This is a genomic window from Hyphomicrobium denitrificans ATCC 51888 (assembly GCF_000143145.1).
Classification (GTDB): domain Bacteria; phylum Pseudomonadota; class Alphaproteobacteria; order Rhizobiales; family Hyphomicrobiaceae; genus Hyphomicrobium_B; species Hyphomicrobium_B denitrificans.
Genome location: NC_014313.1, coordinates 1366702 through 1424372, shown reverse-complemented (window position 1 = coordinate 1424372; position 57671 = coordinate 1366702). Strand labels below are relative to the sequence as shown.

Annotated in this window: 30 protein-coding genes (1 of these 30 running past the window's edge); 20 read left to right on the top strand and 10 right to left on the bottom strand. The window is 60.1% G+C overall.

Annotation, left to right across the window (positions count from 1 at the left end; translation table 11 throughout):
• Positions 1 to 284 precede the first annotated feature (284 nt).
• Complete coding sequence (locus HDEN_RS06755; protein ID WP_013215397.1) at positions 285 to 1379, top strand: glycosyltransferase family 4 protein; 1095 nt, start codon at positions 285 to 287, stop codon at positions 1377 to 1379.
• A gap of 69 nt (positions 1380 to 1448) precedes the next feature.
• A complete protein-coding gene (locus HDEN_RS06750; protein ID WP_013215396.1) occupies positions 1449 to 3644 on the top strand; it encodes an amylo-alpha-1,6-glucosidase in 2196 nt (731 codons plus the stop codon).
• Between the two features lie 35 nt (positions 3645 to 3679).
• On the opposite strand, the gene HDEN_RS06745 is transcribed toward HDEN_RS06750, so the two are convergent.
• Positions 3680 to 4483 carry a response regulator gene (locus HDEN_RS06745; RefSeq protein WP_013215395.1) on the bottom strand — a complete coding sequence of 268 codons (804 nt, stop codon included), beginning with the start codon at positions 4481 to 4483 and terminating at the stop codon, positions 3680 to 3682.
• A 316-nt stretch (positions 4484 to 4799) separates the two neighbouring features.
• On the opposite strand from HDEN_RS06745, the gene HDEN_RS18450 reads away from it, so the two are divergent.
• From HDEN_RS18450 to HDEN_RS06720, 5 genes are all read left to right on the top strand, one after another.
• Positions 4800 to 4940, top strand: a complete 141-nt coding sequence (locus HDEN_RS18450) for a NepR family anti-sigma factor (RefSeq protein ID WP_245256749.1) — start codon at positions 4800 to 4802, stop codon at positions 4938 to 4940.
• Positions 4937 to 5494 carry a sigma-70 family RNA polymerase sigma factor gene (locus HDEN_RS06735; RefSeq protein ID WP_013215393.1) on the top strand — a complete coding sequence of 186 codons (558 nt, stop codon included), beginning with the start codon at positions 4937 to 4939 and terminating at the stop codon, positions 5492 to 5494. Before HDEN_RS18450 ends, HDEN_RS06735 begins: the two co-directional genes overlap by 4 nt.
• A 185-nt stretch (positions 5495 to 5679) precedes the next feature.
• The gene (locus tag HDEN_RS06730) at positions 5680 to 11373 is read left to right on the top strand and encodes a HAMP domain-containing protein (protein ID WP_013215392.1); all 5694 of its coding nucleotides are present in this window, start codon (positions 5680 to 5682) and stop codon (positions 11371 to 11373) included.
• A gap of 13 nt (positions 11374 to 11386) precedes the next feature.
• Complete coding sequence (locus HDEN_RS06725) at positions 11387 to 13312, top strand: response regulator (protein WP_013215391.1); 1926 nt, start codon at positions 11387 to 11389, stop codon at positions 13310 to 13312.
• Positions 13313 to 13436: 124 nt separating this feature from the next.
• Entirely contained in the window at positions 13437 to 15320 is a 1884-nt protein-coding gene (locus HDEN_RS06720; RefSeq protein ID WP_013215390.1) for a glycoside hydrolase family 15 protein, read from the top strand.
• Here the strand turns inward: HDEN_RS06720 and HDEN_RS06715 are convergent, their stop codons facing one another.
• Positions 15321 to 16391: an HWE histidine kinase domain-containing protein gene (locus HDEN_RS06715; RefSeq protein ID WP_245256748.1), complete on the bottom strand. Its 1071-nt coding sequence runs from the start codon at positions 16389 to 16391 to the stop codon at positions 15321 to 15323. It lies immediately after the preceding gene.
• 326 nt (positions 16392 to 16717) lie between these two features.
• On the opposite strand from HDEN_RS06715, the gene HDEN_RS06710 reads away from it, so the two are divergent.
• From HDEN_RS06710 to HDEN_RS06690, 5 genes are all read left to right on the top strand, one after another.
• Positions 16718 to 18178 (top strand): alpha,alpha-trehalose-phosphate synthase (UDP-forming), encoded by a 1461-nt coding sequence (locus HDEN_RS06710; protein ID WP_013215388.1) that lies wholly within the window; start codon positions 16718 to 16720, stop codon positions 18176 to 18178.
• The gene (locus HDEN_RS06705; protein ID WP_013215387.1) at positions 18178 to 18984 is read left to right on the top strand and encodes an ROK family protein; all 807 of its coding nucleotides are present in this window, start codon (positions 18178 to 18180) and stop codon (positions 18982 to 18984) included. The genes HDEN_RS06710 and HDEN_RS06705 overlap by 1 nt, the downstream gene beginning before the upstream one ends.
• The gene (locus tag HDEN_RS06700; protein ID WP_013215386.1) at positions 18981 to 20081 is read left to right on the top strand and encodes a carbohydrate kinase family protein; all 1101 of its coding nucleotides are present in this window, start codon (positions 18981 to 18983) and stop codon (positions 20079 to 20081) included. The genes HDEN_RS06705 and HDEN_RS06700 overlap by 4 nt, the downstream gene beginning before the upstream one ends.
• A gap of 11 nt (positions 20082 to 20092) precedes the next feature.
• On the top strand, positions 20093 to 20908 hold the full coding sequence (gene otsB, locus HDEN_RS06695) for a trehalose-phosphatase (protein WP_013215385.1): 816 nt from the start codon (positions 20093 to 20095) through the stop codon (positions 20906 to 20908).
• Between the two features lie 322 nt (positions 20909 to 21230).
• Positions 21231 to 22679, top strand: a complete 1449-nt coding sequence (locus HDEN_RS06690) for an undecaprenyl-phosphate glucose phosphotransferase (RefSeq protein WP_013215384.1) — start codon at positions 21231 to 21233, stop codon at positions 22677 to 22679.
• Positions 22680 to 22777: 98 nt separating this feature from the next.
• Here HDEN_RS06690 and asnB read toward each other — a convergent pair whose 3' ends face one another.
• The 3 genes from asnB to HDEN_RS06675 all read right to left on the bottom strand — a co-directional run bounded on the left by asnB (position 22778) and on the right by HDEN_RS06675 (position 28624).
• The gene (gene asnB, locus HDEN_RS06685; RefSeq protein ID WP_013215383.1) at positions 22778 to 24718 is read right to left on the bottom strand and encodes an asparagine synthase (glutamine-hydrolyzing); all 1941 of its coding nucleotides are present in this window, start codon (positions 24716 to 24718) and stop codon (positions 22778 to 22780) included.
• A 288-nt stretch (positions 24719 to 25006) separates the two neighbouring features.
• Positions 25007 to 26236, bottom strand: a complete 1230-nt coding sequence (locus HDEN_RS06680; RefSeq protein WP_049775225.1) for a polysaccharide biosynthesis/export family protein — start codon at positions 26234 to 26236, stop codon at positions 25007 to 25009.
• Between the two features lie 363 nt (positions 26237 to 26599).
• On the bottom strand, positions 26600 to 28624 hold the full coding sequence (locus tag HDEN_RS06675; RefSeq protein ID WP_169305485.1) for a polysaccharide biosynthesis tyrosine autokinase: 2025 nt from the start codon (positions 28622 to 28624) through the stop codon (positions 26600 to 26602).
• A 467-nt stretch (positions 28625 to 29091) separates the two neighbouring features.
• Between HDEN_RS06675 and HDEN_RS06670 the strand changes: the two genes are divergently transcribed.
• From HDEN_RS06670 to HDEN_RS06660, 3 genes are all read left to right on the top strand, one after another.
• Entirely contained in the window at positions 29092 to 30336 is a 1245-nt protein-coding gene (locus HDEN_RS06670) for a glycosyltransferase family 4 protein (RefSeq protein WP_013215379.1), read from the top strand.
• Between the two features lie 31 nt (positions 30337 to 30367).
• Entirely contained in the window at positions 30368 to 31513 is a 1146-nt protein-coding gene (locus HDEN_RS06665) for an acyltransferase family protein (RefSeq protein WP_013215378.1), read from the top strand.
• 138 nt (positions 31514 to 31651) lie between these two features.
• Positions 31652 to 33034 carry an O-antigen ligase family protein gene (locus tag HDEN_RS06660; protein ID WP_150103216.1) on the top strand — a complete coding sequence of 461 codons (1383 nt, stop codon included), beginning with the start codon at positions 31652 to 31654 and terminating at the stop codon, positions 33032 to 33034.
• A gap of 55 nt (positions 33035 to 33089) precedes the next feature.
• On the opposite strand, the gene HDEN_RS06655 is transcribed toward HDEN_RS06660, so the two are convergent.
• The gene (locus HDEN_RS06655; protein ID WP_150103215.1) at positions 33090 to 34919 is read right to left on the bottom strand and encodes a right-handed parallel beta-helix repeat-containing protein; all 1830 of its coding nucleotides are present in this window, start codon (positions 34917 to 34919) and stop codon (positions 33090 to 33092) included.
• A gap of 244 nt (positions 34920 to 35163) precedes the next feature.
• Between HDEN_RS06655 and HDEN_RS06650 the strand changes: the two genes are divergently transcribed.
• Positions 35164 to 36069 carry a DUF6492 family protein gene (locus HDEN_RS06650; RefSeq protein WP_013215375.1) on the top strand — a complete coding sequence of 302 codons (906 nt, stop codon included), beginning with the start codon at positions 35164 to 35166 and terminating at the stop codon, positions 36067 to 36069.
• A gap of 29 nt (positions 36070 to 36098) precedes the next feature.
• Here HDEN_RS06650 and HDEN_RS06645 read toward each other — a convergent pair whose 3' ends face one another.
• On the bottom strand, positions 36099 to 36881 hold the full coding sequence (locus HDEN_RS06645) for a WecB/TagA/CpsF family glycosyltransferase (protein ID WP_081446229.1): 783 nt from the start codon (positions 36879 to 36881) through the stop codon (positions 36099 to 36101).
• Positions 36850 to 37860 carry a glycosyltransferase family 2 protein gene (locus HDEN_RS06640; RefSeq protein ID WP_013215373.1) on the bottom strand — a complete coding sequence of 337 codons (1011 nt, stop codon included), beginning with the start codon at positions 37858 to 37860 and terminating at the stop codon, positions 36850 to 36852. Before HDEN_RS06640 ends, HDEN_RS06645 begins: the two co-directional genes overlap by 32 nt.
• A gap of 511 nt (positions 37861 to 38371) precedes the next feature.
• Between HDEN_RS06640 and HDEN_RS06635 the strand changes: the two genes are divergently transcribed.
• On the top strand, positions 38372 to 39883 hold the full coding sequence (locus HDEN_RS06635) for a lipopolysaccharide biosynthesis protein (protein WP_041921908.1): 1512 nt from the start codon (positions 38372 to 38374) through the stop codon (positions 39881 to 39883).
• Between the two features lie 27 nt (positions 39884 to 39910).
• On the opposite strand, the gene HDEN_RS06630 is transcribed toward HDEN_RS06635, so the two are convergent.
• Entirely contained in the window at positions 39911 to 40660 is a 750-nt protein-coding gene (locus HDEN_RS06630; protein WP_013215371.1) for a 4'-phosphopantetheinyl transferase family protein, read from the bottom strand.
• Positions 40657 to 41541 (bottom strand): hypothetical protein, encoded by an 885-nt coding sequence (locus tag HDEN_RS06625; protein WP_150103214.1) that lies wholly within the window; start codon positions 41539 to 41541, stop codon positions 40657 to 40659. The genes HDEN_RS06630 and HDEN_RS06625 overlap by 4 nt, the downstream gene beginning before the upstream one ends.
• A gap of 220 nt (positions 41542 to 41761) precedes the next feature.
• On the opposite strand from HDEN_RS06625, the gene HDEN_RS06620 reads away from it, so the two are divergent.
• The 3 genes in view from HDEN_RS06620 to HDEN_RS06610 are tightly spaced (at most 31 nt apart) and all read left to right on the top strand, a layout consistent with a single transcriptional unit that may run on beyond the window.
• Complete coding sequence (locus HDEN_RS06620) at positions 41762 to 48100, top strand: non-ribosomal peptide synthetase (protein ID WP_013215369.1); 6339 nt, start codon at positions 41762 to 41764, stop codon at positions 48098 to 48100.
• A gap of 2 nt (positions 48101 to 48102) precedes the next feature.
• Complete coding sequence (locus HDEN_RS06615) at positions 48103 to 52986, top strand: type I polyketide synthase (RefSeq protein WP_013215368.1); 4884 nt, start codon at positions 48103 to 48105, stop codon at positions 52984 to 52986.
• Positions 52987 to 53017: 31 nt separating this feature from the next.
• A protein-coding gene (locus tag HDEN_RS06610) for a non-ribosomal peptide synthetase (protein WP_169305484.1) crosses the window boundary here: on the top strand, positions 53018 to 57671 show its 5' portion. The gene runs 1670 nt beyond the window's last position; the window shows 4654 of its 6324 coding nt (coding positions 1-4654); the start codon lies at positions 53018 to 53020; the stop codon falls past the right edge of the window.

The window sequence follows — 57671 nt, the reverse complement described above, 5'->3', positions numbered from 1 at the left end:
CAAGCAGCAATTCCCGGCGCGGTTTTGCCAGCGTCTTCAGGCATTTTTACAAGGCAGGATGCCGGATTATCGTACGTACAGACACGAAGTTGCCCGATTTTGTGTCGTCGCCCGTGCACAGAAAAACGTTCGTGCCCGCGCATTCCGCGTTGTTCATGGATGCCGCGCTCGAACTGATCGCGCCGACATTCGCGAAACACGCTCAGAGGCTTCCCGCTGAAGATGCGGAACGAATTGGCGTTCGCGAAGTTAGCTTTGGCAGGTCGGCAAAGGGTTTTTCATTTATGAAAATTGCACAGATTGGGCCGTTGATCGAAAGCGTTCCACCTCGATTTTACGGCGGCACCGAGCGCATTGTGTCTTACCTCACGGAGGAACTCGTCGCGCAAGGCCATGACGTGACCCTTTTCGCCAGCGGCGATTCCATCACTTCAGCAAACCTTATTCCATGCTGTGAGAAGGCGCTCCGCCTCAATCCGGCGGTGCGCGACCCGATCCCCTATTACATGATCATGCTGGACCGCGTGCGCCGCATGGCCTCATCTTTTGACGTTTTGCATTTCCACATCGACCAGTTTCATTTTCCGCTCTTTCGCAGCATCGCCCGCTCAACAGTGACGACACTGCACGGACGCCAGGATTTGCCCGACCTGCAGCAACTGTATCGCGCTTTCCCCGATATGGGCTTGGTCTCGATCTCTGATTCACAGCGCGACCCAATCCCGTTCGCGAACTTTCTTGGCACCGTCTATCACGGTTTGCCGGAGAATTTGCATCGGCCGACGTTTTCGCCGCGCGGCGGTTATCTGGCTTTTCTTGGACGCATCTCTCCCGAAAAACGCCTCGACCGAGCGATCGAGATTGCGCGCGCAGTCGGGTTTCCGTTGAAAATAGCAGCAAAGGTCGACGCCGCCGACATCGATTACTTTGAGGCAAAGATCAAACCTCTGCTCAACGGCAACGGCGTCGAATTCATCGGCGAGATTTCGGATGCGGAAAAAGCCGAATTTCTAGGCGAAGCGTCAGCTCTTCTGTTTCCCATCAATTGGCCGGAACCGTTCGGACTTGTGATGATCGAGGCGATGGCATGCGGGACACCTGTGCTCGCATTCAGGCACGGCGCAGCGCCGGAAGTGATTGATGACGGCGTTACAGGATTCGTCGTCGATGACATCGAAAGTGCTATCGCGACGATCCCGCGCCTGCTGAGCCTTGATCGCAGGCGCATCCGCGAAGCGTTTGAAAACCGCTTCACCGTCGAACGCATGGCCAAAAACTACGGAGCGCTCTATGCTCGCGCCTATACGTCTCACGGGCACATTCCAAAGGTGCATTCCGAGGAGATCGTCGCATCTGCAATGGGCAATGCCGTAAACTAACGCAACGCGTTATCGAGAATGCGAAATCAGGGCGGGGCAAAGGGTGGCCGCCCGTAGGGGAGGAATGAAATGGGATCCGCGCACAGTCGTGAGGCGGACGCACGTAAGCACGAGGATCACGAACCCGAAGAAGAAGATTTCCTCATCTCGTCTTCTAACGGGTCCGGTCGCGCGCACGAAATCCTGAAACACGACGATGCATTCGCCGTCATCGACACGCACGGCGACATCGGCGCGTTCGGCGATCGCGGCAACGGCTTTTTCCATAACGACACGCGTTACCTCTCCCGGCTCGAATTGCTCGTCGCTCACAGTGCGCCTCTTCTCCTCGGCTCGGCATTGGACGCGACCGACCTTCAACTCTGCGCGGACCTCACCAATCCCGACGTCTACGCCGAAGGCGCGCTCGTGTTGCGCAAGGATGCGATCCACATCTACCGGACAAGCTACGTGCGCGAGAACGCAATACGCCAGCGCCTGCACTTCACCAATCACAGCAGCGAAGACGTGAAGCTTGCCGTCTCGCTGGTTTTCGACTGCGATTTTTCCGACATTTTCGAGGTTCGCGGCATGCGCCGCGAGAAGCGCGGCACCGTCAACCGCCAAATCCAATCGTCGCAATCGGTGATCTACGCGTACAAAGGTTTGGACAATGTTGTTCGGCGCACGACCGTGCATCTCGACCCCAAACCTGTCTCGCTTGGCGAGACCGCGGCACTCTACTATCTGCATTTGGCGCCGAAGCAGTCAGCGAAACTCTACTTTGCTGCGGTCGCTGAATCGCGTCATGCGGCCAAGCCCTGCTCTTACGTCAAAGGTCTGCGCGATGCTCACCGAACGCTCCGCCGGGCCGAGCACGAAACGACGTCGGTATCCGTTTCCAATTCCGAACTCGACGCCGTCATAAAGCGGGCCACGTCGGACCTGCGGCTGCTGACGACCTCGACGGAGGACGGTCCCTATCCCTATGCCGGCACGCCCTGGTATTCGACGACGTTTGGGCGCGATGCTCTGATCACGGCGCTGCAGGTTCTGTGGCTCGATCCTGGTATGGCGCGCGGCGTTCTCCGCCGCCTTGCGAGATTTCAGGCACAAAGTCATGACGCCGACGCCGACGCTCAACCCGGAAAAATCCTGCACGAAATGCGCGAAGGCGAAATGGCCGCGCTCCGCGAAATTCCCTTCGGCCGTTACTACGGCAGCGTCGACTCGACACCGCTTTTCGTACTCGTCGCTGGCGCTTACCTGCAAGCAACCGACGATCGCGATTTTCTCGTCGAAATCTGGCCGGCAGTTCAACGCGCTCTCGAATGGATCGACGGTCCTGGTGACCCTGACGGCGACGGCTTCATCGAATATGCGCGTGAAACCGATAGCGGCCTTTCCAATCAAGGTTGGAAAGACAGCCAGGACGCGGTCTTCCATCGAGACGGGAGCTTGGCCAAGGGTCCGATCGCGCTCGTCGAAGTTCAGGCCTACGTGTATGCGGCGAAGGTATGGGCCGCGCGCATGGCCAATGAACTCGGCGACGTGGCGCGCGCCGAAAGCCTGCTCCAACAAGCAGAAGCTTTGCGCGTCAAGTTCGAGCGCGACTTCTGGTGCGAGGACATCGGCTGCTACGCGCTGGCGCTCGACGGCGAGAAAAGACAAGTCGCGGTGAGATCGAGTAACGCCGCACATCTTCTCTTCACCGGTATCGCCAATCCGGAGCGCGCGGTACGCATCGCCGAGCAGGTTCTCTCGCCGAATTTTTTCTCAGGCTGGGGAATTCGCACGATCCCGGCATCCGAGATCCGTTACAATCCGATGTCCTATCACAATGGCTCGATTTGGCCGCACGACAACGCGATCATCGCCGCAGGCTTCGCGCAATACGGATTGTGCGATCTGATTCAGCCCGTCTTTGACGGGCTGCTGGACGCAGCGCTACGAATGGATCAGCAGCGGCTTCCGGAGCTTTTCTGCGGATTCCGCCGCCGCACGGGACGATCGCCGATCCTCTATCCCGTCGCCTGCGCACCGCAAGCCTGGGCAAGCGGCTCCATGCTCCACATCTTGAGTTCTCTTCTCGGTCTGCGAATAGATGCCGCGTCGCGCACGATCACGCTCAAGTCACCGCGCCTACCCGCGAGCGTCGGAGCCATCACGATCCGGCGCCTGCGAGCCGGCGGCGGGTCCGCTGACTTCGTCCTCAAGAAAAAATACCGGAGCGTTATCGCCGACGTCACCGACTCTCGCGGCGGCGCCAAAGTTATCATGGCGTAGCGGCCAGAAAAGCGATCAAGGATTATGGGACGAGATTACGCCGCTGCGGGACGCAGATGCGCCTTCGTATCGAAAAAAAGCGCCTGACTGATGATGGCCATCACGGTTTCCCGCTGAAATGGCTTCGAGATCAGGAACGTCGGTTCGGGCCGCGCGCCGGTTAGGACTTTTTCCGGATAAGCGGTAATGAAGATGATGGGAACATCTCCTTCGGCCACGATTTCCTTCACCGCGTCGAGACCGCTGCTGCCGTCCGCGAGTTTGACGTCAGCGAGAATAAGGCCCGGCTTCTGACGTTTGACGGCCGCGAGCGCTTCCGATTTCGTTGTCGCAACATCCTGCACCGAATGACCGAGGCTCGTGACGATCGTCTCGAGATCCATCGCGATCAAAAGCTCGTCCTCGATGATCAGGACATTCGTCGCGACCTGGTGCGCGATTTCCTGGCCGGCAACGTCGAGCAGGCTCTCGATATCCTTTTCTCCGACTTCCAGGATTGTAGCAGCCTCCGCAGCCGTGAAACCTTCCACCGCGACGAGAAGAAACGCCTGCCGTGGCAGCGAGCTTATCGAGTTGATCCGCCGTTGCGCGACGGCGACGGTCGCTTGCACATCCTCCGCATTTGGTGTGACAAGCCGAACTGAATTCCAAACTCTCAAAAACAGGTGATAGAGCGCGACGCGGGGCGGCACCTCCGTCGGAAAATCCGACGGCGTCGAAACGAGACTTTCCAGCAGCGTCGCGACGTAGGCGTCGCCTGTTTCCTGCGCACCCGTCAGCGACCGCGCGAACCGCCGCAGATACGGTAAATGAGGACGAATTGTCTGGGCAATCGACATGGCACTGCACCTCCCGAGCCGACGTTGCAGGGAGCCGCATCAACGTCGGGACCCTGCAGCCAAGCTGCACCGGTACCTAAACTCCCGTGCTATTCGTTAGTTCCATCGCGGAACGAATTCTGAATGCTGGAGTTCGCCAATCAGCAGCGCCTCGGAATATGGGAATAAACTTTGTCTGTAGCGAGGCCAATAAACTTCAACGATGCCGGGTCTTTTGACGATGCAACAACACTCGAACGCACCAGACGCGCGGATGCGGAAAACAGATCCTGTTTATGAGCCGGAACCTCCCGCTGAGCCCGAGAGCCGGGACGCCGTGACCCGCCTGCCTGGCGTTGCCACGCAGCTGATCGGCGAGCGAATGCGCTCCATGTACGCCTCGATGGTCCGCGAGCCGGTTCCGGACGAACTCCTCAATCTGATCCGCCAGCTCGAAGCCAAGGAGGAATCGGAGTGACGGAATCTCCAAGCTTTGGAGACGCTCTGATTGCGGCAATGCCCAATCTGCGGGCATTCGCGCACTCGCTCTGCGGCGACGGGCAACTTTCGAACGACCTTGTCCAGGAAACGCTGCTCAAAGCCTGGGCGCACAAGGAGTCGTTCGTCCCGGGTTCCAATCTCAAGGCTTGGCTGTTTACAATCTTACGCAACACGTACTTTACACACTATCGGAAATCCCAGCGTGAAGAACTGGATCAGGATCACGCCGCGCTCAACGCCAGCGTGCCACCGACGCAGCTCACACAGCTCGAATTTGAAGACATGCGGCGCGCCTTGATGCGGTTGTCGCCCGACCATCGCGAAGCACTGCTGCTGATAACCGCCGAAGGATTTTCATACGAAGACGCTGCACGCGTCTGCGGCTGCGCCGTCGGCACGATGAAAAGCCGGGTCAACCGCGCTCGAAGCCGCCTGGTCGACGAGACATCTGGGCGATCGAACGACGGCGATGTCGCGGAGCAGCATGGGAGCGAGAGCATCACAACACCGGCCAAGAGCTCTGGAGGCTGAGTATTCCGCAAGATCTACTCATCACAAAATCGATCTGGCCTAGCTATCGCCGCCTTCTGAGCGATTTATGCGACGAACGTCAAGCATATATACCATGACTGAGCGTTTCTGAAATCGCGCGGAACCAAAGCCGTTCGTTGCGCGTTGAGACACGTTTAGGCTGAGGTTCTGCGGGGAACTTAAGGATGTCGGAGCAGGTCGGCGCGGTCGGAGCCGAGCACGTCGTAAGCGGAACGAATGCGGTGCTCGTCGAAATGCTCCACGCCTTGCAGGCCGTGCGCGGCGGGGACTTTAGCGTGCGGTTGCGCGCGGACTGGGACGGCCTGCCCGGAAAAATCGCCGACGTTTTCAATGATATCGTAGCGACCAACCAACGCATGGCCGGGCAGCTCGATCGCGTCGGACAGGTGGTCGGCAAAGAAGGATTGACCGACCAGCGCGTCAAGCTCGGCCTGGCTCATGGCGCCTGGGGCGAAATGGAGGACTCGGTCAATTCGTTGATTGACGACCTCTTACGTCCGACTGCCGAAGTCACCCGAACCATCGCCGCCGTCGCACAAGGCGATCTGCTGCGGCCGATGCGGCTCGACGTCGACGGCCGTCCCTTAAAAGGCGAATTCCTCCGCTCCGCAACGATCGTCAACACGATGATCAAGCAGCTCTCGATATTCACGTCCGAAGTCACGCGCGTGGCTCGCGAAGTCGGCACGGACGGCAAGCTCGGCGGCCAGGCACAAATCCGCGAGGTGACCGGCGTCTGGAAAGATTTGACGGACAGCGTGAACTCGATGGCGTCGAACCTGACGGCACAGGTCCGCAACATCGCCGAAGTTACGATCGCCGTTGCAAATGGCGACCTTTCCAAAAAAATCACCGTCGACGTGCGCGGCGAAATTTTACAGCTCAAAGAAGCCATCAACACGATGGTCGAACAGCTGCGCTCGTTTGCAGCGGAAGTCACGCGCGTCGCGCGTGAAGTCGGCACCGAGGGCCGTCTCGGCGGCCAGGCTGTCGTGCCCGGCGTCGGTGGAACGTGGAAAGACCTGACGGATAACGTCAACCTGCTCGCCGCCAACCTCACGACGCAGGTCCGCAACATCGCCGAAGTCACGACGGCCGTCGCGCGCGGCGACCTTTCACGCAAGATCACCGTCGACGTCAAAGGCGAAATCCTCGAGCTGAAAAACACCATCAATACGATGGTCGATCAGCTGAATGGTTTTGCGTCCGAAGTGACCCGCGTCGCCCGCGAGGTCGGCACCGAAGGCCGTCTCGGCGGCCAGGCAACCGTTCCGGGCGTCGCCGGTACGTGGAAGGACCTCACCGACAACGTCAACTCGATGGCCGGCAACCTGACCGGGCAGGTTCGCAACATCGCCGACGTCGCAACCGCCATCGCGCGCGGCGACCTGTCGAAAAAGATTACCGTCAACGTATCCGGAGAAATTCTGCAGCTCAAAGAAACCATCAACACGATGGTCGATCAGCTGAACGGTTTTGCATCCGAAGTGACGCGCGTCGCGCGCGAAGTCGGCACCGAGGGCAAACTCGGCGGTCAGGCCGACGTGCGCGGTGTCGCCGGCACATGGAAAGACCTGACCGACAGCGTCAACTCGATGGCGTCGAACTTGACGACACAGGTCCGCAACATTGCCGAGGTCTCGACCGCAATCGCGTCCGGCGACCTGTCGAAAAAAATTGACGTCGACGTGCGCGGCGAGGTGCTGGAACTCAAAGAAACCATCAATACGATGGTCGATCAGCTGAACGCCTTCGCCGGAGAGGTGACGCGCGTCGCGCGCGAAGTCGGAACCGACGGCAAACTCGGCGGCCAGGCGCAGGTGCCGGGCGTCGCCGGTACATGGAAAGACCTCACCGACAACGTCAACTCGATGGCGTCGAACCTGACCGCACAGGTCCGCAACATCGCCGAGGTGACGACGGCCGTTGCCCGCGGCGACCTCTCGCGCAAAATCACGGTCGACGTCAAAGGCGAGATTCTCGAGCTGAAAAACACCATCAACACGATGGTCGATCAGCTGAACGGATTCGCATCCGAAGTGACGCGCGTCGCGCGCGAGGTCGGCACCGAAGGCCGTCTCGGCGGACAAGCACAAGTCTCAGGCGTCGCCGGCACGTGGAAAGACCTGACCGACAACGTCAACTTCATGGCCGGCAATCTGACCGCGCAGGTGCGTAACATCGCCGAAGTCGCAACCGCCATCGCGTCCGGTGACCTTTCGAAAAAGATCACCGTCGACGTGCGCGGCGAGATTCTGCAATTGAAAGAAACGCTGAACACGATGGTCGAACAGCTGCGCTCCTTCGCAGCCGAGGTGACACGCGTCGCCCGCGAAGTCGGCACCGAAGGCCGCCTCGGCGGACAGGCCGTCGTTCCCGGCGTCGGCGGCACGTGGAAAGACCTCACCGATAACGTTAACCTGCTCGCCGCCAACCTCACGACGCAAGTCCGCAACATTGCCGAAGTCACGACGGCCGTCGCGCGTGGCGACCTCTCGCGCAAAATCACCGTCGACGTCAAAGGCGAAATTCTCGAGCTGAAAAACACCATCAACACGATGGTCGATCAGCTGAACGGATTTGCATCCGAAGTGACCCGCGTTGCGCGCGAGGTCGGAACCGAAGGCAAGCTCGGCGGTCAGGCAACCGTCCCGGGCGCCGGCGGCACGTGGAAGGATCTCACCGACACCGTCAACGTGATGGCGGCCAATTTGACGGAACAGGTTCGAGGCATCGTCAAGGTTGTGACCGCGGTCGCCGAGGGTGATCTCAAACCCAAGCTCACCGTCAAATCGAAAGGCGAAGTTGCAGCGCTCGCCGACACAATCAACGCCATGACCGAAACGCTTGCGATTTTCGCGGATCAGGTAACGACGGTGGCGCGCGAGGTTGGCGTCGAGGGCCGCCTCGGCGGACAGGCCAGCGTGCCCGGCGCTGCTGGTACGTGGAAAGACCTGACCGGCAACGTCAACCTGCTCGCCGACAACCTCACCAATCAGGTGCGCGCCATCGCCGAGGTCACCACGGCCGTGACGAAGGGCGACCTGACGCGCTCCATTCAGGTTGAAGCGCGCGGCGAGGTCGCCGAACTCAAGGACTACATCAATACGATGATCGGTAACCTCCGTCTGACGACGGAGCGCAACACCGAAGAAGACTGGCTGAAAACCAACCTCGCACGTTTCACAAGCATGCTGCAGGGCCAGCGCGATCTCGTAACGGTCGGCAAAAAACTGCTGTCCGAGCTTGTGCCGCTGGTCAATGCGCACCAAGGCGTCATCTACCAGTTCGATGCGACGACCGAAAATCAGCTGAAGCTGCTCGCGCGTTTCGCCGACGACATGGGTGCCGGATATCCGGAACGTCTGGAATTCGGATCAGGCCTCATCGGACAATGCGCGCTTGAGAAACAACGCCGGTTGCTGAGCAAAATTCCGGAAACGTCGGTTCCGATCGATACCGTAGTTTTCAAGGCCATCCCGCGCAGCGTCATCGTTCTACCCATCACGTTCGAAGACCGGATCAAGGCCGTCATTTCGCTAAGCTCCCTGCACGATTTCGAGCCCGCGCATCTGACGTTCCTCGAACAACTCACGATGGGCATCGGCATCGTCTTGAATAGTATCGAGGCGACGATGCAGACCGAGGAGCTGCTGACGCAATCGCAAGAACTCGCCGGCGAACTTCAGGAACAGCAGAAGGCGCTGCAGAAAACCAACGAGGAACTGGCGCAAAAAGCGCAGCAGCTTGCCGAACGCAACGTCGAAGTCGAGCGCAAGAACGAGGAAATCGATCAGGCACGCCGCGCCGTCGAAGAAAAGGCGGCCGAGCTTGCACTGACGTCGCGCTATAAATCAGAGTTCCTCGCGAACATGTCGCATGAGCTTCGCACGCCGCTGAACAGCATCCTGATCCTCGGCCAGCAGCTGAGCGACAACCCCGACCGCAATCTTTCAGAACGCCAGGTCGAGTTCGCACGCACCATTCACGGCGCCGGAACGGACCTTCTCAACCTGATCAGCGATATTCTCGATCTCTCGAAGATCGAGTCCGGCACCGTTTCGGTCAACGCCGAGGACGTCAGCTTCAATGCCGTCCTCGAAGCGATCGCGCGTCCCTTCCGGCACGAAGCCGAGCGCCGCGACCTCGCGTTCGAGATGAGCTTCGATGCCGATCTCGGGCGAACGCTCTTCACCGACTCCAAGCGTCTGCAACAGGTGCTGAAAAACCTGCTGTCGAACGCCTTCAAGTTCACACGTGAAGGCTACGTGCGCTTGTCCGTCAAACCGGCGGCGACCAAATGGGGGCCGGATCATCCGACGCTCGCGGAGGCTCAGACTGTCGTCGCTTTCGAAGTCGACGACTCGGGCATTGGCATCCCGCTCGACAAGCAGAAGATCATCTTCGAAGCGTTTCAGCAGGCCGACGCGAGCACGAGCCGTAAGTACGGCGGCACCGGTCTCGGCCTCGCGATCAGCCGCGAATTGGCGCACCTTCTCGGCGGTGAGATTCAGCTGCGCAGCGAACCTGGAAGGGGTAGCACATTCACGCTGTACATCCCCCTCCGCTATGCCGCGCCCTCCCTCGAAACACGGGCGAAGCCGGAGCAGATTTCCGCGACGCGTGCTCCAGTCCAGCCGTCGCTGCCTGAGCGGATTCAAGACGATCGCGACGAGATCGTTGCAGGAGATCAGGTTCTGCTGATCGTCGAGGATGATCCGCGCTATGCGAAAATTCTCATCGACGCGGCGCGCAAAACCGGATTCAAAGGCATCGTCTGCCATCGCGGCGTCGACGCGCTATCTCTTGCGACGGACTACAATCCGACCGCGATTTCACTCGATATCCATTTGCCCGATATCCTCGGCTGGTCGGTTTTGAGCCAATTGAAACACAATCCGCTGACGCGCCATATCCCGGTGCAGGTCGTAACGCTGGACGACGATCGCCACCACGGCCTCGCGCGCGGCGCGTTCTCATACCTGACAAAGCCGCTTGAGACCGACGCGTTGAAATCCGCGCTGAGACGCATCGCCGAGTTTGCGAAAACACCGCGCAAACGCCTTCTCATCGTTGATGACGATTCCGCCGAGCGCATGAGTATCGCGGAACTTCTGAAAAACGACGATGTCGAAATATTCACCGCCGCCGACGGCGCCGATGCCCTGAAGAAGCTCAAGGAAAACCCGATCGATTGCGTCGTACTCGATTTGAAGCTCCCCGACATGTCGGGCTTCGAAATCCTCGAGCAGATGTGCGGATCTCCCGCCATGCGCGACATTCCCGTTGTCGTGTTCACGGGCCGTGAATTATCGAACGAGGAAGATCACAAGATCCGCCAGCTGGCGCGTACCGTCGTCGTCAAAGGCGTCGAGTCTCCTGAACGCCTGCTCGATGAAACGGCCCTGTTTTTGCACCGTGTGATCGCCGCACTTCCGGCCGAGAAGCGGGAATTGCTGTCGCGTCTGCACGGCACCGACGATTATCTCGTGGGCCGCAAGGTTCTGCTTGTCGACGACGACGCGCGGAATATTTTTGCGCTGAGCAGCCTTCTGGAACGGCGCGGAATGAACGTCCTGACTGCGACGACCGGACTCGAGGCCATAGAAACGCTGAATTCGACGGATGTATCTATCGTGCTGATGGATATCATGATGCCGGAGATGGACGGCTATCAGACGATGCAGCGCATTCGCGGCAGCGACAAGCATCAGCGGTTGCCCATTATCGCATTGACGGCGAAGGCGATGAAAGGCGATCGCGAAAAATGCCTTGAAGCCGGCGCGTCCGACTATCTCGCGAAGCCTGTTGATACGGAGCAACTGTTGTCGGCATTGCGCATGTGGCTACATCGGTGAACGGGGGACGACAGTGGCTTCAACAATTTTCGATGAAACAGTCAACATCCTGCTTGTCGATGACCAACCGGGCAAGCTCCTGGCTTACGAGGCCATCCTGGATGGCGTAAACGCGAATCTCATCAAGGCGACGACAGCCGAAGAAGCTCTGACGGTGCTGCTCAAAACCGACATCGCCGTCATCCTGATGGACGTCTGCATGCCCGACCTTGACGGGTTCGAGCTTGCGGAAATGATCCGCAACCACCCGCGTCATGAAAAGACCGCGGTCATCTTCATCTCTGCCGTTCGCCTCGAAACCGACGATCTTTTGAAAGGCTATCGCACCGGCGCCGTCGATTACGTGCCGGTTCCGGTCGTGCCTGAAATTCTGAAAGCCAAGGTGCAGATCTTTGTCGAACTGCACCGCAAGAGCCGGCAGCTCGACGTCCTCAATGCCGATCTTGAAGAGCGCGTCAAACAGCGTACCGAGCAACTCGTACAATCTCACGCGATGCTACAGCAGAGCGAGGAGCGGCTGCGTCTCGCCAGCGAGGCCGCGCGCCTTGGCACGTTCGAATACGACCAGGCGGAGCAGGATTTGCAGTGGTCGCAGAATATCGCGGATGTCCTCCACGTCGCTGTGCCGGAACACCAACGTTTCGATGATTTCATCGATCTCGTGCATTCCGACGATCGCGAAGCCGTGCGCAGCTATTTCCGGGCGGCAAACTTTGCCGAGACAACCGCCGAGCTGGAATTCCGCATTATCGGCGCGCGCGGCGACACCTGGGTTCTCACGCGCGCCCGCGCATTCCTGACTGCTGGCACCAGCGCGACACGCGTGATCGGAACTCTGCTCGACATTACCGAACGCAAATCCGCCGACAGTCACCAGCAGTTGCTGATGGCCGAGCTTGATCACCGCGTGAAGAACATCCTTGCAAACGTCGCCGCGATCGCCCGTCTCTCGAGTTCGAACGCGACGTCGATCGATACCTTTGCATCGGCTCTAGACGGCCGCATTCATGCGATGTCGGCGGCCCACGACCTCCTGCGCCAGAGCAGCTGGACCGGCGTCGATCTGCACAAGCTGGTGGCCGGCGCATTGGAGCCTTTCAAATCGCGCACCGACAACGACATCGTGATCGAGGGCGAACGTGTGCGCTTGACGTCGAAGTTCGCGCAATCGATGGCCCTCGTCCTGCATGAGCTTGCGACCAACGCCGTGAAGCACGGCGCGCTCTCGACATCGGGAGGGAAGGTTTCCGTCGGCTGGTCGCGCGTTCCGACACCCGATGGAGAAAAGATCAAGTTCGCATGGACAGAACGTGGCGGCCCTCCCTGCGCCAAGCCGATCAGAAAAGGCTTTGGCTTGACCGTCATCCGCAGCGCCTCGTCCGAATGCGGCGGACAAGCGAACATGGATTTATCCACCGAGGGCTTCGAGTTCAGCTTCGAGGGCGATCTATCGGCGCGCACGCAAATGGTAAGTCAGCGGCATGTCTCGATCATACCGCGTGCGGTTCCAGCCGCCACTGTTACGCCGCCAGACGCTCCGGGCTGCAAAATCCTTTTGATCGAGGACGAGGCGTTGATCGCAATGCAATTGAAACTCGATCTCGAGGAAGATGGCCACACCGTCATTGGGCCAATCGCGCAGCTCTCCGAAGCCCTGCGCACGGCGGCCGAGTCCGAGTTCGATATCGCGCTGATCGATATCAATCTCGGCGCCGACAATAGCGCGCCGGTTGCCGAAATTCTGGATCGCCGCAATGTGCCGTTTGCTTTTACGACGGGCTACAACGACCTGATATTCATGCCGCCGCTTCTGCGTAACTATCCGCATCTGACAAAGCCCTACAGTCTGGTCGATGTGAAGGATCTCGTCGCGAAGCTTCAGCGTCAGTCCGCCGAACGCGCCGAGCGCACGCGCGACGATGCAAATCAGGTGGCATGACGCAAACGCAATCAGCGCAACGGGACCGCGATCGCCATCGCTCTCTATACTGAAGATCGCAACGAACAGCTCGTCTCACGCGTTAAACTCGACAAGCAGAGATTTGCTTCCCCCGGGGGATAGGATGACTTTAAAATCCGCATCAACCTATCGATCATCGCTCGACGTGGCGGCCATCGGAAACGGCCGCATCGCGGCACTCATTGAGCCTGGCGGGCGGATCGTCTGGTGGTGCTTTCCGCGACTGGACGGAGACCCGGTATTCTGCCGGCTTCTCTCGGGTAACGAGGAGAAGGGCTTCTGCGACATCCAGCTCGAAGGGCAAATCTCGGCAACGTCGAGCTATGTCCGCAACACCTGCATTCTCGAAACCATTCTCGTCGCGAGCAACGGAGCACGCGTCAAGATCACCGACTTCGCACCGCGCTTCGTCCGTTTCGGTCGCTCGTTTCATCCGACGCAACTCGTCCGCCGCATCGAGCCCTTGAACGGCCTCCCGCGCATCGTCTGCCGCATTCGTCCGACGTTTGGCTACGGCGAGTCCGCGGCATCGGCTGCACAAGGCTCCAATCACGTTCGTTACAGCAGCCCGGGATCGACCGCGATACGCGTTACCACCGACCTCGCCGTATCCTACATCGTACATGAGACGCCGTTTGCGCTGACACACCCAATCACACTCGTTCTCGGCAGCGATGAGCCGATTGAAAGCTCAGTCGACGCGATATCACGAGAATTTCTCGACCAAACGCGCGACTACTGGGTGCAATGGGTGCGCGGCCTCGCCATCGCCTATGAATGGCAGCCCGATGTCATTCGCGCCGCAATCTCACTGAAGCTCTGCACGTTCGAGGAAACCGGCGCCATCACCGCGGCGCTTACCACGTCGATCCCCGAAGCACCGAATACGCCGCGCACGTGGGATTATCGCTTCTGCTGGCTGCGCGACGCGTATTTCGTCATCCGTGCGCTGAACCGCTTAGGCGCAACGCAATCGATGGAGAATTACCTCGGATATATCACCACCATCATTGCCGACGCCGAAAGCCCGCTGAAGCCGCTGTATGGCATTGTCCATAACGACACGATCGAGGAACGCGTCGCACCAGGATTACAAGGCTTCCTCGGCATGGGACCTGTCCGCGTCGGAAATCTCGCGTCGAAACAGCTGCAGCATGATGCTTATGGCAGCGTCATTCTCGGAGCGGCGCAGATGTTCATCGATCAGCGCCTCCCGCGCATGGGCGACGCCAGCCTCTTCCGCGAACTTGAACATCTCGGCCAGCAGGCACGGCGTCTCTATCTCCAGCCCGACGCAGGCATTTGGGAATATCGCGGACGTGAACGCATTCACACCCATTCGGCGACGATGTGCTGGGTCGCCTGCGATCGCCTGGCGAGAATTGCCAGCCTCCTCGGACTGCACGAACGCGCTGTCTATTGGAAGCAGTCGGCTGATAAAATCCGCTCCGAAATCCTCACCCGCGCCTGGAGCGAAAAGCGCGGCGCATTCACCGGTGCGTTCGACAACAATGAACTTGATGCCAGCGTGCTTCTGCTGGCCGAACTTGGGCTCGTTGCGCCGAATGATCCGCGCTTCGTCAAGACTTGCGAAACGATCGGCCGCGAGCTGATGCGCAACGGACTGATGCTGCGCTATGCGGCGGAAGACGACTTCGGCCTGCCGGAGTCCGCGTTCCTCGCCTGCCAGTTCTGGTACATCGATGCGCTCGCGTCGATCGGCAGGACAGAGGATGCCCGCGATCTGTTCGGCGAGCTTCTCGGCCATCGCAATGCGTTCGGAATGCTGAGCGAGGATTTGCATCCTACGACGGGCCAGCTATGGGGCAATGTCCCGCAAACCTACTCGATGGCCGGATTGATCAATTCCGCGATGAACCTGTCACGCCGTTGGGATGATGCCTGGGCGCCGCCTCCACACGCAGCGCAATTGGAGAGTGTCGAGTCGACGACGTCGCTAGCGGAGACACTGCAGCGCCGGGCCTGATCACGACTTGGAATGAACCGCACGTCGCCCGCGTGTTCGTCCTGTCGTCGTCTGCTTGACGACGGCCTTCATCCTGCAAACGACGCCATCAGGCGAAAATTCTCGCTCGACTTTAGCGCTCGGAAACCCGCTATCGATCAGCAGCGAACCGAGCCCGCGACGTTCGGGTTGAGATACGGCCGGACCGCCGCTTTCTTCCCAGACAAGCTCGAATTGTGCGTCGTCATCATTCAGTCTGTCGAACGTCCAGGACACGCGAACAAGTCCCTTGTCGCCCGACCATGCTCCATATTTGATGGCGTTCGTCCCAAGCTCATGCAGCGTAAGCGCCAGCGCATTCGCGACCTCGCCCGGGATAATGCCGTCCGCCCCCTGTATGGTCATGCGGGCCGCACCGGGCGGAACGAGCGGCTTCAGCGTATCGACGATCAACTCGTTCAATGAAGCGCCAAGAAAGCTCCGCGTTGCGACGAGATCCATCGCCGTGCCCATCGCCGCGAGCCGGCCCGACAACGACTTGGCGAAGCTTTGAACGTCCATGCTGTACCGCGCCGACTGGCTGACGAGGCCGGCGATGACCGCGAACGTATTTTTCAACCGGTGGCGTAGTTCGACATTCAGCTGTTCCAGATGCAGCTCGCCGAGCGCGCTATCCTGCAGAAGCCCCTCGTTGCGGTCACGCTCATAGAGAAGGCTTTCGACCTTACTGTTGAGCAGATGAACAACCGCTACGATCAGCACCGCCATCAAAGCAAAAGCTGAAAGAGCGAGTGCCGTTTCGAACTGTGAATACTGATGAGAGTCGAAAAAGTAGAACCGCCACGCAAAGGCCAGTGACGCTGCAACAACAAGCAGACCCGGTCCGCTTCCAGCAATCAACGTCGCGAGCAGCACAGCAATAAAAAACGTCAAAAACGGCAGGCTTATCGGCAGCCAATTCGACAGCAAGACGCGCAACAGCGCCGCGGCAACGAAAATCGCTACCGCGATCGGATAAGCGACCGCCGGCCTGCGCCGAATTCTCGGCAACACGCGCTCGACGATACCGTCGACGAGTTGAACCATCCGCATCACGAACGGCTCGCCTCCTCTTGAATCAAACGTTGTAAGTGATCCACCAGCTGTCTGTGGCGCCCCGCATCGGATGCGATCAGGTTACCATGCTTTGGGTCTCCTGCGAAACGAACCAGGAGACTATTAGCGGTTGAGATCGTTAGTTAATTACGAGCCGCTGTCAGAGGGTTCAAACTGAGCAAAATAGGTTTTGTGCGGCGCAATGTATTTCCGGGTTCCAAATGGGAACTCTTAACGATCTCGAACGTTTAGCTCCTTGGTACCCCGCGCATCGGCAGGGGTTAAATCATTAAACCAACACGGCGGCACAGAAGGAAAAGGCGTTGTCACGGCTTGTCATGGTTTCTAATCGCGTCATTGATTTCGGCGCAGCGTCGCAGGCCGGTGGCGTCAGTGTCGCGATTTACGACGCGCTCGCTCGACACAGCGGGTTCTGGTTCGGTTGGAATGGCCAAGTCGAAGACAACGAGGATTCCGATCCGGTCATGTCTCGTGACGGCAGTCACACCACAGTTACGATTCCTCTGACCGCCGCCGATTACAACGATTTCTATCTTGGCTATTCAAATTCAGTTCTATGGCCCGTCTTTCATAACCGTCTCGATCTCGCGCAGTTCGAGGCAGGATATTATTCGCGCTACGTCACGGTGAACAAGAAGTTCGCTGCGCATCTCGCTCCGCTCATCGAACCGGCCGACGTCATCTGGATTCACGACTACCACCTGTTCCCGCTGGCACTTGAGTTGCGCAAGCACGGGATCGAAAACCCGATCGGGTTTTTTCTGCATATTCCGGTCGGTCCCGCCCAGGCTCTGATCGCGATCCCCGAGCATCGCGAAATCGCGCGCGCACTCAGCGCCTATGACCTTATCGGACTCCAGACCCATCGCGATGTTCGCAATCTGATCGACTTCCTTCAGCAGAGCGTTTACGGCAGCCTGCTCCCGTCGGGCCGCATTCGAGCCTGCGATTCCGAACTCGACATCGGATGCTTTCCGGTCGGCATCGATTCAAACGACTTCGCAACGTCGACGGTCGAGCGCGACAGTGAGAGTTCAGAGACGAGCCGCATCATCGGGATCGACCGGCTCGATTACACGAAGGGCCTGCCGCAAAAATTCCGCGCCTTCGGCCAGTTCTTGGAAGAATTCCCCGAGCATCGCCGCCGCATCGTGCTGTCGCAATTTGCGCCGCCGACGCGCGAGAGCGTCGAAGCCTACGCCGACATTCGTTCAGAGCTTGAGTCGTTGTCGGGCGCGATCAACGGACGTTTCGGCGAGCTCGACTGGGTACCGATCAATTACATCCATCGACCCATCCCGCGACGCGAGTTGCGCGATGTGTATCGTTCCTCGCGCGTGTGCTGGGTTACGCCGCTGATGGATGGCATGAACCTTGTTTCGAAGGAGTATGTCGCCTCGCAAGATCCGGAAGATCCCGGCGTTCTCGTGCTGTCGAAGTTCGCCGGCGCCGCGGAACAGTTGAGCGACGGCGTGCTCGTCAATCCCTACGACCGCAACGACATGGTGCAAGGTCTTCGCCGCGCCCTTGAAATGCCGATTGACGAGCGCGTAGCCCGCCACGACAAGCTTGCAAGCGTCGTTTGCCAGTCGGATTCTAACGCATGGGGTTCGACGTTCTTCAACGCACTCGTCAAAGCCGGAAAGCGGCGAACCGGGCGAGGTCAACCATCACAGCGCGTCAGGGCCGCCATGAAGCGCCTCGACAAAGTACCAAAAACCGCCATCACCAAGAAATCGGTGACCGCGCACGCAGGTGGCTGATGCCCGAAATCGGCGACAAAAAGCATGTCCTTCGCCAGGACGCCCGAAGCGGCAATCCCAACATCTTGTCGGTCGATATCGGTGGTACACTGATCAAGGCCGCTGTCATCGATCAATCCGGAGCGCTCGTTTCCGAGTTCGTGACAACGCCCACGCCGCACCCCGCGACGCCGGATACGATCATCGCGCTCATAGCCCGCATCGCTGCGCCGCTGCCGGATTTCGGATTGATTTCGATCGGCTTTCCGGGCGTCGTCCATCGCGAATGCATTTCAACGGCGCCCAACCTCGGCACCGCTCACTGGAAGAACTTCGACCTTGAGCAGACGCTGCGCGACACGTTCGGTGCACCGGTCCGGATATTAAACGATGCCATCGTCTATGGCCTCGGCGTCGCGAAAGGGCCGGGCCGCGAGTGCGTTCTGACGTTCGGCACCGGCATGGGCTGCGCACTTTTCAGCGATGGCACGATCTTCTGCGGCCTGGAGCTTGGCCAGCACTACGCACGCGACGATCAGAACTACGATCAATACGTCGGCCACGCTGCCTATCTTGAACTCGGCCTCGACGCATGGAACGCGCGGGCGGAGCGTGCCCTCCAAGCCGTGCATGCCTTGACGAACGCAGATCGCATTTATCTCGGAGGCGGAAACTCGCGGCGCATCACGTTTGCGCTTCCGGAATGGGCAACCATCGTTCAACCGTCATCGGGCGTCGCGGGCGGAGCGCGCCTCTGGCACGCAGACATGGATCGCTGGTTCGCGCCCCGCCAACCGGCGATGGCGCAAGCGCGGGAACGCACATGAATGTCCTCACCATCGGCGGCGCGATGGTCGACACCATCGTCACGATCGCGAGCGACCGCATTGAGCAGATGAAAATGCTCAATGCCGAAAGCTCCTATCTATTGCTCGAGGAAGGCATCAAGACGGAAGCCGATCAGATTTCGACGAGCACGGGCGGTGGTGCGATCAACGCGGCAGTCGCTATCGCGCGGCTCGGAAACTCGACATCGACGATCGTCAAGCTTGGTGAGGATTCGAAAGCGCGCACGGTCCTCGACCGGCTGACGGAGGAAGGTGTCGATCTGCGCTGGATCGTGACTGACGATACAGCCCCGACCGGCGCCTCCGTCATCGTTTCATCGCACGAACGCAATGCCGCCGTCTTCACGTATCGCGGTGCGAATACGAAACTCGAAGCTGCCGACATCCCGGCAGCCGCATTCGAGAAGCGCGATCTCGTTTATGTCGCCAACCTCAGCAATCAATCCGCCGACTGCTACCCGTTGATCGTCGATCGCGCGAAGTCGGCGGGCGCCAAGCTCGCCGTAAACCCCGGCGTGCGCCAGTTGACGGCGCGGTACGACGATTTCTGGGAAAGCCTCGATCAAATCGACATCCTGTCGATCAATCGCTCGGAAGCCCAGGCGTTGATGCCCCGCCTTCTGCAATCATTTGGCGACGGCGGAGCGCCTCTCGCGGTCCACAATGGAGCGACGACGCCCGCACTGGCCAAGCGCGGCTTGCGCAACGGCGGCTACGAAATGAGCCTTGGCAAGTTTTTCGGCGGACTCATCAAGGTTGGCGTCGGAACCGTCGTGCTGACTGACGGCGCCAACGGAGCGTTCCTCGCGACGGGCAGCGATCTCTATTTTCGCGAAGCTCCGCACGTCGTCGCGGCGGCAACCACCGGCGCAGGCGATGCGTTCTCGGCCACATTCGCCTGCTATTCATCTCAGACGAATGACGTGGCGCGCGCATTGAGCGCTGCAGCCCTCAACGCCGCGAGTGTCGTCAAGTTCGTCGACACGCAATCGGGTCTTTTGACCTTGCAGGCACTGGAAGCCGAAATCGAAAGCGCCGCAGCGACTGCGCCGTCGCTTCATAGCTGGTCGATCTAGGAAAGGATGAGATGCACAGCTTGAAAAAGGAAAAGCCCTCGGCCGCTATCGAGGCTCCGCACCCGAGCAGCACTTCTTCCGCACGCGATTGCGTCGAAGAACTCCTGCACAAGCAAACGCCGATCGGGCTTTTCCTCGACATCGACGGCACGCTGCTCGACATGGCACTGACGCCGACGACGGTTCGCGTCCCCCCCGGACTGGCGGAATTGCTCGGCGTCGTCGCGACGCGCCTCGCGGGTGCCGTCGCCATCGTCACGGGCCGCCCTATCGCCGAAGCGGACTCGCTCCTGAAGCCGTTGAAGTTCATCGCGGCGGGCGTTCACGGTGCTGAAATGCGAACAACCGTGACAGGAGAGGTCAAACCTCTGACGCAGGCTTTCACACCGGATCTTCTGAATGACATCCGTGCGGCTGCGGAATCGATGCCGGGCATCGTGACCGAGAACAAGGGCACCGGGATCGCGATGCACTATCGCCTGGCACCTGAACTACGGGACTCGCTCCTGATCACCCTCGAAGCCCTCGTCCCAAAATACCCCGGCCAGTTCTCGATCTGGGAGGGCCGGAAAGTCGTCGAAATTCTGCCGGTCGGCTTTTCGAAAGGACGGGCCCTGCGCACCCTCGCCGGACTGCCCGAATTTGCGAACCGCATTCCGGTGATGATCGGCGACGACATCGCCGACGTCGGCGCATTCCACGCCGCCGAAGAATTGGGAGGATACGGCCTCAAGGTTGCCGGCGAAAACTTCTCCCAAAAGGAAGCCGCCTTTACTGGCCCGGCCGATGTTCTTGCTTGGCTCGACAGCCTGCGAACGGTTGCTTAACCGCCCGCGACGCGACAACCAAAAATTGCGCCCCGCCTAAAGTCACGCACCACTCATTGCACAATCTGAAGTGGCACAGCTCGCAAAAAGCTCCCGCAAAACTCGAGCCGATACGTTTCGAGTTGCTTGGCCCGTCTTTTGCTTCTGGCTTTGTCGCACTAGCGCGCTTCGTGCTAATGCTTGCAAAAAGCTTAACGCCCATTAAGAATGGGTTGAATAAAAACGAAAAATTTTTTGCAAAGACAATAGATTGTATCGTTGCGGGACGCCTTCGCTGAAAAGAGCATTTCCAGTGTCGGCTTGATCAAAGTTGTGTGCGTAGATGACTGACAGCAGTGCAAATGCCGAATTCGGCAGCTTTCGGCGCGCGGCCACGTGGCAAAATCTTTTCTCAAGATTTGATACCTGCATCACCTTGATCGCCATCGCAGAGGCGACAGGCGTGATCCTGGCCGCTTACGCTGCAAAGTGGCTTTATCTCAATCTGTTTCTGCACGTCGAACAACCCGAGTGGCCGTATCTCGTGCCCGCGGGTTTGCTCGCGCTCATCCAGTATCTCTTCTTGAAGCAGGCTGGTCTTTACGACGTCGCAGCGATCAAGGACCCGACGGTTTCCTACGGCAAACTGTGGGGCGCACTCGCAACGTCGTTCCTTGTGCTTCTCGGCATCCTCTTCGTGCTGAAATTCGCGGACTGGTATTCGCGCGGCTGGTTCCTGACATGGTTCGCTCTGAGCGGCGTCACTCTGATTGCAATCAGAATTAGCGCGATGGCGCGCGTGCGCGAGCAGATCGCGAATGGCCGCCTCTTCCAGCGCGTGGCGCTTTACGGATCGCCCGAGTACGTCAACGCCATCAAGAGCGAAGCGCAGAAAGCCGATCACTCGCTCGCAATTGAAAGCTTTTACATCAGCGAACCGGCTGAAGCGGATCAATCCGCGCTGGCCGCCAGCCGCAACCTCGTCGACCTCAAAAGCGCCATCACGCGTGGCAAGTTCGCCTCGGTCATCATTTGCCTTCCCGCATCCGAAGGCGCCGGCATTCACGAGAGCGTTCGCGAACTCGCATCGTTCTCGACCGATCTTCTGCTGTGCACGGATCTCAATCCTTTCCCGGTCACGGTTCAGGGCGGACGCACGTTCGGCAAGCTCAGAACGAGCATCGTCAATCTGGTCCCGCTCTCCGAACGCAACCGGTTGCTGAAGTCGATGATCGATTTTGTCGTCGCTGGAATAGCGCTCGCACTTCTGGCACCGTTGCTCGCGCTCATCGCTCTGGCGATCAAGCTCGACAGCCCGGGACCGGTCTTCTTCCGTCAGCGCCGGTACGGCCAGAACAACGCGGTCTTCAGGATCTTCAAGTTCAGAACCATGACCGTTGCCGAAGACGGCGAGAAAGTTCAGCAGGCGCAGCGCAACGATGCGCGAGTGACGCGCATTGGATGGTTCCTGCGCCGCACGAGCCTTGATGAGCTGCCGCAGCTGATCAACGTCCTGAAGGGCGAGATGTCCGTCGTCGGGCCGAGGCCGCATGCGCTGGCGCACGACGTGCTGTTCGAGCAGCAATTGGATCATTTCGCACAGCGCCGTCGCGTGCTTCCCGGTTTAACGGGCTGGGCGCAGGTCAATGGGCACCGCGGCGAGACAAGAACCGAAAAAGACATTCTCAATCGCCTGCAATACGACCTCTACTACATCGACAACTGGTCGATCTGGCTCGATCTCGAGATCATGGTGCGCACGATGTTGGTGCTGACGCGCGGCGCGTACTAAACCGGGCGCGCGAACTGATCTGGACTTTGATATTTGGAATGCTTTGGCGCGCTTGTCGAAATGACGGCGCGCCAAACTTTTGCTGGCCTGGCGTACCGCTAGCGAAACACGCGGTTGCGATGGCACCATTGCACGAGGGCGTAGATCGCCCACACGCGCGACCAGTAGATGCCCGGCGAACCATCGAGGAACGCCTGCCATAACCGCTCAACGGTAGCTGGATTGAGCCCCGCCGCCGCCACGGCGGCTGGATCCCGCAGCGTCTCGTCCATTGCCTTTTTCAACCCGCGCCGGATCCAGCGATCGAAGGGCATGACGAAACCGCTTTTCGGCCGGTCAAACAGTGCCGGATCGAGACCGCGGAGCCCGATGCGTCTCAGAATGGCCTTTCGTCCGAGCGGCTCGAAGCGCACCGCTTCAGGCAACCGGCTGACATTTTCGAGCAGGACTTGATCGACAAGAGGAACACGCTGTTCCAGCGAGCACGCCATGCTCGCGGCGTCATTGTCCCGCAGCAGACGTTCGCCGAGGAACATGCGCTGCTCCATGATGCTGATTGCCGTCAACGGCGAGCAGTCCTGAGTTTCGCCATCGAGACGCTGCCGCATCGCCGGATGCAGACCGTCGCTCAACGGCTCGGCAAAATCGGCGGCGAGCAGATCGCGTTGAAGCTCCGGAAGGAACAACGCATAGGCGAGCTGATAGAGCCCGATCAGATCGCCGCCTCGGCGAAGCATATCGGGAAGCTTCGACCAGCGCGTCTGCCCCGGAAATCCGCCCGCGGAACGGCCGAGCCGCTGCGTCAGCAATCGCGCGCCCCCCGCTTGCCAATTACGCGGAACGAACGCGGTCGATCGCAACAACTTCTGCAGCAATGGCAGTTCCCGAAACGAGCGATACCCGCCGAACAGTTCATCGCCGCCCGTGCCGGAAATCGCCACCTTGTATCCGGCAGAACGGATCGCGCGTGACATCGTATAAGCGTTGAGGCCATCGAACGTCGGCTGATCGAGGCTGTCCAGCGCGGCGTCGAGAGACGCCGCGAAGTCCGCTTCCGTCAGCACGACCTCGTGGTGATCGGTTCCGATCGCTTCGCTGATGCGTCGCGCGATCGGCCCCTCGTTCAGTTCCTGATCTTCGAACGCCAACGTGAAAGTGTGGACGGAAGACTGCGCGGCGCGTCGCGCTAAGTTGGCCATGGCGGAAGAGTCGACGCCGCCCGACAAGAAGACCGCCAACGGCACGTCGCTCGCGAGGTGAAGCTTCAGCCCCTCCTCCATGACGTTCGCCAACTCGGGCTCGCTGATCGCCGGCTGCCCAACACCGCGCGGCATATTCCAGAAGCGTTCGCGACGGGGATTTCCGCCCCCTGTGTCGAACTCCAGAAGCTCTCCCGGCCACGCGAGTTCGACATCCTTGACGATCGTACCGGGGCCGCTCACGAACCCGTTCGCAACAACGCTCGCGACGCCACTCGGATCGAGGCGAGGATTTTCCAGCAATCCCGACGCCAGCAGCGCGCGCAATTCGGATGCGAAAGCGAGCGACCAATTCGCATTCGCATGCATCGGCCGCGCGAGATAAAGCGGCTTGATGCCGAGCGGATCCCTCGCCAGCACCAGGCGGCGCGTCCTCGGATTCCAACATGCAAACGCGAACATGCCGCGCAGCCAGCTGACTGCCTTGGGTCCGTGAAGACCGAGCGCCCGCAGCATAACCGCAGTATCGCCCGACGACTGGAATGTTTGGCCTTCCGCCTCGAGGCGGGCGCGAAGTTCGCCGAAGTTATAGATCTCGCCGTTGAAGACGACGACGTCGCCGGTGACAGGATCGGTCATCGGCTGCACGCCCGTAGGCGAAAGATCGAGAATGGAGAGCCGACGATGCGCGAGCAGAGCGCCCCAGTTGCGCGCGTCAGGCTCCGACGCCCACGTTCCCTCCGCATCTGGACCACGGTGCGCGAGCGCACCGCTCATGCGGCTCAGCGCAGCGCGATTTGCGTCATCCAGCCGTCCGATAATCCCAGCGATACCACACACCAGCCAAAACCCTCCGGTTGTCGAGGCGCAACGCCGGCCGTCCGGGCCGGCGAACTCAACGGCGGCTGAGCACGTTAGCTAGATACGGGAGCGGGCGCCTTGGAGGCAATGCGCGACGGCGTCCAATTCGGAATAGGGCAAACGCCATGCGCGCGACCGCCAGCGGGAGGAAAGCGCGCCCTCGCAGGATTAACCGAACAGGGTCTCGCAAGCCAAAACGAATGAGGCGGTGTCTGCAATCAGACCCCGCCTCACTGGATTTCGAAAATCTATTCCGAACGACCGCGCTTAAGGTGCAACCACAACAGTCGACGCGTTCGAAAGGACATGAGCGCCGCTCGCGATATCACCGATTGCACGGCCCTGGATGAAGGCGTTACCCGCCGTGGTCATCCAAGCGTTGACGTAGCCGAGAACTTTCAGGACCTCTGTCGCATCCGAGTTCGATGCGTAGATCACGTCCTTATCCCGCATCTGGAATCTCTGGGCGAAGAAGAAGCACGACGGATCGCGATAATTGGCACGGTAAACCGTGGGGATGATGCGCTGGTCCGGAGCGAAGTTCTTCAGATTGACGCCCATCCGCTCGAGTGTCTCGCGGCTTTCCGGACGGAAAATGAAGACCTGCGCGGGATTTGAACGCCCATCGGACAAACCGCCAGCCTTTGCGATCGCCTCGTTGAGCGAGAGCCGCTCCTGACCGAAAGCGAAGAGCGCACTGACCGCGGAGGTCTCGCCTTCCGAGACGGTTCCCGACGCGCCAGTCGAAGCCAGCGCACCGAATGCGACGAACGACTTCGGCTGCCGCTTGACGTAGACGACATCGCCCGGCGCAACGAAGAGGTTTTCCGCAGGCTCATTGATAAGCGTCGTAAACGGAACGGTCGCCGTGCGGCCCTTCCGCTGCAAGGTCACCAGAAGCTCGTAACCTGCGAACTTGCCGCCGGCAGCACCGCCACCCGCTTTCGAAATAACGTCGAGAATGCGCTCGCCCGAACCGGTGAGCTTCAATTTGTTTCCGCCGGCGTCACCGATGACCGTCACCGAGTCCGCATTCTGCTCGACGACGTTGACGATGACTTGCGGTTCGATCGCGCGTTTTGCGAGCTTCGTCTCGATATCCTGCTGAATTTCGACGGCAGTCCGGCCGGCTGCGCGAACGGCGCCGGCGTAAGGGATCGAAATCGTGCCCTTGCCGCTGACGGTCTGCATCGGCAACGTTACGTAGCTGCCACTTCGGTTTGTTGCATCTCCCGCAACGAACAATCCGCCCGAAGACGACTCGAATATCGACGTTTGCAACACGTCGCCGACGCCAATTCTGACAATCGGAATACCGCCGCGGTGTGACCCGAAGGTCCGATAGAATGAATCGGACGCGTTCGATTCAAGAATCTGCAGAATGAGCGGATTGATATCGAGAAGCGCGTAGTCATACACGACCGCGTCGCGCGGCGTGGAAATGGATGCGGTGGCGCTGCGATCGATGTCGCGAGATTGAGGCCCGTTGATGGGCATGTGCGAACAGCCCGCCAGCGAAAGCGCTGCGAGCACTGCCCCAGCGCTGAAGCGTGCGCTACGTCCACGTGTCGGCGCACGTCTTACGTAACGAGAGTCTGAAAAGACTCGCTTAGGAACCAGTTCCCCCAAAGTCCCCACCCTGGCAAACGTGCTGCGCGTCAGATCGCGCCTTCTTCGCCTATAGGTGATTCGACTCGAAGCGGAGAGCCCGGATTTCTAAATTAAACAAGGTGTGGAAATCAATTCAGAAGCCCGTTGCCGAAAAACACCGAAAGTGAGTGGTTAACGCCACTTTCGGAGTGCGACGTATAGTAAACTGGTAAATGCGATTCGGAATGCGCGAATTGATTCGGGCATCGTTTAACCAACGTAATAATTGCCGATTCGCGATCCCTTGTAGGCCTCGATCATCTTGAGCGCGGCGGGATCGGCCTTGTTAAGCAGCACACAGAGGATTCGGTCGCGGACGTTGTCGATCTCGTCGAATGCTTCCTCGACAAGCTCGCGCTTCGTTTCGCCCCACTCGATGACGAAGATGAAGCTGTCGATAAATCTCTCTACTGTCTTGACGTCGACGACCGACATGATCGGCGGCACTTCGACGATGATGAAGTCGTAGGTCTCTCGCGCAACATCCAGCAGCTTTTCCATTTCGACCGAGCCGAGGAGTTCTGCCGCGTGCGGCGTTCGCTCGGATCTTGCACAAGGAAGAATGTCGACGCGCGACCGCTCGCGCTTGACCACGAGCTCCTTGAGACGCGACGGCTCGTCGAGCGCTTCCAGCAGCCCCTCGGTCACGCCCGGCGTAAGCTGTTCCGTAACTGTACGCCGATGCAGATCGCCGTCGATGATAAGCGTGCGCGCGCGAGGCAGCGAGTTCATCAGCGTTGCCAAGTTCGACACAACAGTCGTCTTGCCTTCATTGGACGTGGAAGAAATCACGCCGACGACTTTGGTGCCGGCTCGGCGCTGATCCGATTTCAGCAACGCCTGCACGTTTCGTATGCTTTCGGTAAAGCGCGTGTACGGCGCATCGAGAACGTAATCCTCGATACCCTTCCGGCCCGGCGCAGGCTCCACCTTCGGCAGAACCGCGCAATAGAGACCCGTCGCCTGACGCACTTGCGATGGCGTGCGGAACACTGAAGCGAGCCATTCGCGGCCAAGAGCCAGCGCAGCTCCGGACAGCAACCCGAACATCAAACCGCCACCCAGCAGCAGCATCGGCTTCTTGTAGCTCTTCGACAGCGGCGGCGAGGCGCGCGAGATGATGTGCGCTTCTTCCATGTCCGGCTGGATCTGGTTGACTTCGTTCGATTTGCGCAGGGCCGCGTTGTAGAGGTTGTGCAAGGTCGCTGCCGAGCTTTCGAGATCGCGAAGCTTGGCCTGGTCGGCGTCGTTCAAACCGTTGCGCTGATCTTCATTCTTCATCGCGCGTTTGATTTCCGCCATCTGGTTGCGGAGCTTGACGACCGCCAGATGCGACGCCCCGAGCTGGCGCTCCAACTCGTTGGCCTTCGTCTCAAGGTCGACGTACTGCGAGCGCAGTTTCAGGATCAGATCGTTGGGCGTCGAGGACGGCATAAGCGACGGCGCCGCGGTATCATCCTGCGGACCCTGCACGACGCGGCCGACCGTAATCCCGACGAGGTTGTGCGCCGAAATGAAATCCTGCAACGCGCGATCGGCATCATCGCTCTGCCGCTTCAGTTCGAGCAACCGCTCCTCGAGCAGCTGACTGATCATCTTGCTTGAGCTGCGCTTGCGATTTTCGACCGTCGAGATGTATTTGTCCGCGATTGCGTTGGCGATATTCGCGGCCTTCACCGGGTCCTGCGATGAGAACCCGATATTGATGACGTTCGGCGCATCTTCGCGGTAGACGCTCAACTGCTGCAGGAGCATGTCGACCGCAGTTCGTTCCTTGATGACGCTGGGATCGAGTTGCAGGGCAGCCTTGCCGGCGCCGAGACGCAAATCGATTTGCGACCCTTCCAATCCAGCAAACTCAGCCTGCAGGCTGAGAACGGAATTGCGAACGGTCTTGATGAATTGCTTGATACCGAATTTGCTGGGCTCTCCCGGGCGGCCGACGAATTCCGGATCTTGATCCAATTTGAGTTCTCGGACCACCGGAACGACGACACTGTCCGACGATAGGACATAGATCTGTCCCGCGATGTCGGCGTCATCGAACACGGGAGATTCAGCAATCTTGTTGGTTTGCAGATACCGGTTAACGCTTCGGTCCATCAAAATTCGAGCGCTGCTCTTATAGACCGCGGGGACGGTCATAAGAAAAGCGCCGGCGAGCGTCAGGCCGAGCAAAGCACCGAGCGCCGGAAATACCCATCCCCGCCGCAAGACCCAGGGAATATCGGCCATTCCCAGTTTGTTTTTGTTAGTAGACTGATAAACATCATCCGCTGGAATTGCAAAATTTTCAGACATGGCAACCATTTTATTCCGCATCCACTCTTAGGAATTACTGCAATTCTCGGGATTTCTACTGTCGCCAATTGTTATTGCTTTCACAATAACATGGCACCTTGGCCGGCGTAAGACCTCTGGCAGGCGACCGAAGTCGGCCGTCGGCCAAGCACCATTTTGGACATCAAGACGGCACCCGGCCGATTAGGTGCAGAATGCATGCCATGCTTATGACGTCGCGCAGAAGGGTTTGATCGAAGTGCCCGGGATTAATGGATAATTTTGAATACATGTCGCCCACCGGCTCCCTCATGGATTATTCGCTCCACAGTCGCGGCCGTAAGATCGCGACGTGGGCAGCCTGTTGAAGCTGTACCCCATCCGCCAATGCCGCCACCGCCTGCTGGAATCTCACGGTCCGAATGATCGCCCCCCGACGCCTGAACATCCTTTACGTGTCCCACATGCCGGCGAGCCCGCCACGTTTCGGCGCCCAAGCCCGCATTAACGGCCTGATGACGCAATTGAGCCGCCGTCATGACCTGACAGCGGTGACGCTCGCCGACGCCGAATTCGACGCCGACGAATGCCGCGCTTCCATGCAGGCGTATTGTCGAGATGTCGTTCTGATCCCCAATCCCAACGGCAAAGACGGCATGAGCAAGCGTTTGCTCCAATTGCGCTCGCTGGCATCGACGCAAAGCTTCGAACGCCAGCAAGTCACGGTGCCGGCGATGCAACAGGCACTCGATCGGGTTTTGCAATCCAAACGGTTCGACATTGTAAATTTAGAGTTTTCTTTTCTGGGACGTTGCAACTTCCGACAGGCCCCTCCGGGAGAAAAGCTGCCTGCGGTCGTGGTCGATTCTCACAACATCGACTACGAGCTGATCCGTCAGTATGCGCGGTCCGGCAGCAGCCTGCTGCGCCGTTTCTATGCCGGCGTGAACTGGCGCAAGCTGCGCCGGGAAGAATTGGCAACCTACGGCGGCGCCGACGGCGTCTATCTTTGCAGCACCGACGATGAGGACCGCCTGCACCAGCAGGTGCCCGGTATCCGAACGACCGTCATTCCGAACGCGGCCGACGTCGACTTCTATCAGCCCCGGCCGTCCGACCCGCCGTCCGACGGAAAGACGATCGTCTTCTTCGGCCACATGTCCTACGTCCCGAACATCGACGGCGTGATCCATTTTGTACGCGATATCTGGCCTCGCATCGCCGAAGCTTGTCCCGACGCCAAGTTCAAGATCATCGGCAGCAATCCGCATCCTTCCGTCAAGGAACTGGCCGGTCCACGTATCGAATTGACTGGATTTGTGCCGGATCTTCGCCCGCACCTCGCATCATCCGCCGCGCTGGTCGTGCCGCTGCGCCTGGGCGGCGGAACCCGGCTCAAAATCGTCGAAGGCATGGCGTTGGGAAAAGCGATCGTCTCGACCACCTTGGGCGCCGAAGGCATCAAGGCCGAACCGGGCCGCGATCTTCTCATCGCCGACGAGCCGCAAGCGTTCGCCGATGCCGTCATTCAGTTGCTGAAAAATCCAGATCAGGCGTCCGCGATCGGACACGCTGCCCGCCAACTCGCAGTCGAGAAATACTCTTGGGGCGGAGCCGCGGAATCGCTCGAGAAATTTTATCATCAAATCCTTGAAGCACGCGCCTGATGCTGACTCTTTCCCACGGCGGCACAACCGGATGACCACACTTCCCGCCTCGGCGGCAGACCAATACCTGCGTGGCCATCTGCCTGGGCTGGACGGCATTCGCGGCTTGGCCATTCTGCTGGTGATGACCGTCCACTTCATTGGCGGCGCGGTCGCGGAAACGCCATTGCAGAAGTTTTTTGTGAAGGCCGCCGTCCACGGCTGGATGGGAGTCGACCTGTTCTTCGTGCTCTCGGGCTTCCTGATCACCGGCATTCTGCTCGGGTCCAAAAACAAGCCCAGGTACTTCCGCAACTTCTATGCACGACGCGCGCTGAGAATTTTTCCGCTCTACTACGTCGTCCTGATCGCCCTGTTCCTGATCCTGCCGCTTTTGGTCAAGCCGTCACCGATGCTTGAAACCGCACGCTCGCATCAGATCTGGCTTTGGACCTATACCTCAAATTTCTTCATCGCCTGGACCGGCACCTGGGACTCGCTCAATTACGTCGCGCATTTCTGGTCGCTGGCGATCGAGGAACATTTCTATCTCGTCTGGCCCCTGGTCGTGTTCTATTTCCCAGCGCCGACGCTGAAAAAAATATGCCTTGGCGTGATTGTATTCGCCCTCGCCTTGCGTATCGCACTGGCCCTTGCCGACATTAACGAAACATCAATCTCGGTCCTGACGCCCTGCCGCATCGACGCCCTCTGCGTCGGCGCTTTCATTGCGCTTCAACTGCGCGAACCGGGCGTGTGGCCGCGCTGGATGGCGAATTCGAACTACGCGCTGCTTGCTTTCGGCGCGGCACTCTTTGCTGTGATGGCGTTCGCCTCGTTCACCGGGTTTGCGGAAGCCGTTCTCCATCAAGTTCGCGGCACGTTCATCGCCCTATTTTTCGGCGCGCTGATTTTGCTGGCGCTCAAGCCCGCGTCTAACCCCGTATCGTACGTCCTGCAGGGGCCGCACCTCGGCTTTTTTGGCAAGTACAGCTACGGTCTCTACGTCTACCATGGCATCTTAACTTGGTATTTCATGGAGACGCATCTTGACGACCAGCTCACAGCCTGGAGCGGCAGCCTTTGGCTGGCGATGGCGGCTCGCATGCTGATCGGTGTCGGCTTGTCCCTGCTCATCGCGGTGCCGAGCTATCATCTCTTCGAAAAAAGATTTCTCGATCTCAAAAGATACTTCTAAGCAACCGCGCATTAAGCTCAGTAATCAAGTTTTGACCGCATGGTGTACGGCGGCAGGCGGACGGAGTACCTGGGAATGAGGAGCCAACCGCATCGGGTTCGATCGAGTTCGTCTATGTCAAGAGTCGCAAAGCGCCCAATGCGCGCTACGTCCGAGAAGCTCCCACCACCCGTCTTTGACGTGTGCATGCTCGTGCCGATGGCGGCGTTTGCCTACATCTTGATCCTCGCACCTTTACTGAATTTCTCGCTCACCGCGTCCTCCGAAATCAGCATTGCACCAGCAGCAGCGGTCGAAATACTCATGACGCCGCGGCCGGAGAACAAAATCGTCTGGCCGCTCCTGACGCTCATCACGCTGTTTCTGGTCGCGCGCAATTTCTCGCGTCTGACGCGCCTGCCGGCCAACATCATCTGTCTATTCGCCTACCTTGGCTTCGCGGGCTTGAGCATCCTTTGGGCGTTCAAGCCGGAGTTCACGCTCACGCGTTTCGTGCTTCAGGCGATGATCGTAAGCTGTATCGTCCTTCCGACGTTGATTGCGCGTCCCGGCACAGATGTGATGCGCGGCGTTTATTTCTGCTTCGCGGCGGCCGTCGTCCTGAACGTCCCCATTGTCTTCATGCAGTCTCCGATCTCCGTTCAAGGCTGGCACGGCATCGAGGTCATCGGCTACCCCGGATATTTTTCGTTCAAGGGTGAACTCGGCCAATGCGCGGCCATCGCCTTTTTGCTGTCGCTTTACGAACTGCTGTTTCGGGGCTGGCGGCGCGCGCTGGCACTCGTCATCATCGCGGCAACCGTTTTCCTCATGCTCGTGAGCAAATCGAAAGGCTCCCTCGGCATGGCCATCATCGCCCCCATCATGGCGGGGGCGACGTTGTTCATCGGCCGCAGGCTTGGGACATCACCCGCCATCACGATCCTGCCGATCCCGATCACGTACGCCGTCCTGGCGGCGGTGATGGGAAACATCATCAATCGCATCTCGTGGTACGTCTACGGCAACTACGACCTGTCCGGCCGTATGTTCATCTGGGAATTCGTGAACTACGAAATTTCCAAACGGCCGATTCTCGGTTGGGGCTACCAATCGTTTTGGCTGGTCGGCCCTGACGGGCCAAGCCTCACCGAAGCGCCCGGCTGGATCAGAGGCATGCCCTCCGGCCACAACGGCTATCTGGATACGCAGCTCGATCTCGGATATCCGGGGCTGCTGCTGCTCGTGGCCTTCATCATGACGACGCTGCACGCAATCGGTCATGTCGCGAAACGAAATGCACGGCTCGCGCTCTTGTTGTTGACGCTCGCCTTCTTCGTCATCCTGCAGAACTTCCTCGAGACCGTTTGGATGCACGGACAGGATACGCTCTGGATGATGTTCCTGCTTGCGACCGCCGTCGCGGCGCGATACGTGCCGGATTACCGGCAAAACGCACGCCCGCGTGCGCGCCGGCAAGCTGCGAAGGGGCCGCTCGTTCCATCGGCCTACCAGCGCGAACCGGACACTCAAGCATCCTGAGATCGACATCGCCGCATAACTAAAGTCTGATCGCCGCTGGTCGACTGCCGGCAGATCATTTGCCCTGCATGCACGTCGGCATTTTGCCTTGCTCGAGACAGGCCTTTGCCGGAAGCGCAGTAACAGCGCCCGTTGCGGGATCGACCCACGGCCACGGATTGGACCCAAAAAAATCCGGCTTTGCTGCCAGGTATAGCGAGTTGGGGATCGGCCTCGGGGCGCCGGACCCTGCCGCGCCGCCAATGCCATGCCACCGCTGCGATCGCGTCACCCAATCCCAGTTGCCATCCCGAAGCTGCGTTTCATAAGTCTTCGGCTCCCAAGTCCATCCGCCTGCTTGCAGCGAGCCGATGCGCCACATGCTGACAATCCCATCCGTGAAGCCGGAGAGTTCTTCGTAGGACCAGGCTTTTTGGGAATCGGAATAGCTCGGGCTGCTATAGCTCAGGAGCTTCTGCCCGCTGAACCCAAGCACGTTACCGACCAAATTCGTGTTGTCGCTATGGGCCTGGATATCGACGGCCGAACGCGCACCAAAATCCATATAGGGATAATCATTCACCTTGTAGGCGTTCAGCGGCGGCCGCGCCGCGCGAAGCCCCGACAGATGATTGCGAAACACGGTGATGTAAATCGAATTGCCCCAGAAGCTGTCGCCCTTGTAGTTGTGGCTGTAATTGCCTTCGAGCAATTCCATATGCGGCGTCGTGTAATGACCTGCGTTCAATCCCGCTTCCGGCATGCTCGGATATCCACCGCCGTACGCGTCATCCATGTAATTGTATGCGATGACATTGCCGCCGCCCGTGGCCCGCACGACAATATCCTTATTGCCGCTCCACATGACGTTGTTCTCGATGAGATTGTCGGATGCGCCGGAATTGAGCCCCACGAGATATCCGGCGCCACCCGGATTGGGATCCGGCGTTTCGTGGACGTAGGAATCTCTGAGCACGCTGCGAAACGTGCCGTAAAAGCCGATCGACGTGCCGATGGACCAGTGCGATTCAACGCCTTTGACCCAGCAATAGGCGCATAGGTTGACCGAAATATTTCCGTGACCGTCGCCGCCCATGCCGCCGTAAACGTAAAGATCCTCGACGCCCAAGCGGTGCAGGACGGGCTCCTGATAGCGCGACATCTGCGCGGCGTACGCAGCCTTGAACGTGATGTGGAACGGCGTCGAGAACGTAACCGTGTTTCCGTCGACCGCTGTCACCTCCATCATTTGCGTCAAGGAGCGGTCCTGCCGGGAAAACCACCGCCGCGACCCCCCGCCAGGGGAATCGTGTTCAGGCCCCCACCACACGCGCGGGTCTTCATCCGTCCGCTGGTCGATCAAGACGATCTCGCCCGCGACAACCCTCGGAGCGCTCGCCAGCACGACCGAGTTGGTGCCCTTTACGGCATCCGCCGCGAGGTTGATGGATGTCGAGAAATGCGACGCGCTATTGCCGACGTAAAGCACGGCGAAATTCACATTGCTGTCGCGGTCGGCTTTGATGAGGCGGGTTCCGCCCTCCCCCGTACCGAGCGCGCCCGTGCCCGAACCTCGCAACGTGCAGTCCGGTGACCTGAAACGCAGCCCCTGCCCCTCAATCCGGAACGTCCCAGGACCAAGCTTTACAACCTGCCCGGCCGGACAGGTGTCGAGAGCATGCTGAATCGTGGGCGTGTCGTCGCCTGTTCCGCCTCGAGGCGCGAGCGTCCGATAGATGACCGTCCGCTCGGGAATACCGCCCACCGTGTTGAGACCCGGATTCCAAGTCGTCCGCCGATCCGCCGGAATTATGCCCGCAGCCTCGCTTTCGCCGACCTTGGACGGCAGGTCTTTCGATGTGCCGGCGGTGATATTTTGGGCAGCGACATTAAAGGTATTCCCCATCACGATCACGCTCGCTAAGAGCATGCTCGCAATGGCGGGAGACGTACGATGTCCACCGCACGACAGAGCGCGAAAGAAGGCGAGAAACCGCACGAATACAACGCAATTCACTATCATTAACGTAGTGGGGCAGATTGATATTTTGGCATGAACTGCACGGCCCGGTAGGTAGTTAAGACTATCATAAAATATTCGTTGCTCAGGCCTGTTAGCATGCGAAATGTGCGGTCTATTGGGAGGCATTATGCGCATTGCCGTGATCACGAAAAGTTTCTCGCCTGATTATGAGCTGTGCGCAGCCCTGAACCGTTCAGTGCTGGAAAATTCACCAGAGACGGTCGAGCACCACATCATCGTTCCGCAATCCGATCGCAAATTATTCAGCAGTCTCGCCGGTCCGCGCACACGTATACGCTGCGACGCAGAATTCCTCCCATCAAATTTCGTCCACGTTCCTTTCAGCAACATCACGGTCAATCTCAGCAAGCCGTATCCTCCCGTGCGCGGTTGGATCCAGCAACAGATCGTCAAACTGGCCGCCGTCGCCAATTCCGATTGCGACGCAGTCGTGACGGCGGACTCCGACGTCGAATTCATCCGCCCGTTCGACGCCGACACATTCGTGCGCGACGGCGCCGTGCGCTTCTTCCGCAAGCTGGACCAAATTGACGAGCGCCTGCCCCGGCAGATTATTTGGCATCGCGTGGCGCACACGCTGCTCGGGTTACCGCCTGAAGAGCCGCCATTTCCCGACTACATCTCATCGCCGCTGGCGTGGAACCCCATCGTCGCCCGACAGATGTTCGAGCGGATCGAGAGCGTGACCGGAAAGCCCTGGTATACGGCGCTCGCCGGCCGCCTCGATTTCTCCGAATGCGTTCTTTACGGCGTCTTCGCCGACAACGTCTGCGGACCACCGGCAAACTCATTCGCGTCGGATGATGCGTTGTGCTTGCCGTGCTGGGCAAGTACGCCGCTGAATCTCGATACCATCGCAACACTCGTCCGCGATGTCCGCCCGACCGACATCGCCGCGTTCATCCAGTCCAAATCGCGAACGTCCAAGGAAGTTCGCGAAGCCGCCTTCGCCGCCTTGCGATCGGCGCACGCGCAGAAGTCCGCCGTGACGGCACCGGCGAAAGACGCTTGAAGCAATTGCTTTTGTAAGACGCGGCGGCGTTACGCTGCCGGCGACCGCCCCCGCGATCTCGTATCGCGAACATGCGTGATGATCAGCGGAAAAATTCTCGGGCACTCGATCAGATAGCGCCGCGCCAGACGCTTCGGATCAGAGAGAAGACGATGCATCCACTCAAGGCCAAATCGCTGAACCCACAACGGCGCGCGCTGCTGCTTTAAAGTCAGGAAATCGATCGAAGCTCCGATGCACAGGCCAACGCCACGCGCCTCTCCCTGCTCCGCGATGCGTTGCGCCAGAATTTCCTGCTGTGGCATCCCGACCGCGAGAAACGTCAGAGCGGCCGGATGGCTCACGACAAAATCGATGCATTTCTTGATCTCGGCTTCCGAGTTGATAAAACCCATCGGCGGCGTGTACGAAGACATATCGAGACCCGGATAGCGCCGGGCAAGAATGGCGCAATCTTCCGCACTCGGCCCAACGATCGCGACTTTGAGGTTGAGATCGGACGCACGCTGAACGAGCACCGCCGTCAGGTCGCTGCCCGTCACGACCGGCAAATTCAACCCGCACGCACGAGCCAGCTGGCTCAGAACGCGGCTATCGCAATAAACTTTCCACGCGTCGGCGTACCGAACGAATCCATCGCCACCCGTCTCGTGAAGCTTGACCACGTGATGCACGTTCGGCGTCACGACATATTGGAACGGAAGCTTGCCGGCGGCGAGGATGTCATCGGCCGCGCTCTCGGTGCTGGCTTCGTCGAAGTCGATGCCGAGAAATCGTACTCTACCGGACGCTGCCATCTGCGAACCCGCCATGATTTGCTTTCGACAAAGCCGCGCTGGAAACACCCGCGACGCTCACCGGGTGACTTGCATTCCAGATGTGCGCCTGCTCGTCATTGAGTTCGGCCGTCGCCGCCCGCTTGCCCTTGCGCAGACAGTTGTGCTGGTAGGTACGCAGAAAACGCCGGAATTCCGTATCGTCGTAACGCGGCAGGCCTTTGAGCCAGCTTCTGAGATAGCCCCACAGCATCGCCACGCTGCCGGTCAAGCGCGGATAAACCGGAAGCCGGTAAACCGCGACCGCCATGTAATAGAGCGGCGAGGTACCCATGAAATACTGACCAAAACCGTGCCGAAGCCGTCCGGTCCAGATGCCGTTCTCGCTCGAACCCATCGGCCGGAGATGAATGAAACGAATATCCTCCGTATCGACGCTCTCCGCGATCCAGCCGAGCATGCGCGCCCGATGGCAATCGATACCGTCCCACATCACTTGCCGGACGAAGCCGCCGATTTCCTTGAAACAAGCGGTGCGATAGAACTTGGTCATACCGACCGACATTTCATCGCCGCAGATTTCCGGTACGAGCGCGCCGCTCTGCGGGTCTGTGTACCACGGTTTTCCGGACGTCGTTCCGATGCGCGGATTGCTCTCCATCCGCTGCATGAGGAGTTCGAAATACCGAGCTGGCAAGTCGAGATCCATATCGAGCTTGCAGAGGTAGTCGAAGTCTTCGATCTGCACCGTATCGAGACCGGCATAGAACGCATCGATGACGCCAGGTCCAACCCGGCGGCGACCGCGATCGCCACGGCGAACGATGCGCAAGTACGGCAGGCGTTGGGCATATTCCGCGAGGATCGCCGGCGTTTCATCCGTCGAGCCGTCGTCGACGACGATCCAAAGCGCCGGCGGCACCGTTTGCGCCGCGACGCTGTCGAGCGTGCGGCGCAGATACGCCGCCTCGTCACGGCAGGGTGAAACCAGAAGGTACCGGCGCGAAGCAGTCATGGCGACAAACACATGCCCTAAAAATTGGATTCCGTTCGATCAACCGCGAGACGGACAAAACGGATTCCCGTTCAATATCAGCGCGCGATCCCACGGAAAGAGGAGTTGACCGTTATCGTAAACGTCAGCAGTCTCAGGTAGACGCAGCATCATTTCAATGCGGCCGGGCCATTCTGCGAATTCCCAAACGATGATCGCATCAAGACGTCACCACCATATTACGAGTTGCAAGTAAGAACGTTCTTTTCTCTCAGGAATGAAGGCCGTTTGACGCAGCTTATCGAACCGTCAACTCGGAACAGCGAACAACGCAACGTCAATCTCTGGCCTAGATATGGGTCCAAAGCCGCCTCGGTTAAGCATCCCTTATCAATGAGCGTTGCAGGCGCGAAGCGGATGTCACAATGCTACGGCAAGCAAAAATTATTTGAAATCAGATATCGCCACCCATGCGAACAATGGCGCGGCGCACGACTTCGACGGCCAAGTCCAGCAAGTGGCGAAGATTATTTTGAGCAATCGAGCAGATAAGTACTTCCAGGAAAACGTGCCCAATGCGGGGCTCGGCCGTGCGTCGCTTCACAGCGGCATCATCGTCGTGGCCGCGCGCGGCGTCGGCCTCATGTCCCAGGTCGTTTCAATCATCATCCTGGCGCGCCTCCTCACCCCGCACGATTTCGGACTTGCCGCGATCATATTTTCGCTGACCAGCTTCGGCCCGATGCTGATCGACCTTGGAACGTCGGAGTCATCGAGCCAGAAGACGAGCATTTCGCGCGCCGAAGTCAGCACGCTGTTCTGGATCAACCTGATGATGGGCGTGCTGCTGGCCTGCATTCTCATCGCTCTGAGCGGACCGCTGGCCACCTTCTACCGCGAGCCGGAACTCACCAGCATCGCCATTTTCACGTCGATCACGTTCATCGCCTCCGGCTTGACGATCCAGCATTCGGCGCTCCTACGCAGAGCGATGCAGTTCAGAAGCCTCGCGGCGATCGATATCTGCGCCAACGTCATCAGTAGCGTGCTGAGCATCGCGATGGCGCTCACGGGCTGGGGCTATTGGGCGCTGCTGACCAAAACCGTCTGCGCTATCTGCGTCACGGCAATCGGCGTTTGGTTCAGCTGCCGCTGGTTGCCGATGCGGCCGCACTATTCGCCGGAAGTCAAAAAATCGCTCCGGTTCGGGATGGGCGTCACCGGCTTTCTCGTGACGGACAATCTTGCGAAATCCGCCGACCGGATTGCGCTCGGATATTTCTATGGTGCGTCCGCGCTCGGATACTATCAAAACGCTCTGCTGTTTTACGGCAACGTCCTCGGCCTGCTGGCCGATCCCCTGCACCCGATCGCCGTCTCGAGCTTGAGCAAGCTCCGCAATAGCCTGAACGAATTCCGCCAGTCCTGGACGACCGCACTATCGACGCTCAGCTTCGTAACGGCGCTGATTTTCGCATTGCTTGCCGTTGCAGGCACCGACTTCATCGTCATCCTCCTCGGCGAAAGATGGGCGCCCGCCGGCACGATCCTTTGCATCTTCGCTGTGCGCGGCATCGCGCAAACATTCGAGCGAACTCTAGGATGGCTGCACGTCTCGTCGGGACGGTCCGAACGCTGGATGAAATGGGGCCTCTTCAGCTCCGTTTGCCAAATCGCGGCAGTGCTCGCCGGACTTCCCTTCGGCGTCATCGGCACCGCAATCACAGGCACGATTATCGTCTATCTGCTCTTTATTCCGGGACTGGCCTACGCGGGCCGTCCGGTCGGGATAACGACAACGGATGTCGTCAAAGCCGTCGCGCCGCAAATCGTCGCCGGATTGGCCGCCATCGCATTGGGACTACTGGCCCGCCACTTCGTCTTCCACGATTTCAACGAGATCGTAAGGCTGGTGCTCACGGGATCATTATGCGCCGCCGTCTACTTCCTGATCGCCGTCGTCCTCTTCCGCGTAACGAAACCGCTGACACTCGCGCTGTCTGTCATCAGCGATTACACCATGCGACTGTCGCGGAATTCCTGAGCGGCGCGATTGAAATCGGTACGCGCCCTAGTCCGCGCTTGACGCCGCGAGACGATCCTGGCTGACCAGCCCGCGCGGGCGATGTGCCACCGCCGCGATGTAACCGTCACGTGGGCGAAATCCTTGCATCGACCAGCTTGAAACGCTGTCAATGCTCGGATCGATCCGCAGAAGGCGCGCAGGCGCCTCTGGGTCCAGGCTGACGTCGAACGCATCGAGCGGACAGCTGAGCCCGAGCCCAATGGCCTTGATGAAAGCCTCTTTTCGCGTCCAGCACGCGAGAAATGCCAGCGACTTCTGATCTGCTGGCAATGCCGCTAACGCTGCCGCCTCGGCTGGCGAAAAGAAGCGTTCCGCCAAATCATCCGCGTCTTCGATCTCGCGCATCAGCTCGACATCGACACCAACGTCGCGATCGCGGCAGAAGGCATAGAGAGCCAGCGATCCCGAATGAGAGACGTTGAAATTCAACTCCGCCGCGCGATGAACGTCGGCAAGCCTTGGCTTCCCATAGGCGTTCCCAATGAATTCAATTGCACCGGGAGGAATGCCGAGCCGCGGCGCAAGCAGCTCTCGCAACATGCCGCGGCCCACGACGTAGCGCTGCTGGTGCTCGGGAAAGACAAACGTTTCGGCGTTCTGGCGTTCTTCGGGCGAAAGATGCGACCATAACCTCGCGCGCACATCCTCAGGTGCATCGAGGCTCACGGCAAAAACGTCGAGATCGTCAGCCTCAATCGCGAGGCGCGCTGCCGGATGTCGAATGCCTTCGTTCACTTGTTCACGCGTTCAAGCCAGATTTCCCGCCAATACATCAGTTCGCCGCGAGGGCAATCGCCGGGTTCATCGTAGCACAGGCACTCTTCTCCGAGCCCACCGCAGCCTATCATACTGCTGAGCGTGACGGTGTCTGAGATTTCCCGCATCACGCCCGTTTGTTCATTGATCATTCTGTCGACACGAGCTCTGACGCCGGCTTCACGTCCACAGCATCTCATCATCTCGTGGCAAAGCGAGAGACCCCGGTTCGACATCTTGTAATCGAGCGTGCCGACGATCTCCGCCTGCGATTTCACCCGCACGATTTCGCCGGGTTGAAGATTCAACGACTGTTTGGGTGTCGGCTTCTGATTACCCCGCAGGCGATTGTCACAACCTGAAAACCGCAGCAGCTTTTGCCAATAGAAGGTCGCGAACAGGCGTACGGCCTGAAACGCGCGAAGATCGCCGCTTAATATCTCGCTCGCCGCGATGCGCAGCCTTTTGAACTTTCCATTGATCGTCGCTTCGCGGGTCGATTTGTACAATTCCGTCGATTGGCAGAAATAATGCGTTTCATCCGTCTTTATCTTCAGCCGAGCACGCAATTCATCGAGTTTAGGATCGGCCGCGACTTGCTCTTTCTCGCTGGCCGACCGAAGCCAACTTTCCTTCCAGTATATTCTGCATGCATGTTTACATCCGTCGTGCCCGCTGCCGTCGCAGCGCGGACCGCTCAGAACCACGACATCGTTTGACGGAAATACCCGCAGCGCATGACCATCGACACAGGTTTTATGAACCTGCCGCTGAACGCGAAAAGCCTGACCGCACCAGCTCACCATTTCCGGCATAAAAGGAAGGCCATCGAGCGCGCCATTGTCATCGAGCGTACGCAAGATTTCATCCGCTGAGCGGACGACAACCAAGTCCCCAACCCTTAGTTTCGGCATTCGTTTACACCTGATACAGATAATCAGCCCACGGCCGTAGAAACATCACAAATTTTTACTAAAATCACTAGTGAGCAATACGTATCCTAAATAGGCGTATTAAAGTACTCCAAGTTTACGAGGGAGGCTGCCGCCAAATTTGCGTTTTGCGGCAAGCGATTGCGAAATGTTACAACAGTTCAGTGACGCCTATGGCATTTCCCCCATTCAGGCGGGAATGCTGCTGCATGCGATGACCCGCCCGGATAGCGGCATCGATATCGAGCAGATCGTCGCCAAACTCGAAAAAGACACGGATGTTGAGAGCCTTATCGAAGGCTGGCAATTTGCATTACGCCGCCATCCCGTTTTGCGCACGTCATTCCGATGGCTCGATTGCCCCGAGCCGATGCAGCAGGTTCATAAGTCGCCCGAATTACCGGTTTCGCATTTCGATTGGCGCGCCTCTGCTCCGGAGGAATTGAATAGCCGTTTGGAACGCTTCCTCGCTGACGATCGCCGGCAAGGCTTCGATCTCAGCCAGGCCCCGCTCATGCGGCTGACGTTCATCCGGACGGCGTCCGAACTCATGATGGTTTGGACGTTCCATCACATCATTCTCGACGGGCGCTCCTTCCCGATCGTGCTGCGCGATGTTTTCGACGTCGCCGATACGCGGCAAGCTTCAGAAGTGCCGCTGCCCGCACTGCCCGAATTTCGCCAGCACGTCGAATGGCTGAAAGACCGGAAAGATCAAGGCGCCGAACGTTACTGGAAGGACCTTCTTGCCGGGTTTAGCGCCCCGCTGAAAATCTGGGTCGAGCGAGACGGCACTGCGCCCCGAAACGATAGCGGCGAAGCATTCGGCAATGTCGAAAGCCGTCTGTCCCCCGAAGCAACGAAGAAGCTGAGACAAGCCGCGTCCGCCGCAAACGTGACGATGAATACGCTCCTTCAGGGCGCGTGGGCGATTTTACTCAGCCGCCTGAGCAACGAACGCGATGTTGTTTTCGGCGCAACGCGCGCTTGCCGAAAATCGGGCGTTCCAGGCGCTAATGACATCGTCGGCATTCTGATCAACACGCTTCCCGTGCGCATCAACGTCAATGGTGCCGCAGACCTCGGAGACTGGCTGCGCGCCATCCGTGATCAGAGCATGGACACACGAGCGCATGAACACACCCCGCTTGTCCGGGTTCAAGGCTGGAGCGACATCGAACGCGGCCGCCCGCTGTTCGAAACGCTCGTCGTTTACGAACACGCACCGCTCGATGCGCAGCTGAAGGCGCTTGGCGGCGCCTGGCAACAGCGCTCGTTCCAATATATCGGCCAGACGAATTTCCCGCTCGCGCTCATCGCCTATGGCGGGGAACGCCTGCTGCTGCGCATCGAGTACGCACGCGATCGTTTCGAAGACGACGTCGCGCACCGCGTGCTGCGCTATCTCGAAGAACTGTTGACCGGCATCGCAGATAGACTTGCCGGCCAGGATCACGCCACGAACTTGAACGAATTGCAGATGCTGCCCGCCACCGAGCGAGCAGCGCTTTTGGCCAACGACCCGGAGAGCCGTTCCGGCTATGCCGTCTCGACCCTGCAAAGCTTGTTCGAAGCTCGCGTCCGGCTGACACCCGATGCGGAAGCCGTGGTCGCGGGCGAACTGACGTTGAGCTATCGCGAACTCAACGCCAAAGCCAATCGGCTCGCGCACGCGCTCCGGCAGAAAGGCGTAAAGCGAAACGATTTCGTCGGCCTCGCCGTCGAACGCAACGCCGACATCGCGATCGGAATTCTTGCGATCATAAAGGCCGGCGCCGCCTATGTGCCGATCGATCCGGATTATCCGAAGGATCGGCTCGCCTTCATCGTCGAGGACGCGAACGCCCGCCTCGTGCTTGCAAGCAGCACGGTCTCGGACTCCTTGAAGCTCGACGCCGAATGCCTCGACATCGCCACCGCGGGAAACGGCTTTCCGGAGACAGATCCCGAGAGCATATCGACTCCCGACGATCTCGCATACGTCATCTATACGTCAGGCTCGACGGGCAAACCCAAAGGCGTGCTCGTAACGCACGCCAACGTCGCGCGCCTGTTCAGTGCAACGACCCACTGGTACGGGTTCAACGAAAAAGACCGCTGGACGCTCTTTCATTCCTACGCCTTCGATGTTTCGGTCTGGGAGCTATGGGGCGCGCTGCTCCACGGCGGCAGCATTGTCGTCGTGCCGTATTGGGTGAGCCGCGATCCCGTCGCTTATCGCGACCTGCTCTTGAAAGAGCAGGTAACCATCCTCTGCCAGACGCCGTCCGCATTCCGTCAGCTCATACAGGCTGACCTCACCGACACTCCGGCAAAGTTCGCGCTGCGCGAAATCATCTTCGCGGGCGAAGCGCTCGAGCTGCAGTCGCTCAAACCTTGGGTCGAGCGCTACGGAGATCAGAAGCCGCGCCTGATCAACATGTACGGCATCACCGAAACGACCGTGCATGTCACCTACCGCATCATCACGCGGGCGGACATCGACGCCGGCACCGGCAGCGTCATCGGCGAACCCATTCCCGATCTTTACATTCTCTTGCTGGACGAACGCGGCGAGCCTGTGCCTGTCGGCGTCCCCGGAGAAATCTGGGTCGGCGGTCCGGGCGTCGCGGACGGATATCTCAACCGCCCCGAGCTAACCGCCCAGCGCTTCGTGACCGACCCGTTCGATCCGTTGCACGCAACGAAACTCTATAGGTCCGGCGACCTCGCACGCAGACTTCCGGACGGTGACCTGGAATTCCTCGGCCGCATTGACTTGCAGGTCAAAATACGCGGCTTCCGCATCGAGCTCGGAGAAATCGAAGCAGCGCTGAAGCAATGCCCCGGCGTGGCTGACGCCGCCGTCATCGCGCGCGAAGACACGCCCGGCGACAAGAGGTTGGCCGCCTACATCATCGGCAAGGATTCGAGCCCGCTCGACGCGCTCGCGCTGCGCAGCGCGCTCACCGAAACGTTGCCTCCGTACATGATCCCGGCGCACTTCATCAAAGTGCCGGTGCTGCCGCTCAACGCCAACGGCAAGCTCGACCGCGCCAAGCTCCCTGCGCCGCAAGCAGACGATCAGAGCCAAAACAACAATCAGCGGAGCTTCGTCGAACCGCGATCCGAAACCGAGCGCAAGATCGCAAACGCCTGGGCTGCCGTTCTTCGCATCGAACGCGTCGGCGCGGACGATAACTTTTTCGCACTCGGCGGCGATTCAATCCTCAGCATCCAGGTCGTCGCGAAATGCCGTCAGGCTGGCATCACAAACTTTACGACCCGCGATCTGTTCGAGCATCCGACCGTCGCCGCGTTGGCCCGCTGCATCGATAGCCGCGAGCATCGCGACATCGCGCCTACGGCACGGCCCACGGGTGCCGTTTCGTTGACCCCGATCCAGAACTGGTTCTTCGAACAGAATTTCACGACCCCCGATTACTGGAACCAGGCGTTCGTCTTCGAGGTGCCGCACGATCTCGATCACGCGCACCTCGGGCGAGCGCTGACCGCAGTCTGCGATCATCACGATGCGTTCCGTCTGCGTTTTGCTAACGACGGAGCAAGCTGGTCGGCGCGGCTCGCTGACGACGCGCCGCAGGTCGACGTCATCAGCCACGACCTTTCGTCTCTCGACGTAGCGACGCAGACAGCTCAGATCGAAAGCATCTCCGCCACCGAGCAGGCTAAACTCGACATTGCGCAAGGGCCGTTGATCCGCGCTGTGCACTTCACCCTTGGGAACGGGAAGCCCGGCCGCCTGATGCTGGCGGCACATCACCTTGCCATCGACGGCGTTTCCTGGCGCATTTTGTTGGAAGATCTCGAAGCGGCATACAGCGCACTCGCGCAAGGGCAGCCTGTAAACCTCCCGCCCCATAGCAGCTCATTCCAGGCCCACGCCGCGCGCCTCGCCGCGTACGCTCACGATCCACACGTCACGGCGACCGCAACAACTTGGCTGCGCATGCTGGACGCGCCCGCCACGGCATTGCCCGTCGTCTCGCACGACGCGAGCCTCGAAGCCGAAGCCACCTCGTTGACCGTCGAACTTGATCCCACGGAGACGACAGCGCTTCTGCAAGACGTTCCGACTGCGTACCGAACCCAAATCAACGACGCTCTGCTGACGGCTCTCGCCTCGACGCTCCGGCAAACCACTGGCGGCACATCCTTCCTGATCGAAATGGAGGGCCACGGCCGCGAGGACATTGGCGCGGGCCTCGACCTGTCGCGCAGCATCGGCTGGTTCACGTCGCTCTTTCCGTTGCGTCTGGACCTGAAAGCCGATGCCTCGGTTGGAACGGCACTGAAGTCGATCAAGGAGCAGACACGGGCCATCCCAGATCGTGGCCTGTCCTATGGTCTGCTGCGCTACAACGCTGAAGACGCGACCGTGCGCACCAAGCTCGCGAGCGCCCAGCGCCCGCAGATTCTGTTCAATTACCTTGGGCAGTTCGATCAGGTGACGCGCGACTCCTCGTTGTTCGCCTTCGCTCCTGAATCCGCAGGCCCCTGGCATGCGCCTCAGAACAAACGCACGCATGCGCTGGAAGTACTGGCGCAAATCCGGTCCGGCAAATTAAGCGTCGAATGGATTTTCGGCGAAAGCCAGATCGCGCGTGCGACCGTCGAGCAGTTGGCGTCCGATTTCATAGCGCAACTCAAGGCCGTCACTCGCCATTGCCGCGAGCCGCAGAACGCCGGACGCACGCCGTCGGACTTCCCCCTTCTGAGCCTGACACAAGATCAAGTCGACGAACTCTGGGCCAACTATCCGGGCTTCGGCGATGCCTATCCGCTGACTCCGATGCAGCGCCTATTCCATGTCATGGAGCAGGCCGGTTCTTCGGTCGGGCTCGAGCAGTGGCAATTCCGGATCGACGGCGGCCTTGAGTCTGCATTGCTGCGTCAGGCGTTCGAACAAGCCATCGCGCGACATCCGATCCTGCGGTCGGCATTCGCGACTTTGCCCAACGTCGAACCGATCCAGGTCGTGCTGCCCGAGGCGACGCTTCCCTGGCGCGAGGAAGACTGGCGTCACCTCAATTCCGCCGATCGCCAGAACGCACTTCAGCAAACACTATCAAAAGACGCACAAACACCGTTCGACCACGCTCGCCCGCCGCTGATGCGCATCGCATTGCTGCGCACGGCCGACGCCGAATGGCAGCTCGTTTGGACCACCCACCATCTCTATATCGACGGCTGGTCTTGGCCGCTTCTCTTCCGCGAAATCACGGAAATCTACGCGGCGTTGCAGGACAAGCGGCCTGCGGCGCTGCAAAGCCCCGTAGGGTTCGTCCAGTATGTGAAATGGACGTCGCAGCAAGATCCCACCGGTTCGCACGGCTACTGGCGCAACGCGCTCGCAGGCATCACGCAGCCGACACCCTTCGCGCTTTCCAGCCCACCGGCGCAATCGCCCGGCGCGACGGCCGCGCATCCGGATGAAACCATCGTTCGCGTATCGCGCGACTTGACCAAGGACTTGCGCGCTCTGGCGCTCGCGACCGAAAGCACCCAGAGCACGCTTGTGCAGGCTGCTTGGGCCCTGCTGCTTTCGCACTATGCGGACGCGCGCGATGTCGTCTTCGGCGCGACGCTCTCCGGGCGTCCGGATCATATCGAGGGCATCGAAACGCTGATCGGCCCCTGCGTCACCAACGTGCCGGTTCGGGTTGCATTGCCTGCCGATACAGCCCTGCACGGCTGGCTCGGCCGACTGCAGAAACAGCAGCTCGATCTCAATCAACATCAGTATACGCCGCTCGACGCCATCCAGGGCGTCAGTGACGTATCTTGGAACAACCGCCTGTTCGACAGCTTGATCGTGTTCCAAAACTACCAGGTCGATGCGGCGATCGGCCAGCTCGGCCGCGACGCCAAGCTGGTCCCGGTTCAGACGCCGGAAGCGACAAATTACGCTCTGACGATTGCCGCAAGCCCAGGCGACGAGCTGATCCTTCGGCTCATCTCCCATTCCGCTCGCCTGGATCGCGAAACGGTTAACGCCATCGCAAACGATTTGCCCGTCGTGTTCGCCGCACTCGCCGCGAGCCGACCGGAAACCACGCTCGCCGATGTCTTGGGACGACTGCCGGCGGAGAGACGCGGAAAGGCCGCCGCAGCCCGCGCAGCCGTTGTGCAAAGGGTCAGGACATCTTCATCCGCGACTGCCACGACTTCGACGGAGCGACGCCTTGCAGAAATCTGGAGCAAGCTCCTCGGCCGCTCCGACGTCGGCATTGACGATAATTTCTTCGACGCCGGCGGCCAATCTCTCCTATTGTTGCGCATGCATAAACTCATAGAAGAAGCGTTCGGCGTGCGCGTGCAGATCGTTAAGCTTCTGGCTCATCCAACCATCCGGGCGCTGGCAACCAGCCTCGATGGCGGAGATGGCACTGCATTTGCTTCCCAGCCGGCAGGTGAGGCCGCAGACCGCGCCATGAAGCAGCGCGCTGCCCTCGCAAAACAGCGTTCTCGAACGAAGCTGGGCTGACGATGTCCTATGCGCAGAATTACGATTCAAACGACGGGATTGCCATCATCGGACTGGCAGGCCGTTTTCCGGGCGCGCGCTCGCCTCGCGAGCTTTGGCAGAACCTGATCGCAGGCCGCGAAACGATCAGCCACTTCAGCCCCAACGAACTCGAGCCGGCCGATCCCGACGAGATGGCGGCGCGTTTGGACCCGGCCTATGTCGCGGCGCGCGGCATCCTTGCCGATGTCGACAAATTCGACGCGGGCTTCTTCGGCATCACGCCGCGCGAGGCGGAAGTTCTCGACCCGCAACAGCGGCTGTTCCTCGAAGCATCGTGGGAAGTCCTCGAAGACGCAGGCTACGATCCGCGTGCCTTCGCCGGATCGATCGGGCTCTTCGCAGGCTCCAGCAACAACACCTACTTCCTGCGCAATCTCATCGACCGTAAGGACGTGACCGATCTCGTAGGCTGGCTCACCACGATGATGGGCAACGAGAAGGATTATCTCACCACACGCGTCGCCTATAAGCTCGACCTCAAAGGCCCGGCGCTCAACATCGTCACCGCCTGCTCCACGTCTCTCGTCGCCGTTGCGACCGCCGTGCAGAGCTTGCAGACGTGGCAATGCGATATGGCGCTCGCGGGCGGCGTCACGGTCGCGCTGCCGCAAAAGCGTGGCTATCTCTCGCAGGAAGGCGCGATCACATCTTCCGATGGCCATTGCCGCGCGTTCGATGCCGACGCCAGCGGCACCGTTTTCAGCAACGGCCTCGGCCTCGTTGCGCTGCGCCGCCTCTCCGACGCCTTGGAAGCCAACGACCACATCTATGCTGTCATCAAAGGCGCGGCGTTGAACAACGACGGCAGCGCCAAAGTCAGCTTCACGGCCCCGAGCGTCGAAGGCCACACGCAAGTCATCGCGACGGCGCAGGCGCTCGCGGGCATCGACCCCGAAACGATTTCCTACATCGAAGCGCACGGCACGGGCACGAGCCTTGGCGATCCGATCGAGATCGCCGGCCTGACGCAAGCATTCCGCGCCGGCGGCGACGTTCGCAAAGGTAGCTGCCCCATCGGTTCGCTGAAAACCAACATCGGACATCTCGACGCCGCGGCGGGCGTGGCCGGTCTTATCAAGACGGCATTGGCGATGCACCGTCGCGTTCTGCCGCCAACATTGAATTTCAAGACGCCCAATCCCAAGCTCGATCTCGAGAACTCTCCGTTCTTCGTGAACACGACAGCGCGTCCCTGGGAATTCGACGGCCGCCCTCTCCGCGCCGGTGTGAGTTCGTTCGGCGTCGGCGGCACGAATGCCCACGTCGTGCTCGAAGAAGCGCCTGCAAATCCGGCGAGCGGAACGGCGCGTTCCAGCCAGCTCATCGTGCTTTCGCATCGCACGGCCGCAGGACTTGAGGAGCAACGCCGCCGCCTCGCTGCTCACCTCGAAACGGAAACCGGTCTCGACATGGCCGATGTTGCCGTTACGCTGCAGACCGGCCGTCGCGCCTTCGATCATCGCCAGGCATTCGTCTGCCGCGATTCCGATGACGCGCGCAAAGTCCTATCAGCTGCATCCGCCGACACGCAGCACGCGTCCCGGACCGCGCGAAATTTCAGCGGCGTCGCTTTCCTGTTCCCCGGACAGGGCGCGCAGCATATCAACATGGCGCGTAGCCTCTACGATCAGGAGCCGCTGTTCCGTCGCGAGGTCGACGAATCCTGCGACGTGCTTGCCCCGATCTTGGGACGCGACCTGCGAGACCTCATCTATCCCGCATCCGGAAACGAAGACGCTGCTACAGCCGACCTGAAACAAACACGCTTCACGCAACCGGCTCTGTTCGTGATCGAGCATGCACTTGCTCGCTTGTGGATGTCCTGGGGCGTTAAGCCGACGGCTTTGATCGGCCACAGCCTCGGCGAATACGTGGCGGCGACCATTGCCGGCACGTTCGATCGCGACGCTGCATTGCGTCTGGTGGCGAAACGCGCCGCGCTCATGCAGGCACTTCCAACGGGCGCGATGCTCGCCGTGAAAGTTCAGCCCGCACGGATCGCGACACTGATCGCCGAAGGCGTTTCCGTCGCTGCCTACAACGCTCCGGGGACCGTCGTCGTCAGCGGCTCGCACGACGCCATCAGCCAGTTCGAACGCGAGTTGTCCGCGAACGCCATCTCATATCGCGCGCTCGAAACATCGCATGCGTTCCATTCGCCGGTGATGGATTCAATCGTCGAGCCTTTCCAGCAACTCGTTCGCGAAGCAAAACCAAAGACGCCAACGCAAGCCTGGATCTCCTGCCTCACCGGCGCACCGATCTCGAACGAGGACGCGATCGATCCGGCCTACTGGGCCCGCCAGATGCGCCAGCCGGTCCGCTTCTCCGAAGGCATCCGGCAACTCTACGATAGCGCGCAGGTGCTGCTTGAAGTCGGCGCCGGCCGCACGCTCGCGTCATTGGCGCGTCAGCAAGGTCCGCGCGCGTCGGGTGCGCCGGTCGTCACCTCGCTGTCTGCCGATCGCGAAACCGACGACAAACTGGACCACACGCTTCAGACACTCGGCGATCTTTGGTGTGCGGGCAGCGCTGTCGATTGGACCGCATTCAACGACGGCCGCGGTGGCCGTCGCATTTCACTGCCGACATACGCGTTCGAGCAGACGAGATTCTGGATCGACGCCCCCGTGCACGATCCACGGCCGGTTCCCGCCCCCATTTCACTGCAGCCCGCATGCGCTCCGGTCATCGCGCTACCTCCGGCGAACATGCAACCAGCCGAGCAATCCGCAACATCCCTTTGTGAGTGGAGCAATCCCATGTCGAGTTCAGGGCCGCAAATCGCGAGCCTTCGCCAGTTGTTCGCGGATCTGTCCGGACTGGAGCCTGACAGCCTCGACCCGAACGTCTCGCTCGTCGAACTCGGTCTCGACTCCCTCGCGCTCACTCAAGCGGCCGGTGCGCTGAACAAGAAATTCGGACTCAAAATCCATTTCCGAGAGCTCCTGAACGACAGCGCCACCATCACTTCGCTCGCCGGGCGGATCGCGCCGCAGCCGGTCGCATCCGCACCACCCGCTGCGGCGACACCACCGCCTGCAGCAATGCAGATTGCGCCTGCGCCTGTTTTCAATTCTTCGGCTCCGCAATTCATCGGACAAACGCTCCCGGCTACGGATCGCTCGACGCTTCTTCACCTGCTCAGCCAGAACGCTCAGATCATGGCGGGGCAGTTCGATCTTCTGCAACGCCTCGCACTGCAGGAATTCGGCGCGCCTCCGGCGGCGACACCAGTTCAACAGGCTGCGCCCGCCGTATCGATCGCCACAACAGCACCGGCTCCGGCAGCCGCTCCTGCGACTGCGCAGTCCTCCGAGACGCGACAGCCGACGCAAGCGTTCGGACCGTATCGGCCGCCGACAACCGGCAAGAGCACGCTTAGCGCCGAGCGGCAGAGCAACCTCGACTCCTTCATCGAACTCTATTGCCGCCGCACCGAAAAATCGAAGCAGCTTGCCGAGAAAAATCGCAAGCAGCTCTCCGACCCGCGTTCGAACGCCGGCTTCCGCCCGCAGTGGAAAGAGCTCGTCTATCCGATCGCCACCGAGCGCTCGCAAGGCGCTCGCCTGTGGGACGTCGATGGCAACGAATACGTGGACCTCGTCAACGGATTCGGATCCATATTTTTCGGCCACAATCCCGAGTTCATTCGCACGGCCATCAAAGCCCAGCTTGATGCCGGCATCGAGATCGGCCCGCAGTCCCCGATTGCGGGCGAGGTTGCGCAGCTTTTCTGCGAAGCCGTCGGCATGGAGCGCGCCGCGTTCTGTAACACCGGCTCGGAAGCCGTCACGGCTGCAATCCGAACCGCGCGCACGGTCACCGGTCGCGACAAGATCGCGATGTTCGCGGGCGCCTATCACGGCATCTTCGACGAAGTGCTCGCGCGGCCCCGCACGCGCAACGGCGTCGCAGGCGCTCAGCCGATCGCACCGGGCATTCCCGAGGCGATGACCGACAACATCATCGTGCTCGAATACGGACAGGACTCGGCTCTCGAAATTTTAAGAGCACGCGCCGACGAACTCGCTGCTGTTCTCGTTGAGCCCATTCAGAGCCGCAGGCCGAACCTTCAGCCGCGCCAATTCCTGCACGAAGTTCGCGAGATCACCGCCAAATCCGGCACCGCGCTGGTGTTCGACGAGGTCGTGACCGGCTTCCGCGTGCACCCCAAAGGCATGCAATCCGTATTTGGCGTCAAAGCGGATATGGCGACGTACGGCAAGGTCGTCGGCGGTGGCCTGCCGATCGGAATCATCGCAGGCGACGCACGCTTCCTCGATGCGCTCGACGGCGGCGAATGGCACTTTGGAGATGACTCGGTGCCGGAAGTCGGCGTCACGTTCTTTGCCGGAACGTTCGTCCGCCATCCGCTCGCTCTCGCGGCAGCGCGGGCCGTTCTGCATCGCATCCGCAACGACGGTCCCGATTTACAGCGCGCGTTGAATCTGCGTACCACGCAGTTCGTCAAACGCCTCAGCGCCATCGCGAAAGAGCTGCACGCGCCCATCAGCCTTCAGCACTTTGCGTCCTGGTTTGTGTTTGAGCTTCCGGCCGATGCGCCGCTCGCGTCGCTGCTCTTTGCCTACATGCGCCACCACGGCGTCCACGCCTGGGAACGTCCAGGCTTCCTGACGCTGGCGCATACCGATGCAGATCTCGACGTAATCGCGAATGCATTCCGGCGGTCGATCGAAGACATGCAGAAAGCTGGCTTCTTACCTAGCCTCGGAGACATCCCGACGATCGGCAGCAAGGAGCCGGTCCAGGACACGCGACCCCACGCCGGTTCGGATTTGCCGTACGCTGCAAATGCTTCGCCCCAGAAAGTTCGAGGCTGACGCAATGCGTGAGCGCAAGGAGTTACATGTTGTGCCGGTTGAGTCCGTTTCCGCTGATCGCGAGCCGCAGTCCACGCTTCCCGTTACGCCACAGCAGCGGGAAGTCTGGGTTGAATCGCAGATGGGCGACGATGCCAGCTGCGCTTACAATCAGTGCTTCGTCCTGCATCTTCGCGGACCGCTCTCGCTGGCGTCCATGCAAAGCGCGCTTGACCAGGTCATTGCGCGCCACGCCGCCTTACGGACGAGCTTCGACAAATCCGGCGATAAACAGCGCATACTCCCGTCTCGCGCCGTCACCATCATTTTCGAGGATCTGAGTGCGATCGACCCAGCGCAGCAGCAAGCTGCATTCGAGCGCATCATCGATCGAGAATCGACCGAAGCATTCAACCTCGCGACCGATCCGCTACTGCGGGCGAAAGTGCTCCGCCTTTCCGCAGACGTTCATCGCCTCGTCGTGACCGTGCATCACATCGTTTGCGACGGCTGGTCGTCGTCGGTTCTTTTCTCGGACCTCGCCAAAACCTACGAAGCCGATTGCTTCGGGCTGGAGCCGCAGCTCGCCGAGCCGATGAGCTACGAGACTTACGTCCAAGACCTCGTCGATAAGAGCACCGATACTGCCGACGAAGACTATTGGCTCGCACAGCTCACCGGAGAACTCCCGAACCTCGACTTGCCGAACGATCACAAACGCCCGGCTCTCCGATCTCGCAGCGGCGCACGTCAGGATATCCGCATCGACGCCGATCTCTACAAGCGCATAAAGGCGGTCGGCGCAGGTCGCGGCGCGACGATGTTCCATACACTCCTCGCCGCCTTCGAAGTGTTGATGTTCCGTCTGTCGGGGCAGGACGACATTGTCCTCGGCATCCCGCTCGCCGGACAGTCGGAACTCGACAACAGTCACCTCGTCGCCCATTGCGTCGCGACGATGCCGCTGCGTTGCCAAGTCGATCCGGCGGCGACCTTCGGCGACTTCCTGAAATCCGTGCGTGGAACGTTCCTCGCTGGACAACAACATCCGAACGTCACGTTCAGCAGCCTGCTGCCGAAACTGAACATCGAGCGCGACCCCAGCCGGCCGACTCTGGTTTCCGTCGTCTTCAACATCGACCGGATCGGCGCACCGTTCGAATTCGGCGATCTGACGCTCGATCGCTTGGAAACGCCGAAGCGCTTCGTGACATTCGATCTCAACGTCAACGTCGTCGACAACGGCGCTGAGCTCACCGTCGAATGCGAATATAACAGCGACATTCTCGAGGCCGGCACCGTACGTCGTTGGCTGGAGCATTTCCATACGCTACTCAGCGCCCTGACGCGCGATCCCGAAACCTCGCTCGCAGCCCTCGACATCTTGGGCGACGACGAGCGCCAGAGAATTTTTGCTGTAGGCGCCGGAGCCGACGTGCCATTGCCGTCGACCCAAGTCATCCATCAACTGTTCGAGCAGCAGGTTGACCTCACGCCGGACGCCGAAGCAATCATTGCCGACGACGTTCGCCTGACCTATCGCGACCTCGATCAGCGCGCCAACAAGCTCGCGCATTACTTGCAGAGCCAGGGAGCCAAGCCCGGCGAAATCATCGGTGTCTGCCTGCCTCGTAACGCCGATCTGATTGCAACGCTGCTCGCAGTCATGAAGACCGGCGCATGCTACGTGCCGCTCGACCCGGCATATCCCGCCGATCGCATCGGCGTCATGCTGAGCGAAGCTAAGGCCAACATCCTCATTACGGTGTCTTCGCTCGATCGCCTGTTCCCCGGCGACGACAAGGTCCGCGTTTTCATCGACACCGACGCTGCGGCAATCGCCGCTCAGGATGACGCCAGATTAAACGTGGACGTGCACGCGGACGATCTTGCCTACGTCCTCTACACATCCGGATCGACCGGCAAGCCCAAGGGCGTCGCCGTCGAACATCGGAACGCCACCGCGCTGATCGCCTGGGCGCGCAGCACTTACGACCAGCGCCAGATCGCCGGTGTCTTGGCCGCTACGTCTGTCTGCTTCGACCTGTCGATCTTCGAGATCTTCTTTCCTCTGGCGAGCGGCGGCCGCATCATCGTCGCGGAGAACGCATTGGCGCTGGCACAATTGCCGGCGCGCAATGAAATCACATTGCTGAACACCGTCCCCTCGGCCGGCGCCGAGCTGGTGCGGATCGGCGGCATTCCCGCGAGCGTCGAGACCGTCAATCTCGCAGGCGAACCCCTGCCGACGAGCCTGGTCGATAGCCTCTATGCGACCGGCACCGTGAAGCGCGTCTATGATCTTTACGGGCCCACCGAAGACACGACGTATTCGACGTATACGCTGCGCCAACCGGGCGAACCGGCAACGATCGGCCGTCCGATCGCAAACGGCCGCGCGTACATTCTGGACCGCTTCGCCAACCCCGTTCCTCTCGGCGTCCCCGGCGAGATTTATGTCGGCGGCGCGGGCGTCGCGCGTGGCTATCTCCACCAACCGCAAATGACGGCTGAACGTTTTACGGCCGATCCCTTCCGGCATGACGCCGGGGCACGGCTCTACCGGACCGGCGACCTCGCGCGGTTCCGCACCGACGGCAATATCGAATACCTCGGCCGCATCGACAATCAGGTGAAGGTTCGCGGCTTCCGCATCGAGCTTGGAGAAATCGAAGCAGCCCTCAAGGCATGCCCCGGCGTCGCCGATGCTGTCGTCGTCGCGCGCGAAGACGTCCCTGGCGACAAGCGCCTCGTCGCCTATGTCGTCACGAACGGCACCGACGACACTCTTGTCGACAAGCTGTTTGCATCTCTATCGGCGCGCCTGCCCGCTTACATGGTGCCGGCTCACATCATCGTTCTCAACGAACTTCCGCTGAACGCCAACGGCAAGCTCGATCGCAAGGCTCTGCCTGCGCCCGAGGCGGCCCCTGCAATCGCTGAGCACGCAATCGCGTCCGCGGCCACCGAGACCGAAGCAACCATCGCCGCCATCTGGCAAAAGGTTCTGCGGCGCGAGGCGATCGACTGCAGCGCCGACTTCTTCCGGCTCGGCGGACACTCCTTGCTTGCGACGCAGGTCGCCTCTCGCATTCGCGACGCATTCGCGATCGAGCTTCCCGTCGCCCAGCTGTTTCAGCATCGCACCGTGCAGGCGCTCGCATCCCGCATCGACGACGTCGTGCGCGAACAGAAAGGCCTTCAGCCGTTGCCCGCGATCACGCCACGGAACTCGAACGAGCCCGCGCCGATGTCGGTCGCGCAAGAGCGCATGTGGCTCACGCATGAGCTGGCTCCCGAGAGCAAAGCTTATAACATTCCGGTCGCTCTGGAACTGAGCGGACCACTCGACATCGAGGCGATTGAGCAGGCCATCGACGCCTTGTGCACGCGCCACGAAACGCTGCGGACGACCTATCATCTCGACGGCTCGCGTCCGTTGCAGGTGGTGCACCCGTGGAGCAAACAGCCGCTCGAAGTCATCGATTTGAGCCACCTCGGCCGGGATGCCTTGAATGAAGCGCTCCGCCAAGCCACCGACCACGCCGGGAGATATTTCGATCTCGCACGCGACGCCATGCTGCGCTCCGTCCTGTTCCGGCTTGGCAACGAAAGCCACATGCTGTTGCTGACGGCGCACCATATCGCGATCGACAACTGGTCCTTGGGCCTGCTTTCTGGAGAACTCACAACCGCCTACAACAACATCCGCGCGGGACGACCGGCAGGCCTCAAACCGCAGGCAACGACTTATAGCGATTACGCGCAATGGCAGCGTAACTGGCTCGATACGAACGCCGAACCGCAGCTCGCCTATTGGCGTAAGAAGCTTGACGGCATCGAACCTATCGAGCTTCCGACGGATAAGCCGCGTCCCGACATCTTCGGCTACCAGGGAAAGATCTACGAACAGCCGTTCTCTGAAAATCTGCGCGACCAGCTCGAGCAACTCGGCCGCCGCGAAGGCTACACGCTGTTCATGACTCTGCTCGCCGCCTATGCCGTGCTCCTGCATCGCGTGACGGGCCAATCCGACTTTACGATTGCGGTGCCGATCGCCAACCGCACGCATACCGCCACGGAAACGCTTGTCGGAACCTTCATCAATACGCTGGTTCTTCGGATCAATCTCGAGGGTCAACCGACGCTGCGCGAAGTTCTGCGCCGCATCGAAGCCGTGGCGCTCGATGCCTACGCGCATCAGGACGCACCCTTCGAGCAATTGGCGAAGGAATTTCCCGACGCCCGCGACAACAGCCGTCCGCCGCTCGCGCAGGTCATGTTCAATCTGTTGAATACGCCCGCGACGCATCGCATTCACTTGGAAGGCCTGGATTGCAAGGAGCATGCGATCGATCTCGAAGCCGCACAATTTGAGATCGGCCTGACCGTCGACGGCATCCTGTCGAACTCGTTGAAGGCCGAATACGACAGCGAGCTGTTCGACGAGAGCACGATCGCCCGCTTTGTCGGACAGTATCGGCGCATTCTCGACAGCTTGCTGACGGACCTCAACGTCTGCATCGACGACATTCCGCTGCTGGCGGCGGAAGAGATGGACAAGATCCGCAGCTGGAACCTCACCTCTGCGAGCTATCCGTCCGAGACGCCCTTCACCCGGCTGTTCGAGGATCAAGTTCAGAAAAATCCCGACGCGATCGCGGTTTCTTTCAGCGGCGAGGATCTGACCTATAACGAACTCAATG

Coding starts and splice junctions, on each gene's coding strand:
- HDEN_RS06640 (WP_013215373.1), bottom strand. CDS start 37,860: ATGACTGCTTCGCGCCGGTACCTTCTGGTTTCACCCTGCCGTGACGAG.
- HDEN_RS06675 (WP_169305485.1), bottom strand. CDS start 28,624: ATGGCCGATATTCCCTGGGTCTTGCGGCGGGGATGGGTATTTCCGGCG.
- otsB (WP_013215385.1), top strand. CDS start 20,093: ATGCACAGCTTGAAAAAGGAAAAGCCCTCGGCCGCTATCGAGGCTCCG.
- HDEN_RS06660 (WP_150103216.1), top strand. CDS start 31,652: ATGCGCGCTACGTCCGAGAAGCTCCCACCACCCGTCTTTGACGTGTGC.
- HDEN_RS06665 (WP_013215378.1), top strand. CDS start 30,368: ATGACCACACTTCCCGCCTCGGCGGCAGACCAATACCTGCGTGGCCAT.
- HDEN_RS06705 (WP_013215387.1), top strand. CDS start 18,178: ATGCCCGAAATCGGCGACAAAAAGCATGTCCTTCGCCAGGACGCCCGA.
- HDEN_RS06720 (WP_013215390.1), top strand. CDS start 13,437: ATGACTTTAAAATCCGCATCAACCTATCGATCATCGCTCGACGTGGCG.
- HDEN_RS06715 (WP_245256748.1), bottom strand. CDS start 16,391: ATGCGGATGGTTCAACTCGTCGACGGTATCGTCGAGCGCGTGTTGCCG.
- HDEN_RS06650 (WP_013215375.1), top strand. CDS start 35,164: ATGCGCATTGCCGTGATCACGAAAAGTTTCTCGCCTGATTATGAGCTG.
- HDEN_RS06620 (WP_013215369.1), top strand. CDS start 41,762: ATGTTACAACAGTTCAGTGACGCCTATGGCATTTCCCCCATTCAGGCG.
- HDEN_RS06645 (WP_081446229.1), bottom strand. CDS start 36,881: ATGGCGGGTTCGCAGATGGCAGCGTCCGGTAGAGTACGATTTCTCGGC.
- HDEN_RS06745 (WP_013215395.1), bottom strand. CDS start 4,483: ATGTCGATTGCCCAGACAATTCGTCCTCATTTACCGTATCTGCGGCGG.
- HDEN_RS06755 (WP_013215397.1), top strand. CDS start 285: ATGAAAATTGCACAGATTGGGCCGTTGATCGAAAGCGTTCCACCTCGA.
- HDEN_RS06655 (WP_150103215.1), bottom strand. CDS start 34,919: ATGGGGAATACCTTTAATGTCGCTGCCCAAAATATCACCGCCGGCACA.
- HDEN_RS06750 (WP_013215396.1), top strand. CDS start 1,449: ATGGGATCCGCGCACAGTCGTGAGGCGGACGCACGTAAGCACGAGGAT.
- HDEN_RS06670 (WP_013215379.1), top strand. CDS start 29,092: ATGATCGCCCCCCGACGCCTGAACATCCTTTACGTGTCCCACATGCCG.
- HDEN_RS06680 (WP_049775225.1), bottom strand. CDS start 26,236: ATGCCCATCAACGGGCCTCAATCTCGCGACATCGATCGCAGCGCCACC.
- HDEN_RS06615 (WP_013215368.1), top strand. CDS start 48,103: ATGTCCTATGCGCAGAATTACGATTCAAACGACGGGATTGCCATCATC.
- HDEN_RS06730 (WP_013215392.1), top strand. CDS start 5,680: ATGTCGGAGCAGGTCGGCGCGGTCGGAGCCGAGCACGTCGTAAGCGGA.
- HDEN_RS06700 (WP_013215386.1), top strand. CDS start 18,981: ATGAATGTCCTCACCATCGGCGGCGCGATGGTCGACACCATCGTCACG.
- HDEN_RS06690 (WP_013215384.1), top strand. CDS start 21,231: ATGACTGACAGCAGTGCAAATGCCGAATTCGGCAGCTTTCGGCGCGCG.